This window comes from Kibdelosporangium persicum (assembly GCF_013280595.1).
Taxonomy (GTDB): Bacteria; Actinomycetota; Actinomycetes; order Mycobacteriales; family Pseudonocardiaceae; genus Kibdelosporangium; species Kibdelosporangium persicum.
Genome location: NZ_JAAATY010000044.1, coordinates 1 through 56950, shown reverse-complemented (window position 1 = coordinate 56950; position 56950 = coordinate 1). Strand labels below are relative to the sequence as shown.

Sequence of the window (56950 nt, the reverse complement as noted above, 5' to 3'; positions counted from 1 at the left end):
GCTGCCGACGCCGGCCTTGTGTTGCAGGTGGTGGAGGGCTCGCCGATCGTGCACCGAATCCTGGAGGTCTCGGGTCTCGACCAGCTGCTCTCGGTGCACCCGACGCTCGACGACGCCAATCGGGCGGCTTCGGCCGATTAGCGCCGTCTCCGTAACAGCCTTTTACAGCCCAGGACACTATCGTCGCGCTATGCCGACGGAAACGTCCAATCCACTACGCCGCCCTTATGTCGTCGCGCATGTCGCCGTGGCACTGGACGGGTCCACGACGGACTTCGAGCCGGACCTGGGCCAGTTCTACGAACTCGCCGCCACCTGGAACGAGGACGCCACGCTGACCGGAGCGGACACGATCCTCGCGCAGGAACCGGCGCTGGCCACGGCTCCTCGCCCCGGCCCGGCCCCGGACGGACCACTGCTGGCCGTCGTCGACGGACAGGGGCGAGTCCACGAATGGGATGCGCTGCGGGAGGCCGGCCACTGGTCGGACGTCCTCGCCCTGCACGCTGAGGCGACGCCACCCCGGCCTGCCGGCCGATCCGTCGAGGAGTTGGTCGTCGGGTCGGAACGTGTCGACCTGGCCGCGGCGCTCACCGCACTCGGTCAGTGGCACAACGTCGAGGTCGTGCGCGTGGACAGCGGCGGCACGCTGCTCGGCGCGCTTCTGGGCGCCGGACTGCTGGACGAAGTGAGCCTGCTCGTCCATCCTTGCCTGCCCGGCACGCGGAACAACCACTTCTGGCACGGACTCACCACGACAGCCACCAGGTTCACACTTGTGGACAGCCGCGCCGTCAACGACGGCCTTGTCTGGCTTCGTTACCAGCCACACGCGGAACCGGCCCAGTGACACAAGGAACCCCGGACACCGCTTCCGGCCGAGTCTGACTGGCAGGCCGCGGCGCCGTTGGGCGAAGTGGCGGTTCGCCCATCCGCCACCCGTACGCAGTTGCGATCACCGACATTGACAACAAAAGGCGGCCCCGCGAAGCTCTGGGAGCGCTCCCAGGATCACCGTCGATGAGGACACGCCCATGAGATCGCGTCACGTCGTGCTGGCCGCTCTGCTGGCCGCCCAAGCCCTCCTGGCCACCAGTTCGCCGGCACAGGCCGATCCGGCCGCCACCGTCACGGTCAACACCAGGGCCGGACTGGAGACCGTGCACGAGGCCGCGATCGGGGTGAACCACGCCATCTGGGACGGCCAGCTGGGTAGCGATGCCGTCAGCGATCTGCTCAAAGACGCCGGTGTCCGGGCCATGCGCTATCCGGGCGGGTCCTATTCGGACATCTACCACTGGCGGGACCACACCGCTCCCGGCGGCTATGTCGCCCCCAACACCGACTTCGACACGTTCATGCGCGGGGTCCGGCGCGCGGGCGGGCAGCCCATCGTCACCGCCAACTACGGCACCGGCACCGCCGAAGAGGCCGCGGGGTGGGTGCGCTACGCCAACATCGAGAAGGGCTACGGCGTCAAGTACTGGGAGATCGGCAACGAGAACTACGGCAACGGGCACTACGGCGCGAGCTGGGAGGCCGACCACCACCCCGACAAGAGCCCCGCGTACTACGCCAACCTCGTCCGCGACTACGCCACGGCCATGAAGGCCGTCGACCCGACCATCAAGATCGGCGCGGTGCTCACCACTCCGGGCGACTGGCCGGACGGCATCACCGCGGCCGGGGACGCCGGCTCGTGGAACGAGGTCGTGCTGTCGATCGCCGGTCCCGTGGTCGACTTCGGCGTCATCCACTGGTATCCCAGCGGGGACACCGCCGCCCAGGTGCTGACCAGGACCGACCGGGTCGCCCACCAGATCGCACTGGTCCGTGAGCAGTCACGCCGGCTGGCGGGCAAGGACCTCGGGATCGCGTTGACCGAGGTCAACACGTCCTACGGCCGCAACACACAACCGGGCGCGCTGTTCGCCGCCGACGCCTACGCGACGATGCTGGGGCAGGGCGTGTTCACGGTCGACTGGTGGAACGTCCACAATGGAATCGGCCAGGTCCGTCAGATCGCCGGGCACACCGACTACGACGACTTCGGCCTGCTCTCCAGCGGTGCCTGCACCGCCGACGGCACGGTGTGCCAGCCCGCGCTCAACACGCCGTTCGCGCCGTACCACGCGATCTCGATGCTGTCGCGCTTCGCCCGTCCGGGCGACCAACTCGTCACGGCCGCCACGAACGATCCGCTGATCCGTTCCCACGCCGCCCGGCGCCCCGACGGCGGTATGGCGGTCATGCTGATCAACCAGGACCCTGACGCGGCCAGGACCGTGAACCTGAAACTCCTCGGCTACACCGCGGCCGCCACCGCGACTGTGCTGACGTTCGCCAACGGTGACAGCGGCATCGCCACGACAACGGGTTCGTCATCCACCGCGACGCTGCCGCCGTACTCGATCACCACCCTCGTGCTGAAGCCCGCGACCTCGACGGCTCTCCCGGCCACTCCGGCCCGTCCGGTCGCGGGCTCGGTCAGCGACCACACCGCAACACTGTCCTTGCCCGCTCCGCCCGCCGGTGTGAAGCACGAGATCCACCGCGTCAACGGCGCCAACACCGACCAGTGGGGCGAGACCACCGCCACCACGTTCACCGCCTCCAACCTCAGCCCCGGCACCACGTACACCGTCAACATCGTCGCCCGGGACAACGCGGGCCGGTCATCGTGGTCCTCACCGCCGCTGACCTTCACCACCGGCACTCCCACCACATCGTCCTGCGCGGTCACCTACCGGGAGACCAGCAACTGGGGCAACGGTTTCGTGGCCGACCTGGACATCACCAACACCGGCACCACCCCCGTCACGAACTGGACGCTGACCTACGCCTGGCCCACCACGTGGCAGCAGGTCGCCAACGGCTGGAACGCCACCTGGTCGCAGACGGGCCAGCAGGTGTCCGTCGCCGACACCACCACGCTGGCCCCGGGTGCGTCGGCCACCGTCGGATTCGTGGGCAACTACCAGGGCCCGAATGTGCGTCCCCTGCGGTACTCCCTCAACGGAACCCTGTGCACCACCCGCTGAAGCCGGTCATCCGGCCTTCGCCCAGATCCGGCTGCGCAGGTCCGTGCCGCGGATGACCTGGACGCGCCAGGGATCAAGCCGCAGCAGGTGCAGCTTGGGATCCGACGGCGACTGCCAGAAGTTGCCGAGGTCGTACCCGGCTCCGCGCGGACTCGTCGCCCGGTAGAGGTTCCAGACGTACTGCTTGACGTCCGGGTCCCGCTCCCATTCGGCCACGGCTTCGATGGCGACCGAGTTGTTCCCCGGCTTCCAGTACGAGAAGGACGTGTTCGGGTTTCCGGCGAGGTGTGCCGCTTTGACGGGTGTGTGATACGTCGCGAGCCAGCCGCGCGGCTGTCCGTCCACGTTCTCCCAGACAGGGATGAGGATTCGGGTGCGCGGCCGGTTCTTCGTGTCCACAGTGACCATGGTGGCGTACACCGTGGCGCCGACGAACGCGTTGAACTCGGCTTCGATCTCGGCGAACGACGTGACTGTCCGGGTCATCGGGGCTGCTCCGTCTTCTTGCGGGCGGGAATGCTGACCACGGCGGCGAGTGCCGCGGCGATGATCGGCACCAACAGGGCGGCCCGGTAGCCGTCGAGCACGTCCTGCGCGGCACTGCCCTTGGTGACGGCGACGATGACGGTCGTGCTGGCCGCCAGCCCGAGTGCCGCGCCGAACTGGAAGGAGGTGTACAGCAGTCCCCCGGCCAGTCCCTGTTCGCCCTCGTCGACGCCGTCCGTGGCCACGATGGTCAACGGGCCGTACGCCAACGCGAACGCCACGCCGAGGATGATCATGGTGGGGAACATGGCGAGGTAGCCGGTGTCCATGCCGATCGGCAGGAAGGCCACATAGGACACGACGGCGAGCACGAGTCCGGCCAGGATGACCTTCGTGTTGCCGAACCGGTTGACCAGCCTGGGTGTCAGGGTCGGCGCGAGGACGGCGTCCGCGCCGATGGCCAACATCGCCAGGCTGGTCTCCAGCGAACTCCACCCGCGCAGCTCCTGCAGGTGCAGCACGGCGATGAACTGGAACCCGAAGAAGGCCGCGGCGAACAGCAACCCGGCGACGTTGGCCCGCACCAGGCTTCCGGAACGCAGGATTCCCAGCCGTATCAAGGGAACCGCTGACTTGCGCTCGATCACGACGAACGCGGCGAGGAGCGCCAGCCCTACGGTGATGGCGGCGACGGTCCAGCCGGCGCTGACGTGAGCGGCTCGCTCGACGCCGAGCACCAGCAGCATGATGGCCGCCGTGATGGTGACCGCGCCGAGCACGTCGACCCGCCGGTCACGCGGTTTTTCCACAGCGGTCGCAGGAATCAACGGCACCGCCAGCACCAGGATGACCAACGCCAGCACGGCCGGGGCGAAGAGCACCAACCGCCAGTCGACGGCGGCGAGCAGACCGCCGAGCACCAGCCCGAGCGAGAAGCCGCCCGCCGCGGTGCCGGAGTACACCAGCAGCGCCTGGTTGCGTCGCGGCCCTTCCTCGAACGTGGTGGTGATGATGGACAATCCGGCCGGTGTCATCACGGCGGCGGCGACACCCGCCACGAAACGGGCGGCGACGAGCATCCACCCTTCGGTCGCGAGCCCGCCCAGCGCGGACACGACGAGGAAGACCGCGAGCCAGGCCAGGAACATCCGGCGCCTGCCGAACAGGTCCGCCGCCCGGCCGCCGACGAGCATGAACCCGCCGTATCCCAGGACGTAGGCGCTGATCACCCACTGCAGTTCGCCGGTGGACAGGCCGAGGTCGGCCCGGATGGCGGGCAGCGCCACGTTGAGCATGGCGACGTTGATGCCCTCGAGGAAGATCGCCCCGCACAGGACGAACAGCATCCCCCAGGCCCGTGGCGTCATCCGTAAGGACGGAGCCTGAGGTCGAACGGTGGTGGACACGCCAAGTCCCTTCCATGGTTCCGATTGGTAACAAAGGAATCTTGTGTGACCATTGACAACCATGGAAGACGGCACTTCAAAGGCACTGGGTTACTGCACGGGAACCTACGACGACCAGGTCATCCAGTGGGACACCCGTGCTGACTGTGACGTACGGCGCATCCTCGACCGCATCGCGGACAAGTGGTCGCTGCTCGTCATCGCGTTGCTCGACCGGCAGACGATGCGGTTCTCCGAGTTGCGCCGTGCCATCGACGGCGTGAGCCAGCGGATGCTCACCGTCACGCTGCGCCATCTGGAACGCGACGGGCTGATCAGCCGGACCGTCTACCCCGTGGTCCCGCCGCGGGTGGACTACGCGCTGACCCCGCTGGGCATCTCCCTGCATCAGGTGATCAAGTCCCTGGTGACGTGGACCGAGGACCACCAGGGCGAGATCGCCAGGGCGCACGACGAGTACGACCGGCGGGCGGAGCAGGAAGAGCACCAGCAAGCCGTTCTCGGCGCCTCGGTCTAGCTTGAGTTTTAACCTGTTCGGCGGGGTTCCCAGCGGAAGAGCCGGGCGGCCAGCGCGACGGCCACGACCACCCAGGCCAGCGTGGGCGCGAGCAGGAGCAGCGAGTCGGTGACGGCGACGCCGCCGTTCCAGGCGTTGACGACCAGCTCGGTGGCCGAGCCACCCGGCAGCAGCCGCTTGAGCAGGGCGAGGTCTTCGGTGCCGCTGATGCCGACCCAGCTGGCGACCGCGATGACGCCGAGGCTGACGGGCAGGGTGGTGACCTGGGCGTGCTCAGGGGAGTTGGTCAGCCCGGCGGTGGCCAGGCCCAGGCCGACCATCATCGCCACCGTGGCCAGCAGGGCCACCGCCAGCAGGGCGATGTCGTCCGGCATGCCGGTGACCACGCCCAGCACGGTCAGGATCACGATCACCTGGACCAGCGCGATGACGGTGACCGGCAGCACGAGCCCGGCCAGGATGCCCGCGTCCCCGGCCGCGGTGGACCGTAGCCGCTTCATGAACAGGTTCTGCCTGCGTGACGCCATCGTGGTCACCGCGCTGGTGTAGAGCCCGAACGCGCACACTGTGAACATCACGATCGCCGCGATGTAGCCGAGGCTGCCGAGCTGCGCGAAAACCTCGTGCTGGTAGATGAAAAACGCGCTGATCGCGACCGGCACCACAAAACTGTTGATCAGCACCGACCGGTTCCGGAAGATCTGGACCAGCTCGCCACGAGCGATCGAAAGCATGACTGCGTATCCCTTTCTGGGAAAGAACTGGTTAGTCGTCGATGGCGCGGAAGACGTCGTCGAGCCGGGTCGGGCCCGCCTGCAACTCCTGTAGCTCCACCGCGTGGTCCTCCGCCCACCGCAGCAGGACGGCCATGTCCTTCTGCAGGCGATGGGTCTCGATGAGGAACTTCCCGTCGCTCTCCCGCTTGCCCGGCAACGGCAGCGCGGGCGCCGACGGCGGAAGAGCGAAACGGATCATCGCCGGCAGGGTGCGGGTCAGCTCGGCGACGGTCCCCTCACGGTGGAAAGTGCCGCGGTGCATCAGGCCGACACGGTCGGCGCGCTGCTGCGCCTCCTCCAGGTAGTGCGTGGTGAGCACGATGGTCGAGCCGTCCTCGCGCAGCTTGTCCACCGCGTCCCACAGCGCGTCACGGGACTGGACGTCCAGCCCTGTCGTCGGCTCGTCCAGGAACACCAGCTCCGGCGTGCCGTACACGGCAGTCGCGAAGTCCAGCCGCCGCTTCTCACCACCGGACAGGTGCGACACCTTGGTGTTCGCCTTGCGGGTGAGGTCGACGATGCCGAGCACCCGTTCGACCCGGTCGGTGCGCTGGGTGAGTTCACCGATCAGCCGGACCGACTCCCGCACCGTCAGATCCGGGGAGAAGCCGCTCTCCTGCAGCATGATGCCCATCCTGGGCCGCACGGCGGCCCGGTCCGCCGGGCTGTGCCCGAGCACCCGTACCGTGCCCGACGTGGGTACGCGGTGGCCTTCGATGGTCTCCAGGGTCGAGGTCTTGCCCGCCCCGTTCGTGCCGAGCAGGGCGTAGAACTCGCCCCGGCGCACCTGGAAGGACAGGCTCCTCACGGCGTGGAAGTCGCCGTACTTGACGTCGAGCCGGTCGACGTCGATCACGGGTGGTGAAGTCATGCTCCTAGCTCACCGGCCGGAGTGGACAGTCACCAGTACGGCCACGTCACCAGTTCGCCATGACATCGCTTGCGGGAAGATGTGACGTGACGTCACTGGCGCGACCACCCCGGCCGCGGCGATGCTTCAGGAGCAGACTCTGCTGTTCCGACCTCGGAGAGCCGCCCATGGACACCAGCCAGTGAGCCCGGCCCATGCCGTCGCGGACGAGACCGGGCCGCGGCGCACCGAACCGGCTCGGGGACAGTTCCGCCGGCTCAACCTGACCATGTTCTTCCCGCTGATCGCCGTCGCCGGGACGCTCACGGTGGCGATGGACGCCCGCTCCTGGTGGGAGGCCGTCGTCCTGGGCGCCGGTGTGGCGGCGGCACTGGTGGCCTTCACCAGGTGGACGGCGGGCGAGGTGATGCGGGTCGCGGTCCCCTGCCTGATCGTCACCGCGGCCGTGTGGCCCTTCGCCGTGCTGGTGGTCGGCGGTTCGGCGGCGTTCTCCGGCGTCGCCTCGGTGGGTTCCTTCGTCATCCCCCAGCTGCCCCGCCACCGGATCGCGGCCGCCGCCGGGCTCGCCGTCTACGTCGCCGCGGTGGGCGCGGCGCGGTTGCTGGTGTCGCATGGGGACATTCCCCAGGTGCTGTTCCGGTACGTCCTCTTCCCCACGGGCATCACCGTGGTGATGATCGGTCTGATGTTCCCCAACAAGCGGTTCTACGACGTCGTCGACGAACTGGAGGAGGCGCGGGAGCGGGAGGCGGAGCTGGCCGTCATCCGGGAACGCGTCCGGTTCGCCGGCGATCTGCACGACATCCAGGGCCACACCCTGCACGTGGTGAAGCTGAAGACCGCGCTCGCCCAGAAACTGGTGGACAGCGACACCGAACGGGCCAAACAGGAACTGCGCGAGATCCACGCCCTGGTCAGCGACACCATCACGCAGACCAAGGAACTCGCCTACGCCCAACGGCGGCTCAACCTCTCCGCCGAGCTGGAGAACGCGAGAAACCTCTTCGAGGCCGCGGGCATCAAGGTGCGCGTCAACCGCGAAGCCGACGTCGACCAAGGCGTGAGCGAACTGCTCGGCCTGGTCCTGCGCGAGACGACCACCAACATCCTGCGGCACGCCGAGGCGACGCGAGTGCGGATCACCCTGTCGGCGTCCAGCATCACGATCGTCAACGACGGCGCCCAGCGGGCACCGCTGCCCGAGCTGCGCGGCCTGGCCAATCTCCGGCAACGCGTCGCCGCCGACGGCGGTGACCTGACGGTCGAACAGGACAACGGGCAGTTCCTGACGGCCGCGGCGTTCCCGCACCGTTCCGAAACACGGGAGAACCGATGACCACCGTGGTGCTCGCTGACGACGAAGTCCTGCTTCGCAAGGCACTGGCCGCGCTGCTCCCGCTCGAGGGTGAGATCACTGTGCTCGCCGAAGCGGAGAACGGCGAGACCGCCGTCGAGGCCACCCTGCGGCATCAGCCCGACGTGCTGGTCATCGACCTCGAAATGCCCGGCGTGGACGGGCTCGGCGCCGTCGCGCGGATCCGCCGCACCCGGCCCGGCCAGGTCATCCTCATGCTCACCCGGCATGCCAAACCCGGCGTGCTGCGCCGGGCCCTCAAACTCGGAGTGCAGGGGTTCGTCAGCAAATCGGCCGAACCGGCGCACATCGCCACGGTCATCGCCACCCTGCACGACGGAAAGCGCTGGATCGACCCGGACGTCTCCGCGCTCGCCCTGGTCGACGACTGCCCCCTCACCGACCGGGAAATCGACGTGCTGCGCGCGACCCGCGACGGTTACTCCGTCGCCGACATCGCCACCCGGCTGCATCTCGCCCAAGGCACCGTACGCAACTACCTGTCCAACGCCATGCAGAAAACCCAGACGCAGACGCGGCACGAAGCCGCCCGGTACGCCCGCGAACACGACTGGCTGTGAACGTTCAGTCCTGGTGACGCAGCTGGGCGTTGAGCCGCTGCGCTTCGTGCAACTGGTCTTCGAGAGTCACGATCCGGCAGGCAGCGGCCAGGGCGGTCCCCTGATCGACCAGCTCCCGCACCCGGGCGGCCAGCCGCAACTGGTAACGCGAGTAACGTCGATGCCCGCCGCTCGAGCGCTGTGGCTCGATCAGCTTCGCCTCGTCCAGGCTGCGCAGGAATCCCTGCGTCGTGCCCACCATCTCGGCGGCCCGCCCCATGGTGTAGGCGGGGTAATGCTCGTCGTCGAACTTGTCGCCCGCTGACGCGGACGTGTCACGCGGATCAGGGATCATCGCACCTCCACATCACGAAGAGCCCCGGCGCACGTCGCGCCGGGGCCCAAGGTTGGGTTCATCATTGTCCGCCGATCGCGAGACCGGCTTCCTGTACCCGCGTCCACCGGCGAGCCGGCTGCCACGGGGATCGCTTGTCTGTAACCGAGAACCACCTGCCAATCCAGTGGGACTGCGGTACCCGCGCGGCGAAGGGCTACAGCCGCCGCGGGCGATCAGATGATGCGACCCTTCCCTTCTCTCTCGAATGTTCGCTGTCGTGAGTACTGCTGTGACGGTCACCGCCTGGAACCCCTTACCAAGACCGGCCCCAGAACGCCTGACTCGACACGGGCCGGCGGCCGGAGCCGTCGACTGCCCGGCTCCGGCACACCTGACCGTCTTCACTGCGATCTTCGTACTGCTGTACTGCTACTTCACCAGCTTCGTGAGCGCACCAGCTCCGCCCACGTCTTGCACTACCTCTTCGGGGCCCCTACTTGCCTTCGAACCTCGGCCCCGGCACTTCCCGGTCACCAGGCGTTGACTGAACCACCTCGATGACCGTCTTCGTCTCACCCGCGGGTAGTTACGTAATCTCCCGCGCCTGATCGACTTTGTCTCTCTCGTACGAGAAGAACACTACACCCATCGGTCGCAGAATGTCTACTCCAGCCACCATAGATTTTCTGGCGCGTGAGGGGAGGGGCACGGCGGCGGGCGGGACCATCCCCGCTCTTCGGACCTGAAACCCACATCGCCCGTGGTCGCGGACGCCAGGTTCCCGCGCTTACCCGGGGATCGGCCGTGCCGCTCCCGCACTCGACGCGACGGCGGGCCGCGCACACGTCACGGATGGCGCCCTCCGCGGACCCGCACACTCCTGACCGTCCACTTGTTCCATACCCCTCGTGAGTGTTTGTCAGGGTTCTAACCCTGATAAACATTCACGAGGGTGAGAGGCGGGGGTGCTTCCGGCATTCTTGCCACAACAGCAAGTTCTCGTGCCAGATCAGCGACCGGCCGGTGAGACTGGGCCCGTTCTCACCACCCGCAAAAGGCAAGGACACATGACCCGGTCGTTGACACGCGCCGTCACCACCCTCGCTCTCACCCTCCTACTCGCCACGGGCACTGCCGCCTGCTCCACGCCATCCGCGAACGATGTCGCCACCCACAGCGTCGCCACCCACAGTGCCGTCACCAAGGACGATCCGGCGTTCGACGGGACCTTCCGGCACGAGTTCGCGGACGTCGACGGCGTGCGCATGCACTACGTGACCGGTGGCAGCGGCACACCGGTGGTGCTGATCCACGGCTGGCCTCAGACCTGGTACGGCTGGTGGCCGATCATGCCCGCGCTCGCCCGGAACCACACCGTCTACGCGGTCGATCTTCCAGGACTCGGCGACAGCACCGGCTCACCGACCGGCTACGACAAGGCCACCTTGGCGCGGTACGTCCACACGCTGATCGCAGACCGGCTGAAGGTCCGGGACGCCGCCGTCGTCGGGCACGACCTCGGCGCCGCGGTGGCGTTCCAGTACGCCAGCCAGTTCCCCGACGACACCGCCCGCCTCGGCTACCTCGACCTGCCGCTCCCCGGGCCCGCGATCGACGCGGCCACCTACCGCTCGCTGAGCTGGCACATCGCCTTCCACTCGCAGCGACAGGTTCCCGAGACGGTCGTGCGCGACGACGTCCGCGAGTACCTCGCGCTGTTCTACCCGCAGGTCTCGTTCGGCGGGAAGGCCTTCGGGGGAACCTCGGACCGTTCTCCGTTCACCGACAAGGAGATCGACGAGTACGCGCGGACCTACAGCCGGCCCGAGGCGCTGTCCGGCGGTTTCGAGCTCTACCGTGCCCTCGACAAGGACGTCCAGGACACCGCGGCGGCGGCTCCGGTACAAGCCCCGGTCCTGCTCATGACCGCCCAAGGGCAACTCGGCGCCATCCAGGCCACAGTCGCCCCGCGGATGACCAACATCGTGCGGGCGGTGGACGTGCCCCGGGCCGGACACTGGCTCGTCGAGGAGAACCCGGAGTTCGTCACCACGGAGGTGCTGCGGTTCCTCGGCGGCTGACTGGTCGTGCCGCCGATCTTCGGCGGCACGTTGCGCCAACCGGCGGAACTTTCGCACGGATCTGCGCTTCTTTTGTTGACTTCGAGCGGAAGTGACCCTCTGCTGGGAGGGACGAGGTCGTCGCGCGAGGGCGAGGGCCGCGTCAACGGCCCCAAGGAGGTAGGCCCCATGCGGCTGTTCGCTGCCCTGCTCGCCGCGGCGATCGCGGTCCCCCTGCTCCCCGCCCACGTGTCCGCCGAGGCCGACATCCCTCCCCAGGAACCGGGCGTGACGATGCGCGTGTTCGACGTGCAGGTGCCCCTGACCGACTACTGCAAACTCAAACCAGGCCAGACACCGAACATCGACAAGATGATGCCGGTGATCGACTGGTCGGGCAACGCGGACTTCGGCATCGCTGATCGATTTGTCACCGAAGTAAGCGCTTACCTTCACGTGACCAGCGCCGGAACCTACGACTTCCGGCTCACCAGTGACGACGGCGCCCGGTTGCTGCTCGACGGCATCCAGGTGATCGACCACCCCGGCCGCCACGGCGCGACCCCGAAGGACGGCTCGATCCCGCTGGCCGCGGGGCACCACGCGCTGCGCATCGACCACTTCGACGCCGACTTCGACCAACGGCTGAAGCTCGAGTGGCGCCCGCCGGGCGCGAGCGGGTACACCGTCGTGCCGAACTCGGCGCTGAGCACCGACGCCGACGTCGTCAGGGTCACCTCACCCGGCCGCAAGCAGTGCGAGGGCGTCACGGACTCCCCCGGCGACGGCCTGCCGCTGACCGGCGTGCATCCGGCGTACACGCTGACAAACCTGCGTCCGGACGGCTTCGAGCCGCAGGTCACCGGGATGGACTGGCTGCCGGACGGCCGGCTGGCCATCTCCACCTGGGGCGGCGACCGGCTGACCGTGCTCGGCGAGGTGTTCCTGCTCGACGGCGTCACCGGCACCACCGACCCGTCGAAGGTGACCGTGAAACGGATCGCCCACGGCCTGCGGGAACCGATGGGGCTCAAGTACGTCGACGGCACCGTCTACGTGTCCGAGAAGCACCAGCTGACCGCGCTCGTCGACAACACCGGCGACGAGGTCGCCGACGACTACCGCAGGATCGCGACCTGGCCGTTCGGCGGCAACTACCACGAGTTCGCGTTCGGCCTGCTGTACAAGGACGGGTACTTCTACGTCACCACCGGCATCGCGATGGTCCCCGGCGGCGCGACCGCCAACCCGCAGCCCGCCAACCGGGGCAGCACCCTGAAGATCAACAGGGCCACCGGCGACGTGTCCTATGTGGCCAGTGGGCTGCGCACGCCCAACGGCCTCGGCTGGGGCCCGGAGGGCGACGTCTTCGTCACCGACAACCAGGGCATGTTCATCCCCGCGTCGAAGCTGGTGCGGATCAAGCACCGGGGCTTCTACAACCACTACATCAACCCGGCCGGGCCGTACGACACCATGCCGGTGACCGAACCCGTGCTCTGGTTGCCGCACAACGAGATCTCCAACTCGCCAAGCAACCCGATCGTCCTGCCCGGCGGTCTGTTCGAGGGCCAGATGGTGTTCGGCGACGTGACCTACGGCGGCCTGCAACGCGCGTACCTGGAGAAGGTCGGTGGCGAGTACCAGGGCGCGGTGTTCCGGATGACACAAGGGCTCGAGTCCGGGGTGAGCCGGATCAGCCTCGGCCCGGACGGCGCGATCTACACCGGCGGCATCGGCTGGGAAGGCAACTGGGGGCAGGCGGGCAAGCTCAAGCACGGCTTGCAGAAACTCAGCCTCGGCAGCAGCGCCGACGCGTTCGACATCCACAGCATGCGGGCCGTGAGCGGCGGCTTCGAACTGGAGTACACACAGCCGCTGTCCGACGAGACCGTGAAAGACCTCGCCGCGAAGTACAAGGCCCAGCAGTGGCGATACGTGCCGACGCCCCAGTACGGCGGGCCGAAGGTCGACGAGGAGAACCTCGGCGTCACCTCGGCGACGCTTTCGCCGGACCGCAAGAAGGTGACGCTGACGATCGCGGGCCTCAAGCCGGGCCGGGTGGTGTACCTGCGCTCGCCGCGCCCGTTCAGCTCGGCGTCCGGCGCGGAACTGTGGAGCACCGAGGCGTGGTACACGCTCAACCGGCTGCCCGACGGCACGACCGCGCCGCCGGAGTACGAGGCGGAGTCCGCGAGGCTGACCGGCGGAACCGGGTGGAACACCAACCACACCGGCTATTCGGGCGCCGGTTTTGTCGACCGCAACTGGGAACCGGGCAGCACCACCACGTTCGCGGTCCGGCCCGCGCGGGCGGGCCGGCACGACATCGCCCTGCGGTACGCCAACGGCCCGAACCCGAGCCCCAACCCGGTGTCGAAGTCGATGAGCCTGTACGTCAACGGCAAGAAGGAGAAGCAGATCTGGCTCGCCGCCACCGGCAGCTGGAGCAAGTGGGCGACACACGTGGAGACGGTGACGCTGCGCCCCGGCCCGAACACCATCTCCTACGTCTACGAGCCGACCGACACCGGACACGTGAACCTGGACAAGATCACGGTGACGCCGACGAACCGGGTCACGTTGTTCGACGGCACCGGCCTCGGCGCGTGGGAGACGACATCCGGCGGCCCGGCGACGTGGCCCGTGGCGAACGGGTCGATGGAGTCGTTCGGCGGTGACATCCGCACGAAGGAACGGTTCGGCGACTTCCGCATGCACGTCGAGTGGTACGAGCCGGACTACCCGCCGGAGGTCACCGGGCAGGCCCGCGGCAACAGTGGCGTGTACATCTATGAAAGCTACGAACTACAGGTGCTGGAGTCCTACGGGCGACCGCCGGAGCTCAACGGCGCCGGTTCCCTCTACCTGAAGAAGGCGCCGGACGTGAACGCGGCCGGGCCGACCGGCACCTGGCAGACGTACGACATCGAGTTCCGGGCCGCGCGCTTCGACATGACCGGCAAGAAGGTGGAGAACGCGCGGATCACCGTGTGGTGGAACGGAAAGCTGGTGCACAACAACGTGCCCGTCGACGGCCCGACCGGCGCGGGCAAGCCGGAGGACCCGGCGCCGGGCCAGATCAAACTGCAGGACCACAACGATCCCGGCGCCAACCCACGGTTCCGCAACATCTGGATCGAACGGCTCTGACGGCGCGAGGTGTCTTTCTCACTTCGCGCGAAGAACAGGACACACCCTGGCCGCTTCCCCTGCGACTGTTGTCCGCGTAAGACATCAAGTCCACTGAGGAGCGACCTTGTCCGTCACGACCACAACCCACTTGAACTTCCGCGGCGACGCACGTGCGGCGCTGGAGTTCTACCAGTCCGTGTTCGGCGGCCACCTGGCCGTCGTCACGTACTCCGACGCCGGGAACGTCCAGGAGGAGTCCGAAGCCGACCAGGTGATGTGGGGCCAGGTGCTCGCGGAGAACGGCTTCCACGTCATGGCCTACGACGTGCCCGCGCGGATGGGCTACGACCAGGGCGAGAACTCGTTCTTCCTCTCCCTGCGCGGCGAGACCGTCGACGAGGTCACCGGCTACTGGGAGAAGCTTTCCGACGGGGCGGCCGTCGTGGTCCCGATGGGCCCGGCGGGCTGGGCTCCCGCCTACGGGATGCTGCGGGACCGTTTCGGCGTCGTCTGGGTTGTCGACGTCGTCAGCGAATACAACGGCTGACGCACTCCGCCACCGGGGACGGGAGGCTCGCTCCCGTCCCCTGCCCCAGGCGTCGCGTGAGGATGCGCCCGGGAATTCCCGTCAGCCCAGGCCGCGGAACGCGTCCCGGAGCTGTTAAACCGGTGTTTCCGCCGTGGCGGTGAGGACCGCGCGGCCCAGGATGTGCGAGGCCATGGTGAAGCCGAGGAGGGCCGGGGTGGCGTCAGCCGGGACGTCGAGCGACGCGACGTCAAGGGCGTGCACGACGAAGAAGTAGCGGTGCGGTCCGTGCCCGGCCGGCGGGGCGGCGCCGATGTACCGCGCCAGACGGGCGTCGTTGGGGAGTTGACGGGCACCTTCGGGCAGGCCCGAGCCGGTGTCGTCACCCGCGCCCTCGGGCAGTTCGGTGACGGTGGCGGGAATGTCGGCGACCGCCCAGTGCCAGAACCCGGACCCGGTGGGGGCGTCGGGGTCGTAGACCGTGACGGCGTAGCTCTTGGTGCCTTCCGGGGCGCCGCTCCAGGACAGGTGTGGGGAGCGGTCATACCCGCCGGGAACGCCAGCGGAGAACTGCTCGACCGGCAGCGTGGCGCCGTCGGAGATCGTGGTGCTGACCACGGTGAAGGAGGCCGCCTCGGGCAGGCGGGCGAAAGGGTTGTTGGCGCTCATCAGGTCGTTCCTTTTCAAGCCGTGCGGGTGGAGTGGCGGCGCGCTGCCACAATCGACCATAACACAGATAATCGATTATCTGTGTGGCCGTCTATGATGTGGGGATGACGTGGATGACGGGCGACTCGGCCCCGCCGGGCAAGCCGATGCTCTCCGAGCAGGTCTACAAACGCTTGCGCGACGCCATCATGCACGGCGACTACGCCCCTGGTGACGCCCTCAAACCGCAGGATCTCGCCAAGGATCAGGGGGTGAGCCTGGCCGTCGTGCGCGAGGCGCTCGTGCGGCTGGTCGGCGAGGGCTTCGCCGACCGCCTGCACAACCGCGGCTTCGCCGTCCCGGCCTTCTCCGACCGCCGCTGGCAGGAGATCGCGGAGGCCCGCCGGACCATCGAACCGGCCGTGCTGCGCCTGTCCATCGAGCGCGGCGACCTCGACTGGGAGGCCCACGTGCGAGCCGCCCACCACCGGCTGGCCCGGACCCCGGCGTTCACCCCGGACGAAAGCGAGCACTACAGCGACGCGTGGGCCGAGGCCCACCGGCTGTTCCACCGCGCCTTGCTGGAGGGATGCGGCAACCCGGTTCTCCTGGAGACCTTCGACCGGCTGTGGACCGCGAGCGAGCTGGCTCGCCGCTGGTCCGCCCTCCGCATGCCCGGCCGGGACTACCTCGGCGAGCACCGCCGGCTGGAGGAGGCGGCGCTGTCCCGTGACGCCGACGCCGCGGCCGAGGCACTGACCCGGCACCTCACCGTGACGGCAGCCGCGCTGGCCGGTCACGAACCCGCGGCGGAGTCCTGACCGGCACGCTCACAGCACCCGCTACGTCAGGAGTGTCCGTTCAGGTTCGGCAGATAGGTTTCGCCGTAGTCGACGAGGATCGAACCGTACGGGTTGGTCTTCTGGTCGAAGGCGTTCTCCAGCGCCACCACCGCACCGATGGTCTGCGCCCGGAACCCGCGGCCCGGCAGCGGCATCCGGACGAGGAACTCGACGAACATCGCGTTGACCCGCCGCTCGTCGATGGCGATTTCCCGCCCATGGCCGTCAGGCCTGTCGACGAGCTTGGTCGCCGTGTTGGCGAAGACAGCGGCATTGGCCGCCCCTTCCGCGCCCATCAAACTCTGGTACCTCGTGCCGTCACCCAGCCCTAAGGCGTACGCCGGATACCTTTCGTAGGCCTCTTCCCAGTAGGCGAGGTCGTCAGCGTCATCGAGCACAGCACCCATGTAGACACCCAGGATGCGCCCGTTGAGCAGAGACGGCCGGCGGCGCGGTGACCGGTTCGGCGGCCACTGCGCGAGGAACAGTCCCCATTGACCGACCAGCGCCCGTTCGTGCCGAGGAACGTGTTTCCGCTCCACCCGGGCGATCCGCACCGGAGGCGACTTCAGCGCGTGGCCTCTGGTCAACCGCCTGATCTCGGCGGCGACTGACTCTCCGAGCACCGGCCACGCCGCCTCCAGCTGCTCGTTGGTCACGGTCACGGGCAGCCGGTGATCGTCGGGATCGCGGGCTATCGCCTTGAACACCGACTTGTTCCTCAGCATCGTCGCGGTGATCTCGTCCGCGCGGGCCACGATCCGCGGATGCACCCTGCCGTCGGCGTCGGCGAACGGCTCGTACACCCGGTTCATCGGGTCACGCGCGGAACGCCACGGGAACGCCCTTTCCAACGCCTGCACCGGCGCCACCTGCTGCTTCACGATGCGCACGATACGAGGTCGATCCGGCGATGATCACGTCTGTCCCGGACAGCGGCGTTCGAGACGCCCACGGCTCAGGTCCGCGTCGCAGGCACGCGGCCGGTGCGCTACACATGGGTGAGCCACACACGCCCCGGAAGAACGAGTATGGGTGGAATTTTCGTCAGCTACCGCAGCGGACCGCATTCGGTGATCGTCGGCGCGCTCGAAGACCGGCTGCGGCACTACTTCGGGGACGACCAGGTTTTTGTCGACCACCAGATGACACCGGGCACTCCGTATCCGGACGAACTGCGGACACGACTGCTCGCCAGTGACGTGGTCGTCGCCGTCATCCATGACGGCTGGCTTGCCGAGTTCGCCAAGGAACGGCCGAAGGACTGGGTGCTTTTCGAGATCGACACCGCGTTGCGGACACCCATTCCGGTGATTCCGGTGGTGTTGGAGGACCTCGATCCGCCACAGCGGCACGACCTGCCGGACGAGATCGCCGAGATCGCCGTTCTGCAGGTCGCGCGGGTTCGCCGCGCGACGTTCCGTGCGGACATCAATCACCTCGTGCACATGCTGGAGCGGTACGTGGCACCGGCGACCGTGCCACCGCCGAAGCCCGCGGCGAAGCGCACACCGAAGCGAGTGGTCAGCCGGGTGGCCGCCTGGGCACTGGCCCTGTTCCTGATCACGCCGATCCTGCTGCTTCCCGACCCGGACGACCAGCTCTGGGAGTGGTTCACGTTCGCCGCGTTCGGGTCCACGGTGATTCTGGCCGGCCTGTCGCTGTCGACGATGATCTTCGTTCCGCTCGTCAAACGATGGACCTACCGGTTCGACGTCCAGGCGGGCACGATGACTTTGAGCGAGGCCACGAAAAGAAGGTGGCTGGTGCTCGCCCTGGCGATGCTCCCGTTCGTCTACTTCCTCTCCAAGTTCGGCACGAAGGAGGACGGCGCGTGGCAGGAGTGGGAAGTCTGGTACCTGATCGTCGTCGGCATCGTGGCACTGTTCCTGGTCCACCGGTCATGGCGGCAGTCCGCCGCACGCGACCATGACTGGCCGCCACCGGTCTCCACCGAACCGGCGGTGTTCCGGCGGGCGGCCAACCGGTTGTACGAACGGCTGACGACCGATCCCGACTGGCGTGGCACCCGGTCGCGGGCCAACCAGCTGGAAGCGGAGTCGGTGTACCACGACCTGATGGACGTCCGGCAGGCGTTGCGGGACCGAGCCGCGAAGTCGTTGCCGCAGTGGATCAAAGCGGGGTGTTCCGGCGAGATCGTCGCGTACCTGGGCTGGCTGGCGAGCATCCTCGCGCTGGAGATCGTCGCGGCGGCCCTGGCCCCGGTGGCGATCGGGCCGTACCGGCTCATCGGCGTGACCGTCGCGGCGGCGGTGGCCTTCACGGCGGCGAAAACCGTGGCCGAGTTCTACGCCGATCGCCGGGACGTCGCCCGGTGGATCGACGAACTGACGACCTGGCAGGCCAAGATCGACCCGTTGGTGTTCACCACCCGATGACCGGGCGGGCGAACCGGCTGGCTCGTCGACGATCAGGAACCTTCACACGTCGGCCGTGGACCGGGTGCGATACGCCGCCACCAGTCCGAGCAGGACACCGGCGGCGAGCAACACCAAGCCCCGCAGCCACACGCCACCTTCGACCTGGGTGAACAGCAGCACGCACGAACCGGCGCCGAGCACCGGGATCACGAGCGGCACCCGGAAATAGTCGCCGTCCGGTTCTCTCCTGCGCAGCACGACGACCGCGATGTTGACCGCCAAGAACACGATGAGCAGCAACAGAACGAGGGTGGAGGCCAGCACGGCGACAGTACCGGTCAGAGCCAGCACAACAGCCAGCGCGGTGGTGGCGGCGATCGACACCCACGGCGTACGCCGGCGCGGCAGCAGTCGCGTGAGGACGCCGGGAAGCATGTCATCACGCGCCATCCCGTAAGCCAACCGGGAAGACATGATCCCGGTGAGCAAGGCACCATTGGCCACCGCGACGAGCGCGATGAGGCTGAACACCCACAGCGGCACGGCGCCGGCCACGCGCACGACCTCGAGCAACGGGCCGCTGGACGACGCCAACTGGCTCGTCGGCACGGTCGTTGCCGCGACGATGCCGACCAGCAGGTAGATCACGCCCGCAGTGCCGAGCGCGGCGAGCAGCGCACGAGGGTACGACCGGCGCGGGTCACGGATCTCCTCGGCGAGGTTGACGGAGGTTTCGAAGCCCACGAACGAATAGAACGCCAGGACCACCGCGCCGAGCACCCCACCGGCGGCGTCCTCACCGGCCACACCGATCTCCCCCAGCCGCGCCACGTCGGCGTCACCGCGCATGATCACCCACACGCCGAGCACGACGACGAGGACCAGTCCGCCGACCTCGATCAGTGTCGCCACCACGTTGGCGCGCAGGGATTCCTTGATGCCCCTGGCGTTGACCGAACCGAGCACGACCAGGAACACCGCCGCCACCAACGGAACCGGCAAGCGGACGAACTCGCCGAGGTAGTCCCCGGCGAAGCCGCGCGCCAACGCCGCGACGGACACGATGCCTGCCGCCAGCATGCAGAACCCGACCGCGAATCCGGCGAACGGGCCGAACGCGTGCCGGGCGTAGTGCGCCGCGCCACCGGCACGCGGGTACTTCGTGGCGAGTTCGGCGTACGAACACGCGGTCAACGCCGCCAGCACCAAGGCGATCACCAGCGGCAACCAGACCGCGCCACCGGAGCTCCCCGCGACTTCCCCGATCAGCACGTACACGCCCGCACCCAGGATGTCGCCCACGATGAACCAGTACAACAACGGAGTACTGACAACGCGTTTCAGCGTCGTGTCCGAGTTCTCGCGCACCGGCTACGGCTACCCGGTCCAACGGTGAACAAACCGGGACGAGTCCGTCCACCATGGCATGCCGGGCACTTCCGCACTTCTAGAACGTGTTCTAGTCTGACGTGATGGTTCCTGACGTGCTGGCTCCGGCGACACTGGGCCCGGTCAGCCTGCGTAACCGGGTGATCAAGGCGGCGACGTTCGAGGGCAGGACCCCGGATGGCCTGGTGAGCGACGCCCTCGTGGACTTCCACGTGAGCTTCGCGCGCGGAGGCGTTGGGATGACGACGGTCGCCTACCTGGCCGTCTCCGCCGAAGGCCGTACCCATGGCGCGCAGATCCACGTACGCGAGACGGCCCTGCCTGGTCTCACCCGGCTTGCCGACGCGGTCCATGCCGAGGGTTGTGCGATCAACGGCCAACTCGGGCACGCCGGGCCAGTCGCGAACGGACGCTCCAACGGCGTGCACGCGATCACCGCGTCAAGAATGCCCAATCCGCTGTCGATGCAGATGATGCACGCGGCGACCGAGGCGGACCTGGCGCGGATCACGCGATCGTACGCGTGGGCCGCGCGTCTGCTCGTACGGGCCGGGTTCGACTGCCTTGAGATTCACATGGCGCACAGCTATCTGATCAGTGCGTTCCTGGCACCCCGGCTCAACCGCCGCAGGGACCGCTGGGGCGGTTGCCTGGAGAACCGCGCACGGCTGGCCCGGCAGGTGGCCCAAGCGGTGCGCGACGAGGTCGGCGACGAGGTCGCGGTGATCGCGAAGTTCAGCCTGAGCGACGGCTTCACAGGCGGCCTGGGCACGGCGGAGGCGATCGAAGTCGCCGCATGGCTGGAGTCCGACGGCACACTCGACGCCCTGGAGCTCAGCGGCGGCAGCTCGCTGATGAATCCCATGTACCTCTTCCGCGGCGATGCCCCACGGCGGCAGTTCACCGCCGCCATGCCGCTGCCGGTACGCATCGGCCTGCGCACGATCGGCCGGCGGTTCCTCAGGCAGTACCCCTACCAAGAAGCCTTCTTCCTCGACAAGGCACGCCGCTTCCGGTCCCGCCTGACGATGCCACTGGTCCTGCTCGGCGGCATCAGCCGTCTGGACACCATGCGCCGGGCGATGGCCGAGGGCTTCGAGTACGTCGCCGTCGGACGTGCCCTGCTACGTGACCCCAACCTGGTCAACCACCTGGCGACCGGCACCGGGTTCACCGCCTGCATCCACTGCAACCGTTGCGTGCCCACGATCTACGACGCGGCAGGAACCCGTTGCACCGTCCCGGACCAGCGAGTGGAGTGAAACGTCAGCCGGCCCGATCCGGCCACCTGGCCCCGTTGCGCCGGCACCAGTCCCGCCGCCCAGTCCAAAGCGGACAGTGGCGGCCGAATTCGGGCACTCGAAGCCGCCGGTGCCGTCGAGGTGACGCCGGGCAGGGTTCGTCGCACCCCACGAGTGCGACAGGCGCCGCCCGGTGCTTGCCTGCCCAGCGTCACTCGGCCACGGTGTCCGCTCCCGCAACCGCGCCTGCGCGCGGCGACTCGTACTCTGACTGGTTGCGGGTCGGCATTTTTTGCGCGATAGTACGGAGAATGGTCAGTGACCACCTGTCTGAGGCGTTCGACCTGGTTGAAGTCCGTGGTGTGCTGTCAGGCGGATTCGCGGTGCGCGGCCCCTGGGTGTCGCGCACGGCCATGGATACTCCGTTGAAGTTCATGGCGATGGTGTGCGGCCGTGCTCGGCTGAGCACCGACGGGATCGACGGCCCGATCGAGCTCGAACCGGGCGACGTGGTGATCCTCAACAACCGGTCGTGGCTGGAGCTCAGGGGCGGCACGGGCGACGGGCCGATCCGCGAGATCACGCCCACCGACCCCGCCGACCGCTTCATCGGCGCCAACTGCGGCACCGACGACGTCCTGTTCGGCGGTCGCGTCGACCTCAACCCAGCCGGTCAAGCCCTGCTCCTGCAGGCGCTTCCGCCGGTGGGCCACGTCCGGGGATCGGCCGCCACGGCGGCCAACCTGCGCGGCACTCTGCACCGGTTGCTGGACGAGGTGACCAGCGACCGGATCGGCTCGGCCTTCGCGATCCGCCAGTACGGCCAGCTTCTGCTGCTCGAAGTCCTGCGGGCCTACGTCGGCCAGGCCGAACTGCCCCCGGGATGGTTGCGGGTGCTGACCGACGAACGGTTGCGCCCGGTGGTCACCGCGATGCACACCGAACCCGGAAAGCCTTGGGGCCTGGAGGAACTGGCGCGCGCGGCGGCGATGTCGAGGACGTCGTTCGCCGAACGCTTCCGCGCCGTGGCGGGCATGCCGCCGCTGGCCTACCTCAACCGCTGGCGAATGCTGCTGGCGCAACGGGCCCTCCGGGACGGCGATGTCCGCGTCGGATCGCTGGCCGCCGAGCTCGGATACGCGTCCGAGAGTGCGTTCAGCACCGCCTTCAAACGAGAGGTGGGCGTGTCACCGCTGCGCTATCGGCACCGTGTGCGCGACGAACTGCCCGGCCGCGCGGAGTCGCTGCCGAACTGATGCCCGTGACGGGGTACGAGCCGGGGCCGGTTCGCGGCCCCGGCTGTCGTGTCGAGATCAGACTTCGCCCGCGGCCAGGTCGACGCCGGAGTAGTCGGCGGAGAACCAGCGATCCGGCCGGATGACGAACAGCACCTGGCCGGCGCCGTCCAAGCCGTTGGCGAACGCGCGGCCGGCCGTTTCACCGAGGTAGCGGATCGCGATGGCTTCGCGAACCTCGATCGGCGAAGGGCTGACGGCGTCCACCACGGTGCCCTCGACGACCACGTACTGGTACGGCGGTTCCTCCCGCTGCACCACCAGCGTCACCCTGCCGGCGTCGCGGATGAGCCTGGCTTTCCGCCGGGAGGCCGCGGTGTTGATCCGGATGTGGCCGCCGGGTTCGTAGTCGTACCAGATCGGGACGCTGGCCGGCGGGCGCCCGTTGTCCGCGGCGACCGACAGCACGGCGATGTGCTTGTCGGCAAGGAATTTCTGACGTTCGGTCTCGGAGAACGCAATCGACATGAACTGCTCCTATGCGGTGACGGTGAAATCGGTCTCGGCGGTCATCCCCAGCGGCGACCAGTAGTCGCGGTAGCCGGCGATGTGCCCGTCGCGCACGGTGATCACGCTGATGTAGCGACGCTGGTAGGTCTCGCCGGTGCGAACCATGAGTCCCTCCACTTCCATCTCGACGACGATCACCTCCGGGTCGGTGGTCTCGTGCACGGTCAGCGCGGTGAAGCGCTTGATGTCGAAGACATCGGTGTAGCCACTCAGGTACTCGCGCACCGCCTCCCGGCCATCCAGCCGGGTGGGCCAGCCAGGCGGGGCGAACGGGAACTCCATGGTGCCGTCGGTGGCCCACAGGTCGGCGAAGCCGGACATGTCCTTGGCCAGCAACAGCTCCTGGGCCTTGTCGAGCAGTTCACGCGGTGTCATCAGAGGCTTCCTCGAATGGTCGAGACGGTACCGTCTCGACCAGTATACGGCGGACGGAACGGTACCGTCCGTTCGTTAGACTGGTCCCCATGAGCCGTCGTACGCCGTCCGGGGCCGCCGTGCTGCAACCCGGTGTCACCGCCGCCATCACCGACGCCGTCTTCGCCGAGCTGGTGGAGCGCGGGTACGCGCGGCTGTCCATGGAAGGCGTGGCCAAGCGCGCCGGCACGGGCAAGAGCGCCCTGTATCGCCGGTGGTCCACCAAGCAGGAAATGGTGCTGGCGGTCCTGGCCGAGATCAGCGTGCCCCTGGCGGAAATCGAGGACACCGGCACGCTGCGCGGGGATCTGCGTGCCACAGTGGCCGCCGTCGCCGCCTGGCTGACCGAACCGCCGTTCTGCCGGATCGTCCCCGACCTGGTCGCCGAGGCCACGCGGACGCCCGAACTCGCCCAGGCCATCGCGGCCGCCGTCGGCGAGCCCCGGCGAGCGCTCGGCCGCGGGAAGCTGGAACGCGCCATCGCCCGCGGCGAACTGCCCGCCGACACCGACCTGGAGATGGCCCAGGACCTGATGGCCGCCCTGGTCTACTGGCGGATGGTGGTGCGCCAGGCGCCGGTCGAGCCGGACTACCTGGACCGGGTCACCGAGACCGTGCTGCGCGCACTGGGCGCCACGTCGAGGAAGACGTGACACGCCAAGGGAACCGGGCACCACGAGCCTGACTGGCGGTAGGCGATGTCGGGCGGACCGCCCGGCCGAGCGGGCGGTCCCGATCGCCGCGGTCCCGCTCAGGGAACCAGTTTGTCGAGCGTGATGGGAAGGTCCCGGACTCGTCTGCCGGTGGCGTGGTGGACGGCGTTGGCAACGGCCGCGGCGACCCCGGTGATGCCCACCTCCCCCAGGCCCAGCAGGCCGAGGGGCATGGTCGGGTCCGGGTCGCCGAGCCAGCTGACGTCGATCGCCGGGATGTCGGCGTGCACGGGCAGGTGGTACTCGGCGAGGCTGGGGTTCATGATCCGGCCGGTGCGCGGATCGAACAGGGTCTCCTCGGCCAGTGCCATGCCGATGCCCATGATGATGCCGCCGCGCAGCTGGCTGCCCGCGGTCTTCGGGTTGATCACCCGGCCGACGTCGAACACGCTGGTCCACCTGGACACGCGCAGTTCGCCGGTGTCCTGGTCGACACGCACCTCGCAGAAGTGCGCCCCGGTGGCGGCCCGCAGGTAGCGCCGGTCTCGCATGACCTGACGCATCATTCTCATCTGCCCGGTCACCTTGCCGAGCCGGGTGTCGGAGCCGACCGCCGCCTCGACGTGCGGCACACCGGCCTTGGCCAGGACCGCCTTGGGGGCCTGGCCGACCGCGCCGGATCGTTTGGCCAACGACTCCAGCGATGCCCGGATCTTCGCGCACGCCTCCAGGATGCTGTTGGCGACGCTCGCGGTCTGCATCGAACCACCGGCCATCGGCGCCGAGGGCAAAGCGGAATCGCCGTACTCGACCCGTACGGCGTCGAACGGCACGCCGAGCGCGTCGGCCGCGATCTGGCCCTGCACGGTCGCGCCGCCCATGCCCATCTCCTGGAACCCGCAGCGCACCAGGACGGTGCCGTCGGCCGACAGCCGGACCGTGACGTTCGAGGTGAACAACATCAACGGGTGGAACGCGGACGCGACGCCCATCCCGACGAGCCAACGTCCGTCGTTCATGGACCGTGGCTGCGGTGACCGGGCGGACCAGCCGAACCGGCGCGCGCCCTCCGCGTACGCCTCCCGCAGCATCCGGTGGGCGAAAGGCTTGCCGTCCACCGGATCGCGGTCAGGCTCGTTGTGCATCCTCAGGTCGATCGGGTCGATGCCCAGCACATCGGCGAGCTCGTCGATCGCCGACTCCAGGGCGAACGTTCCGATCGACTCGCCCGGGGCGCGCATCGACGTCGTCGGCAGCACGTCCTGCTCGACCGCTCGCTGTTCCAGCAGGATGTTCTCGGCGGCGTAGAGGTGCCGCGACTGGGTGGTGATCTGCTCGGGCATTCCACCGGTCCGGCCGACGCGGGCCACGCTCTGGTGGATCAGCGCGGTGAGTTTGCCGTCCTGGGTGGCGCCCAGTGCGACGCGCTGGATGGACGGCGTGCGGCCGCCGACCGTCCGGTAGACGCCTTCCCTGGTGAGGGTCAGCCGGACCGGCCTGCCGGTGGCGCGGGCGGCCAGCGCGGCGAGCACCGTGCCCGGCCAGACGAACGCTTTGCCACCGAAGCCGCCACCGACGTACGGGGCGATCACGCGGACGTTCGCCTCCGGGATGCCGAACCGCAGGGCGAGGTGCGTACGGAACCAGCCGATGCTCTGCGTCGCGTCGTGGACGGTCAGCCGGTCGCCGTCCCAGGCGGCGGTGGTGGAATGCGGTTCGAGCGCGTTGTGGTTGTAGGGCGGCGTGGTGTACTCCGCGTCCACCGAGACCGCCGCGCCGGCCAGCGCGGCCGCCGCGTCGCCTTTCTTCGCGCCGGCCGGCAGCAGCGGGTTGCCCTTCTGCACCTGGGCTTGCAGCCGGGCCGTCACGAAGTCCACTGAGGACTCGGTCGTCCGGTACGTGACGTCGACCAGGGCGGCGGCCTCCTTCGCCGCTTCCGACGTCTCGGCCACGACGACCGCGACCGGTTGACCGTCCCAGTGCACTTCGTTGTCCTGCAGGTAGTTCACCGACGTCCCGGACACGATGGAGCTCATGTTGAGCATGCTGACCCGGGGCGCGGGCTTCAGCGGAGGCGCGTTCTCCGGCGTGATCACCTTGATCACACCGGCGATGTCCGCCGCCCTGGTGGTGTCGATGGCCGTGATCCGCCCTCGGCTGATGGTCGCGTGCACCACCGCGGCATACGTCAGCCCGGGATACGTGTGCTCGGCCGAGAAACGAGCGGTTCCCGTGGTCTTGGCCACGCCGTCGACCCGGTCGACCGGCGTGCCGACGCTGCCGGTTCGCTGCTGTAAGGCGGTCATGCGGCATCCCCCTTGGTGACGAGCTCCCGCAGCACGGCGACGATCGTGCGTTCCGCGAGCCCGATCTTGAACTCGTTGCCCGGTCGCGCGGTGGCCGCGGCGAGCTCGGCCGCGGCCGCCTGCCGGAACGACTCCTCGGTGGCCGGCGCGCCCAGCAGGACCTCCTCGGCTTTGGTTGCCCGCCAAGGCTTCGCCGACACGCCGCCGAGCGCCAGCCGCACCTGCGTGACCGTGGTACCGGTCACCTCCAGTGCGGCGGCGACCGAGACCAGTGCGAAGGCGTAGGACGCGCGGTCGCGGACCTTGCGGTAGCGCGAGTTCGCCGCGACGGCCACCGAAGGCAGCTCCACCGCGGTGACCAGTTCATCGGCCGCCAGCGACGTTTCCACATGCGGGGTGTCGCCTGGCAGCACATGGAACTCGTTCATCGGGATCCGGCGAACGCCGCGCGTACTCTCGACTTCCACAGTGGCGTCAAGCATGGCGAGTGCCACGCACATGTCCGACGGATGCGTGGCGAGGCAGTTGTCACTGACGCCGAGAATGGCGTGGTTGCGGTTGAAACCGCCGATCGCGTCGCACCCGCTGCCCGGCGCCCGCTTGTTGCACGCGGCCGCGGTGTCGTAGAAGTACAGGCAGCGGGTGCGTTGCAGCAGATTCCCGCCGACAGTGGCCATGTTGCGCAGCTGAGCCGACGCGCCGAGCAGGATCGCCTGGGACAGCACTGGATACCGCGACCTGATCAGCGGGTGCGCCGCCAGGTGGCTGTTACGCACCAGCGCGCCGATCCGTACCCCGCCGTCGGGCAACAGGTCCACTCCGGTCAGGGGCAGGCGCGTGATGTCGACGATCGTGTCGGGCTGTTCGATGTTGCCCCGCATCAGGTCGACCAGGTTGGTCCCGCCGCCGAGGAACTTCGCGTTCGGCGAGCCGGCGATCGCGCTGACCGCGGTCGGCACGTCCCGTGCGCTGACGTAGGCGAACGACTTCACGAGGAAACCTCCTCGGTGTCCAGGGCGGCTGTTTCCTGGATGGCCTTGACGATGCCGTTGTAGGCACCGCAGCGGCACAGGTTGCCGCTCATCCGTTCCCTGATCTCCTCTTCGGTCAGTTCGCCCGGGTCGGCGTCGGGCTCGGTGACGGCGCTCGGGGCACCGTCCTTGTACTCGGCCAGCATGCCGAGGGCAGAGCAGATCTGGCCGGGCGTGCAGTAGCCGCACTGGAGGCCGTCGTTGCGGACGAACGCCGTCTGCAACGGGTCGTCGACCCCCTCGATGGTGGTGATCTCACGGCCGTCGTACTGCACGGCCAGGGCGAGGCAGGAGTTGATCCGCTCACCGTCGGCCAGGACCGTGCAGGCCCCGCAGGCGCCCTGGTCGCAGCCCTTTTTCGGGCCGGTCAGCCCGAACCGCTCACGCAGCGCGTCGAGGAGGCTGACCTGGGGCGGGATGTCGAGACTCCGGGCCTGCCCGTTGACTCTGATGGTTACGTCGACCACCTGTTTTCCTCCCACAGCGGTCAGTGAACGGCGATCAGTTAAGAGAACAACGTCACTTTATTAAGAGTCTGCCGTTCTGTAAACCGCGAACGTATGATGTCTGAGAGATGCCTCAGACAAGTTTTCGCCGAGCCAGGCGGCCGGAGCAGAAGCTGGAGCGGCGCACCGCTATCCTGCGCGCCGCCCGTGAGCTGGCCGTCCGGTCAGGGGTGCGCAACGTCAGCCTAGGTCACATCGCCGCCGAGGTCTGCCTGGCGAAGTCCAACGTGGTGCGCTACTTCGGCACGCGCGAGGAGATCTACCTCGAGCTGACCATTCAGGAGATGCGGGACTTCGCCCAGGACATGCACACCCGCCTGGCGCAGGCCAGCGGGCTGGAGAACGTGACCGACGCCCTGACCGAGGCACTGGCACAGCGCGAACTGTTGTGCGACCTGATCAGCGAATGCGCGACCAGCCTGGAGCGAAACGTCTCCCTGGACGTGGCACGCGCCTTCAAGCTGGCATCGATCCGCGCCGCCGGGGAGGTCGGCGCCGACATCGCCCGCGCGGACCCGCGGCTGACCGAGGCCGAAGGCCTGGAACTGGCGAGCGCGGCGGTCCTGCTGGCCGGCGTGCTGTACCCGTTGGCCACTCCGCCCCCGGTGATCGAGCAGCTCTACGCCCAGGACCCGGCCATCGCCGCGACCCGCCCGCATTTCGTGCCCAGCCTGAAACGGGCGCTGATGGCGATGGGCACCGGCTTGCCGGCCGTGCGTGAACCGGCCCCGTCCTCGCCGAGTTGACCCTGACGCCGCGTGAGTGTTTAGGGTCCGCGGACATGGCGATCACCGTTATGGACACGTATTCGGCGATGAGGCGCGTTCTGCGGGCCTCGGCCGAGGACCGTGCCGGCTTGCTGAAGTCGATGCTCGAACCGATCAGCGGGATGTACCGCTACGCCCCGGGGAAGGTCGATCTCGCGGAGATGCACCGTGTGGCGTCCGGGTTTCCGATCGACCGCGACGAGGAGCGTTGCCTCGACGCCCTTGAGACGCTGGCTGAGGCCGGAGCCTGGGAACGGATGCAGGACGCTTTCAACGCCGGGCTCGCCGTGCAGCTGGCGGCGACGCCGGGTCTGCAAGCCCCGGACATCACCGTGCTGCTCGTGCTCGGCGACCCCGGCGACGACCTCTTCATGGGGCCCAGCCTCGGCGTCGCCGGAAGCGGCGGATTCTCCGGCTACATCCTGATCACCCTGTGGCCGTTCCCGGAGAACCTGGCACGGCTGGAGGCCACGGCCGTGCACGAGCTCAACCACAACCTGCGCTTCAGCCCGGGCGGGGTCGTGTGGGATCCGGCGACCGTCACGGTCGGCGAGCACGTGGTCTCGGAGGGCCTGGCCGACGCGTTCGCCCGCCAGCTCTACGGCGACGAATTCGGCTACGCCCGCATCGGCGTGCCCCACCTGCACGACGACGCGGTCTTCGCGAAGGTGACGACCGGACTGGACGTGACCGGCATGCAGAACTTCACCGCCTGGGTACACGGCGACACCCACGCCGAACGCTACGGCGCCACCCCGGTGGGACTGCCGACCGGCGCCGGATATGCCGCGGGCAACAGACTGGTCGACGCCTACCTGGCAACGACCGGACAGACCGCGGCAGAGGCCCTGCACGCCGACAGCGCGAAGATCATCGCCACCGCACTCCAGGCCGACTAGCCGGTCAGTGCGGCGATCGCCGGCCCGAACGCGACACCCAGCAGGTAGCAGAGGTTGATCAGGCCCACCGTTGCCGCACGGTACCTGCTGGGCACAGCGTCCGTCGCCCGGACGGTGAGCACTGCCTGCCCGGTGGCCGCGGCGAGGGACCCGAGGGCCATCGCGATGATCAGCAACGGGATCGGTGTGCCGAGCACGACCAGGCATACGGCCAGCAGTCCCGCCCCGGCCAGGCAGCCGGGGACCAGCCGTGGCGCGACCTTGGCAGCCGCCGTGGCGAGGACCCACGATCCGAGGCCGCCCACCAGGTAAGGGACCACCATCACGGTCCCCACCTCGCCGGTCGTCCACACTGACCGGTCCGCGAGCAGCCGCGGCGCCGCGTACAGAATGCCGAAGTTCACCACGGCGAGCGCGAAGCTCAGCGCCGCCGACGTGCGGAACTGCCCTGTCCTGACCAGGATCGCCGGCAGGAAACCGGACGGCCGGCGACGCAGGTGCATCCCCAGGAGCAGCACGGCGCCAACCACCACCGCCGACGCCGGAAGCGGTTGGTGCGGAACGGCCGTGCACGCTGTCACCAGTGCGACCACCAGGATCGCGCCGACAGTGTCGAATGGACGGTCGGAGTCGCTGTCCACGGGCTGTGCCCGCGCCGCGATCACCGGGATGGCGAGCAGGCTGAGCGCGGGGAGCGCGAACACCGCCCGCCAGGACAACTCGTCGGCCACAAGCGCACCGGCCAACGGCGCGACCGCGCCGACCGAAGCCAGCGTGGCCGTGATCAGTCCCATGGTCGCGGCCGAACCGGCGAGGTGCATCGCGACCACGGTCAGACCGGCGGTCCCCAGAGCCTGTAGCGCGCTGCCGACGACCAGCACCAGCAGCGTGGGCACCGTAACGGCCAGCAGCGTTCCCGCCGCTACGAGCAGACCGCAGACAAGAAGCGTGCCGCGAGTGCCCTTGTGGCTCAGCAAACCGGCCAACAGCGGCGTCCCCACCGCTATGCCCCACCCGAACGCGACGACGATCATGGTCGCCGACGCGACGGAGACGTCCAGTGCCGCCGCGGCTTGCGGCAGGACCAGCGCCGATCCCGCGATACCGAACGACATCGGTCCGGCCAGCAGCGCCAACCACGCGGACGGCACACGAACGGTCGCTGTCGTCATCACACCAGGACCGCTTTCCGTGCCTCGGCGAGCGCGCGGAGCTCGTCCACCATCGCGGCGAGGGTCGTCTGCGCCGCCGGGTCGCGTAGCTGCCCGTTCTCGTCGAAGGCCGTGTCGGCTCGCGGAACGCACAGGCTCCGCCCGACAACCCTCGCGCCACAGACTTCGAGCACCTTACGCAGGTCACGCTGGGACCACTCGGCGCCGTAGTCGCTCGGGCTCACGCCGGCAACCGCCACCGGCTTGTCGACCAGAACGCCCTCCAGATACGGCCGCGACATCCAGTCCAACGCGTTCTTCAGCTGGCCGGGGATCGTGCCGTTGTACTCCGGAGTCGCGATCAGCAGGGCGTCCGCCCGCGCCACCTCGGCGCGCATCGCGCTGACTGCCTGCGGGGGTTCGTCCTCATGGTCCTCGTTGAAGGGCGGTATGGTCGCCAGGCCGTTCCACAGGTGCAGGTCCGTCAGACCGGCGGCGGTACGCAGCAGGCGGGTGCTGTGCGAGCCGGCGCGCAGACTGCCGGAGATCGCCAGGATGTTCATGTTCGGTCTCCCTCCTTCTCGGTGTGGGTCCACCGTGCGGGAGGGCACTTACGGTGTTCTTCCCGCGCACTTACGGCGCGCCGATATGCTGCGGTAATGCGGTTCGGTGTGCTGGGTCCGATCGCCGTGTGGACGGCTGACGGGACACCGGTCACGATCCCGGGCGCGAAGGTGCGTGCCTTGCTGGCGGTTCTGCTTGTGCACCGGGGCGAACCCGTGTCCGTGGACAAACTGGTCGACGCCCTGTGGGGGCAGGAACCGCCGCGCAACCCGCAGGGCGCGTTGCAGGTCAAGGTCTCGCAACTGCGTAAGGCACTGGACGACGCGCAACCGGGCGCCCGTGAGCTCGTGGTCTCCGGGCCGTCGGGCTACCTGTTGCGGGTGGAACCGGAAGCGGTGGATGCCGGCCGGTTCGCTCGTCTGGTCGCCGACAAGCGGCCCTCGGAGGCGCTCGAGCTGTGGCGTGGGCCCGCGTTCGCCGACTACGCCGACGAGCCCTTCGCGCTTCCGGCGATCACGCACCTGACCGAACTGCGGCTGTCGGCCCTTGAGGACCACGCGGAGGCACAACTCGCCAACGGCCAGCACAGTGCGCTGACCGGCGAGCTGACCCAGCTGGTGGCGCAGAACCCGTTGCGGGAACGGCTGTCCGGCGTGTTGATGCGGGCGTTGTACCGGTCCGGCAGGCAAGCCGAGGCGCTGGAGCTCTACCGCGGCCTCAGGGAGCGGCTCGCCGAGGAACTCGGCGTCGATCCCAGCCCCGCCATCACCCGGCTGTACGAGGCGATCCTCCGTCAGGACCCGGAGCTCGGGCAGCCGGCCGGCCCGCGACCGGCTGATCCGCACCGGAACGGGTCGAATCTGGCCGCGCCGGTCGTCGACCTGATCGGCCGGACGGAGGCGGTCGGCGAGCTGCTCCGGCTGCTCGACCAGGCGCGGCTGGTGACGCTGACCGGTCCGGGCGGCGTGGGCAAGACCCAGCTCGCGCTGGAATCCGCCCGGCGCCGGGACAGCGCGTGGATGGTCGAGCTGGCGAGTTTCGACCGGGCGGCCGCGACCCCCGAATCGCTGGCGGAACTGGTCAGCTCGACGCTCGGCATCCGTGACGACGCCACCTCGGCAGGCTGCGCCGGGTCCACCGACCGGCTCGTGGAGGCGTTGCGAAGCAGGCGAACACTCCTCGTGCTGGACAACTGCGAGCATCTGGTCGACTCGGTGGCCGGGCTGACCGAGCTGCTGCTGACGTCCGTTCCCGACCTGACCGTCCTGGCCACCAGCCGAGAACCGCTGGGCATCGCGGGCGAGCGGCTCTTCCCGGTGACGCCGCTGGCCCTGCCGGACGCCGGGGAGGCAGCACATCCCGAACAGATCGGCGAATCCCCCGCGGTACGGCTGTTCGTCTCCCGCGCCGCGGCGGTCATGCCGGGCTTCACGGTCACCCAGGACAACGCCCGCGTCATCGCCGCGATCTGCCGCAGGCTCGACGGGCTTCCGCTGGCGCTGGAACTGGCCGCCACCAGGGTCCGGGCGCTCGGTGTGCACGACCTCGCGGTCCGGCTCGAAGACCGCTTCCGGGTGCTGACCCGTGGACGCCGGACCGCGCCTGCCCGGCAGCAGACGCTCCGCGCGATGATGGACTGGAGCTGGGATCTGTTGCCCGGCGACGAACGCGCGGTGCTGCGGCGGTTGGCGGTGCACGCGGAGGGGTGCACGCTCGGCTCCGCCGAGTCGGTCTGCGCGGGCGCGGGTGTCGCCGCTGACGATGTGCTCGACCTGCTCGCTCGCCTGGTGGACCGTTCGCTCGTCGGCACGACCGAAACCGCGGGAGGTGTCCGGTACCGGCTGCTGGAAACCGTCGCGGCCTACAGCCGTCAGCGCCTGGTGGAGGCAGGCGAGGAATCCGCGACCCGGCGTGCGCACGCCCGGTACTACCTGGAACTCGCCGAACAGGCCGACAGCCGGTTGCGTGGGCACGATCAACGACTATGGCTGGAGCGGCTCGACGCCGAGGCGGGCAATCTGCGTGCCGCACTCGCGACAGCGGTGCGCGACAACGCCGCCGACCTCGCCCTGCGACTGGTCAACGCGTTGTCCTGGTACTGGTTCCTGCGAGGGAAATACCGAGAGGCGCATCGGGCGATCACCACGGCACTGTCCATTGAGTCCGGTGCGCCCGCCGATGTCCGTGCTGACGCGCAGGCGTGGCAGATCGTGATCGGTTTCCTGATGGGCAGCGACACCATGCCGTTGGAGCATGGGCAGGCTGTGCTTGAGCTCTACGACGACCAGGCCGCGCTGGCGCGTGCCCGGTGGCTGTTCGGTTTCGCCGGCCGCAGCGGGGCGCCTGCCGAAGCGGAACGCATGATCGACGAAGCCCTGCCGGTGTTCCGGTCGGCCGGCGACCAGTGGGGCCTCGCCGCGGGGCTGAGCACGCTGTCGGAGCTCGCGCTGATGCGCGGTGACCTCGCCGCGGCCAAGCGGGACGCGACCGCGGCCACCGAACTGTTCGCCGACCTGGGCGACCGATGGGGGCAGATCAAGACCGCGGAGATCCTCGGCCACCTGGCTGAGATCGCCGGAAACCTGGAGGAGTCCGGGCACGTGCACCGCGAGGCGCTGCGCATGGCCGAGGAGCTGGAGCTCTGGCCGTTCATCGCACAGCAGCTGGCGCGAATGGGGCGCCATGCCCTGCTCGCGGGCGACTATGAGACGGCCGCGACGTTCCTCGACCGTGCGCTGCGGGTCGCCGAGGCGAATTCCTACGAGGTGGGCGTCAACCTGGCTCGCGGCGGCCTCGCCTTGCTGGCCCGCAGGCAGGGCCGGTTCGAAGCCGCGGAGGAGCTGCTCAAGCCGTTGCTGCGGTGGGAAAGGCGCATCAACTACGACGTGGGCGTCGCCTTCGGGCTGACCGAACTCGGTTTCAACGCCGAACAACGAGGTGACGCGCGCACGGCACTGGCGCTGCACAGCGAAGGACTCGAAACCGCTTGGGCCACGGGCGATCCACGAGCTGTCGCGCATGCCTTGGAGGGCCTGGCGGGCGTGCACGTGCTGACCGGAGACCATGCACTGGCCGCGCGGCTGCTCGGCGCCGCCGCGGCGGCGCGCCAATCGGTCGGTTCCCCGCTGCCGTCGGCCGAACGCGCTGACGTGGACCGGATCACCGCGACGCTCCGTGCCGCGCTGGGCGACGAAACGCTCGCCGCGGAGCTCAAGCACGGCAGCAGCCTCGACATCCAGGAGGTGCTGCGGACAATCCCCACCGTCTCCTGAGGACGGCACGGGACAGGCTCGCCTTCTAACAAGCATCTCCGTTGTTCTTAGAATGACCGGGTGGAGGACATCGAGGCGATCGCCGTTCTGCAGGACCCCGTCCGGCGGCGGCTGTACGAGTACGTGGCCGCGCAGGACCACGAGGTGAGCCGGAACGAGGCGGCCGAGGGCGCCGGGATCCAGCGCACGCTGGCCGCGTTCCACCTCGACAAGCTCGTGGACGCCGGGCTGCTGGAGACCGGGAGCAGGCGGCTCAGCGGCCGGTCCGGCCCGGGGGCGGGGCGACCGGCCAAGCTTTACCGCCGGGCCCGCGCCGAGCGCCAGTTCTCCGTCCCGGCGCGCGACTACCGCACCGCCGCCGACTTGCTGGCCGAGGTGGCGGAGGCCGCCCGGCTGGACACCGAGTTGCAGGCCGCCGCCCGGCGGGAGGGACGGGCCGCTCGCGCCGCCGCCGGGCCGGCCGGGGATCTCGCCGGCGCCAAGGCCCTGCTGGCCGCTCGCGGCTACGAGCCGCGCACGGAGGGGGATGTCCTCCGCCTGGTCAACTGTCCCTTCCACGTCCTCTCCGAGCGGCATCCGGCGCTGGTGTGCGGCATGAACCTGGCGCTGCTGGAAGGACTCATCGAGGGCACTGAAGGGCTACGGGCCCGCATGGACCCGCGGCCGGGGTTGTGCTGCGTGGTCGTCGAACGTTCTAAAAACAATGAGCGTTGACATAGAAGCGTGGCGATGGTGAGGTGAGGACATGACCGGACACCACCTCGCCCAGCTCAACGTGGGCACCTTCCGATTCCCCCTGGACGACGTCCGCATGCACGGCTTCACCGCCATGCTCGACTCGCTGAACGAGGTCGCCGACAACGCGCCCGGCTTCGTGTGGCGGCTGGTGGACGACGGCGGCAACGACGCCACCGCGATCCGGACGTCACTGGGCGACGACGTCCTGGTGAACATGTCGGTCTGGGAGAGCCGCGACGCCCTGTGGGACTACGTCTACCGCAGCGGCCACCTCGACATGCTGCGCCGCCGTGCGGAGTGGTTCCACGTGCCGAAGGCACCGTTCCAGGTGATGTGGTGGATCCCCGCCGGACACATCCCCACCGTCGAGGAGGCCGTCGAACGCCTGGAAACGCTGCGCAGGCAAGGCCCTTCGCCGAGCGCGTTCGGTTTCCGGGACAGCTACCTGCCCCAGGACGAGACACCCCTTCCGACCGCGTGATTGCGTCCGGGTGCTCGTGGGTGCAGTGTGTGCTTACAGCGAAGGACGACCGCACCGGAGTGTGAGCGATGGCCACCGACCTGACAACTCGCGTCTTCACCGCGGTGGACGCCCGTGACGCCAAGGCGTTCTCCGAGTTCTTCGCAGGCGACGGGCGGTTGGTGTTCGGCAACGGCGAACCGATGGCCGGCGCCCACGCCATCGCCGAGGGTGTCGGCCAGTTCTTCACCACGATCAGCGGCCTGCGCCACCAAGTGGTCAATGAATGGGTGACCGGCCCGGACACGGTGGTGGAGTTGAAGGTCACCTACGACCGGCTGGACGGCCGTAGCGTCACCGTCCCGGCCGTGTCGATCTGGCATCTCGACACCGACGACCTCATCGACGACTACCGCATCTACATCGACCTCGCTCCCGTGTACGCGCCGTCCACGTAGTCCTTGAACTGCACCGTCACCGAGTGCTTGTCCGACGGCCAGTTCGGCACGGCGATCGTGCGGGACTGGCCACCTGTTCCGCGAACGGTCTGCGTGACCCGGATCGGCCGGCCCGCGTCCGGCTGAGCGGGCAGGTACGTGTCCACCCCGGTCAGGAACGGCAGCCCGTTGAACGGGGACAACGCGACTCCGGGCACGGACACGCGATCGCAGTTGTCGTCGAACACGAACGCGGCGATGACCTGACGACCACGGGGCGCGACAGCGGGCGCCAGCACATCGACGCCGTTGAACAGCAGATGATCGTTGTCGGCCGCATCCGGCCGGTCGGCCCACCACTCCCGGTTGCGCACGACTGTGAAGGCCGTGTGGCCCGCGCACCTGTCGACATGGTCTGCGATCCCGCCACGCCGGGAGACCTGAAGGCGCAGGAAGCGGTCGCTGCGCTCGAACGGTTCGAAGTAGTAGTGGTAGGTCGGCTGGCCGTCCCGGCGGAGCACCAGCTCGTAGTGCTTGCGGCCGTTGACGTGCAACGGGCCGAAGGCGCCGTCCGGGCCGGTCCGAACGCTGTGCCGAGGGTCACCGCGTCGGGCGCCAGTGCGGGCGTCGAGCTCCCACACCTCAAGCAGGCCCTCGGCTCCCTCGTTCTGCGGGAAGTACGACGCCCGGCCCGCGATCCGCACCAGGCCTGGCGGTTCGGGCAGCACCCGGGCGGTGAACGGGGAACGGCCGCGGAGGAACCGGAACATGGGGACAAAGCCCTCGGCCGAGGTCGTGGTTTCCGTGTGCCCCAGGGACGTCAGGTACACGTTGGTCGCGCCGCCGATCGAACCGTTGGGCTGCAGGCTGCCCCAGAGCGCCAGGGTCGGGACACCGCCGGGCGGCGTGGCACTGGAGCGACCGTCCACATTGACGTATCTGCGCACCAGGCTCGCCCTGGCAGGCGTCGCGAGGAAGGCGTGCATGACCGACGTGCCACGGGAATGGGCGATGATGTCCACTGAGGACGCGTTGGTGCGGGCGAGGACGTCCGCGACGAATCCGTCAAGACCTGCCACGGCCTTGTCGTTGCTGGGAATGCTGGTGTCGTACTCGTAGGCGTACAGCAGCCTGTCGGCGTAACCGTTGCTGGAGAAGCGTTTTGCGTTCGACTGCCACTGCTGCGCGGACCCTTGCTGGCCGTGCACGAAGACAATCGGAGTGAGCTCGCCGGTCAGCGCCTGCGCGGGCGCGGGCGTCAACGAGCTGGCAAGCGCCAGCACTCCGGCAAGCAGTCCAAGCCGGGTCATGATCATCCTCCAATGCCGCTCGCCAGAGCGTCCCGCAAGTTGCGCCTGGCGTCCGCGGGCAACAGGTAACCCGCGTGAACGTTGACGGCGTCAGCAGCCGCGACCTGGGACACATAGCCCCCACGGCGCGGGTAGAGCCGATCCAGGGTCTGCTCGTCGAAGGGCACATGCGTGCCGAACAGGCGGCAGAACGTCTCGCCGCTGTTGTCCCCGGTGTTCAGCGCGATCGGCACCGACACCTGCGACAGGCGGATGCCGCCGACGGCCAGGCCGAACGTGTCCCGCTTCTTGGTGATGCCGTCCGCCTCGAACTCCAGGGGCCGCGCGGTCGGCGGCGGGGTGCCGTGCTCCACCCATCGGCGCAGGTGGTCGTACGCCGCCGCGGTCACGTGATGCATGGGCACCCGGCTGAACGGCGGCTGGTCACACTTGTACTCCGGCGCACCGCCGAGGTCTCGCACCGAGATCGGGGCCCGGTAGACCTGCCCCTCGTAGCCCGAGTGCGCCCCACCCGCGACCTCCCAGCGGCGGAACTGCCTGGTATCTCCCGGTCGCTGCGCGGATCGCACGTCGGTCTCCGACAGCACCTGGAAAACCGGCTCGGTGCCGATCCGCGTCGGAGCGGGGCCGACGACGAAGCCGTAGCCGTCGAACACCGGCTGGGTGCGGGGCAGCACCTTGTCGTAGAGCACCGTCATCCGGCCCGCGGACTGGGATGCGCCGATGGCCAACAGGGTCCTGGTCCGCAGCCCACCCATGGCCGATCCCGTGGCGTCGACGACACGACCGGCCTGAGCGAAGATGTCGTAGGACAACTCGTCTGCGGTGTAGCGGCCGCCGCCGGTCACGTCGAGTCCGCCGTACCGGGCCGGGCTCCACGCCCGGAGCTGGTCCACTCCGACTCGCTGAGCCGAGACGCCGACCCACGCGTCGCCGGTCCGTGTGATCGACTCGGCGTTCCACAGTGCGTCCAGGTCGTATCCCGCCGTGACGTTCTGCCACTCGACCAGCGTCGTACCCGAGAAGTCCCGGGCGTGCACGGGCCGCCGCACCACGATCCGTGTCGTGTAGGGAACGTCGGTCGCCACCTGCGTGCCGTCGGCCGACCAGCCGTCCGCGACACCGGAGAGGTGGAACTCCTGCTCCACGTAACCGCGGGCGGCCAGGTCGACCGGAGTGGAGAAGAACGGGTACGTGTCCTCGATCCGCTCAGCCAGCCGGTCTCCGGGCACCGTGCCCGGCAGCGGACCGACAACCCGGGGACCTGTTTCGGCGCTCGCAGCCGGGAGAGGACTCACCACGAGCAGAACAGTCCCGGCCAGAAGCAGAAAAGTACGACGCCACACCGATTCCGACATACCGGCTCCCGCAACGACGAGGGACGCGGACAGCCAGAACGTAACCAGGCCGCCCGCACCGGCACCAGGTCACGGGCCAATCATGAGACGGCTGTCGCACCGTGCGTCAGCACTGCCCTGGCGGCCCTTTCGGCCAGTTCCGGCTCGATCGCGACACCTCCGAACAACTCGGCGTAGAGCGCCGACTCGACGATGCGGACGTAGAGGAAGGCGACTTGGTCGAGGGTGGCCGCCGACCACGACTCGGCCGCGCCACCGGCCTCCACCAGGATCTCCCGCTGCGCCGACACAGCCCGCGGATGCACACCGGCCGAGGCGTTGAACAGCACCCTGGCGGCCGTTTCCGGTTCGCTGCGCAGGAAGGTCCGGAACGCCGCCGCCATCCGCAACTGCTCCACGAACCGCCAGGTCACTTCCAGGACACCGTCGACCCCCGACCGGCGGCGCTGCTTCCTCGCCCGTGACAACGTCCGCTCGGCGAGCAGCCACAGCACATCCCCCAGCAGACCGTCGCGACTGTGCACCACGCGGTACAGCGTCGCCCGGCTGATGGCGAGAGTGAGTGCCAGCCCGTCCATGTCCACCATGCCGTGCCGCAGGAAGAACCGGCATCCACCGCGCACCACCTGATCCCGGGTCACCACGCGCCGGACGCCCGCCGAATCCGACATCGTCCTCTCGCCCCTTCCGCCGGGCCACCCACGCCGAAGTCGTACCACACGGGCGGCCCCCGGCCGACGGCATGACGGGAGAAGAGTGGCGGCGGGACCTCATGCGTTTGTTCAGCGGCCATAGGCTTCCAGCAACCGGAGCCACACCTCGCTGACGGTGGGGAACGCCGGAACCGCGTGCCACAGCCGGTCGAGCGGCACCTCTCCGACGACGGCGATCGTCGCGGCGTGCAGCAGTTCCGCCACGTCTGGGCCGACGAGCGTGACCCCGGCGATCACCTTCCGGTCCTCGTGGACGACCATCCGGGCCTGTCCCCGGTATCCGTCGCTGTGCAGGGCGGAGCCCGCCACGGCCGCCAGGTCGTAGTCGACCACCCGGATCCGCATCCCGGCGGCCTCGGCCGCGGCCGCGGTCAGCCCCACCGACGCGATCTCCGGATCGGTGAACACCACCTGCGGCACCGCACGCTCGTCTGCCGTCGCCACGTGCCGCCCCCACCGGCCGTCCTCGACCGCCTCGCCCTTCGCACGCGCCACGATGACGTCCCCCACGGCACGAGCCTGGTACTTCCCTTGGTGCGTCAGCAGAACGCGCCGGTTGACGTCCCCGGCGGCATAGAGCCACCCGCCGTCCTGCCCGACGACCCGCATCGTGTCGTCGACCGTGAGCCAGTCGCCCGGCTTCAGGCCGACGCTGTCCAGGCCGATGTCCTGGGTGTTGGGCACCCGGCCGATGGCGACGAGGAGTTCGTCGGCGTCGATCTGCTCACCATCGGTGAGCGTGATGGACACCGTTCCGTCGTCGTCACGTTTCACAGATCCGGCCTCGGCCCCGATCCGCACCGAGACACCCTTGTCCCGCAACGACTCCACGACTCGCTCGCCGACGAACGGCTCCGCGAGGTGCAGCACGCCGTCACGGGCCAGCATGGTCACCGACGAGCCCAGGTCGGTGAACGCGGTCGCCATTTCCGAGGCCACCACCCCGCCGCCGATGATGGCGAGCCTGCGGGGAACCTCGCTCGCCGACACGGCTTCCCGGCTGGTCCACGGGGACGCCTCGCGAAGGCCTTCGATATCGGGGACCAGCGCGCCACTCCCGGTCGCGACGACGACCGCGTGCCGCGCGGTCAGCGTCGTCGTGGTGCCGTCCAGGCCGGTCACCTCGACGACCCGGGCGGCCACGATCCGGCCGTGTCCGCGGTACAGCGGAACACCCACCGATTCCAGCCAGGACGCCTGGCCGTCGTCCTTCCAGTTCGAGGCGAAGGCGTCGCGGCGGCGCAGCACGGCCGCCGCGTCCAGGCCGCCCGTCACCGCTTCGCGGGCGCCGGGCAACTGCCGGGCTGTCCGGAGCGCCGCTGCACTGCGCAGCAATGCCTTGGTCGGCATGCAGGCCCAGTACGAGCACTCACCGCCGACCAGTTCGCGCTCGACGATGGCGGCGCTCAGACCGCCCTGCACTATGCGGTCGGCGACGTTCTCCCCCACCGGACCCGCGCCGATGACGACGACGTCGTACGTACTGGTTTCCATGCCGTACCCCTTCAGGCGACACAACTGCGATACCGAACGTTCTACCTTGCCTCAGCATGGCGACCGGTTCCCGCCTTGTCAAGACCGAACGTTCTACCTTCTCGGGTTCCGGCGTGCCTGACTCCGCCTTACGCCCAGGTCCGGTAGTCGTCGTCCGGGAGCGGATGGCCGACTGGGACGACCCGGGAGTGCACCGCGGTCAGGCAGCCGGGACAGAACAGCTGGCGGAACACCACAGAGTCGTCGACGTAGACCGACGGGTCGTGCCAGATGTGCGGCCCTGCCTCGGTCGGGGCGGAGTCACGGCGGGCCAGCGCCGCGACGAACGCGCCGCCGGCCAGCGGCCCGATCCGCGTGCGGCAATGGACACACACCACCGTGCCAGTTCCCGGCGAGTCCAGGACGGCAAGGTTGTCGTCGAGCCGACGGGCACCGGTCAGGTCCGGCGCGCCGATCGAGGTGGGTCGTGGCTCGGGCAGACCGGCATCGGCGGCCCGCCGGAGCCGGAGCCGCTCGCGCTTCTCGTCGGTCGCGGCCAGGTCGACCTCGCCGTCGTGCCCCAGGACCACGCCATAGACCTCCCGCGCGGCTTCCACCGAAACCCGGGCCTGCAGCACGTCTTCGCGCACGCTCGCGGCCGGGCGCAGCAGCGGGTCGCCATACCCGCCGCCTGCCTGCCAGTGCAGGTAAAGCGCGTCACCCGGGCCGAGATCCGACTCGCCCTCGCACGGCAGCACCTCGATCTCGCCGCCGAGTTCGTCCAGGTCCGTGGGAATGGCGGTCGCGCCGGCGAGCTGGGGCACGCCGATCCCGCGCACCACCAGATCGAGCTGGGAGTTGCCCGGGTACCCACCGGCCAGGCCGACGTTCTGGTTCGCGACCTTCCCGGTTCCCGACACGACCAGCGACATCGTCCCCTGCTGGTCCGGGTGCTGCACGTAGCAGACCGAGCCGCTCATCCCGCCCCGCTGCCGCCCCGGCCCGCCGGAGTCGGTCTGCTCACGGCGCCACAAGGCGACCAGCGGGTAGAGGTACTCGGTCATCTCGACGTCAGGCGCCCGCGCGGAGGGGATGATGAGGCGGCCGCCGGTGTCGACGCCGTCGTGGTACACCTGCGCCCCGTAACCGCCTGCCATGACGTCGAAGACGGGCGACACGAACCCCTTGCCGCCTCCGCCGCGAACGTCCACACCGGACACCACACAGAGGTCGGTGGTGCCGTTGCAGATGGACTGCACGTCCCCGCGGTGATCGGGTTCGGCGTCCAGCATCTTGGCGATCACCTCGGCGACCAGGTTGCCCGCTCCCCACGCCGGCCCGAAGGGTCCCTTTCCCACCGCGGCGGGAAAGGACGCGTTGGTGATGGTGTCCTCGTCGGTGATGATCTCGAAGCAGCGCATCAGGCCGCCCGCCGCCCACGGGATGTCCCCGGCCAGCAACGGCAGCACAGTGAACACGATCCCGGCCCGCAACCCCGGATAGGGGCAGTTGATGATGCCGGTCTGCCCGGCCGTGCCGCGGAAGTCGAAGACGAGCCGGTCGGCCTGCTTGGTCATCGCGACCTTGATCGCGTGCAGGCCACGGTCGCCGGTTCGCGACTGTTCCTGGTAGCCCACCGCGGACCAGGTCCCGTCGGGCAGTGTCTCGAGTTTCGCCCGCAGCCTGCGCTCGGCGTCGTCCATCATCCGGCGCATCACGAGCTTGACGGTGCCGGCGCCGTACTTCGCGATGAGCCGGAGGATCTGCTCGGCGGCGTTCTTGTTCGCGGCGATCTTGGCGCGCAGGTCGAGACCGACCAGGTGCGGGAGCCTCGATCGCCGGACCCAGGCGTCGGCGACGTCACGCTGCAACACCCCGCCCCGGACGACCTTGATCGGCGGCGTGGGCAGGGCCTCGCCGAACACGTCGTGGGCCGACGGGCTGAAGGACCCCGGCCGGGGACCGCCCAGGTCGACCTGGTGGGCGATGGCCGTCGTCCAGCCGAACAGCCTGCCCTCGTGGAAGATCGGCGCCAGGATCGCGGCGTCGTTCTGGTGCAGCCCGCCGCCGATCCACGGGTCGTTGCACAGGAACATGTCGCCCTCGGCGATGCCCGGGTTGTCGGCGCGGTTGCGCAACGTCCAGACGATGGCCAGGTCCATGGACCCGATCAGGCCGACGTTGTAGGTGCCGACCTGGACCTGCTCGCCGAGCTCGTCGCAGATGGAGAAGTTGAAGTCGTTGGACTCGGTGACGACGTGCGAACCCGACATCCGCCGCAGCGTCTCCCCCATCTCCTGGGTGATCGCCCAGAGCCGGTGCCGGACGACCTCGTAGGTCAGGGCGTCGACCTGGCCGGGCCGCTCGTCGTCGACCTGGTGCAGCGGCAGGGCGGGCGAGATCTGCCGCAGCAGCTCCTCGCGCGGCAGGGGACGGCTGGTGAACTCGTCCGCCCCGGGAATCCTGGAAGTCATGGCAGCTGTCCTCACGTGTAGCGCAGCACGAGATTGCCGAGACGGTCGACACGGCCGGTGACCCCGGCGGGGACCACGACCACCGTGGTCGGCACGTCGACGATCGCCGGTCCGACGAGTTCGTGGCCCGCGCGGAGCCGGGCGTAGTCGTAGACGGGGGTCGGCACGAAGCCGATCCGCGAGTCGAGGCAGACGGAGCGTTCCCCGAGCAGCGCCTCCGCGGGGTCAGGGCTCTCGGCCGGTGCGACCTCAGGCAGCGCGACCGGGAAGCCGAGACTGGCCTTGGCTCGCACGCGGTAGGTGATCGCCTGCACGCCTGCCTCGCGGTAACCGGCGCCGCTGCCGTTGATGCGCTCGTACTGTTCCTCGAAGCGCTGAAGGATCTCCTCGCCGGTGTGCTCGGTGAACTCGGTGTCCGGAACGGCCGTCGCGAGCTCGGTGACCTGCATCGAGTACCGCAGGTCGACCTCGCGCTGCACCGTCACGTCGTGGAACTTCACCTTCTGCCGGTCGAGCGCGCGCCGCAGGTCGGCTTCCAGCCGCGCGTAGTGGGATTCGAGCACCGTGGGGTCGACCGGGAAGGAGGACGGATCGGAGAGCTCCGCGCTCAGCACGACGTCCGAGGCCGCGAGCCCGTAGGCAGAGAAGGCGGAAGCGACCGGACCGAGCGGCACGACGACCTCACTCACGCCCAGGTCGTGGCAGTAGCCGGCGCAGTGCGCGGGTCCGGCGCCGCCGAAGGCGTAGGCGACGAAGTCGCGGGGGTCGTAGCCGGCCTGCACGACGGCCCGCCGCAGCAGGTCTCCCGCCTGCGCGTTCTGCACCTCGTGGATGGCGATGGCGGCTTGCTCGACCGTGAGGCCGAGCGGCTCGGCCACGTGCTCGCGAATCGCCTGCCGCGCGAGGTCCATCCGCAGCGGCTTGCGGCCGCCGAGCAGCCCGCGTTCGCTCAGGATGCCCAGCACCAGGTTGGCGTCGGTGTTCGTGGGCCGCGTGCCGCCGTTGCCGTAGCAGGCGGGGCCGGGAACGGCCTCGGCGCTCTGCGGGCCGAGTCGCAGGTTGCCGCCCGCGTCCACCGAGGCGAGGGCGCCGCCGCCGGAACCGATGGTGTGCACGCGAATGGTCGCCGCGTTGATCGGGAACTGGTTGACGATCGAGCCCGGCGCCATCACCGGCTCCCCGTCGACGATCAGCCCCGCCAGGAACGTCGTGCCGCCGACATCGGTCGTGATGACGTTGCGGTGCCCGAGCTGCTCCGCCAGGCGCATGCCGCCGATGACGCCGCCGGACAGCACAGACCCCACAGTGGTGATGGCGTGCTCCGGAGCCCGGTCGGCCGTGATGGTGCCGCCTTCGCTCTGCATGACGAGCAGAGGTCCCTTGAGCCCGCTCCGCTCCAGCTGCTCCTGCAACGGCAGCAGGTAGGTGCGCAACCGGGGCCCCACCTGAGCGTTCATGATCGTCGTCGAGGTCCGCGCGAACTCGCGGATGCGCGGGCTGACCTCGCTGGAGAGCGTGACGTACAGGTCCGGGGCGATCTCGTGGATCAGCTCGCGGACGCGCCGCTCGTGGACGCCGTTCTTGAACGACCACAACAGACAGACGGCGATCGCCTCGACCCCCTGGTCCACAAGGGACTGTGCCACTCGACGGACCTCGTCCTCGTCCAGGGGGACCAGGATCTTCCCGGCGTGGTCGATCCGCTCGGTGACCTCGAGCGCCCGGTACTTCGGGATCAGCGGCGCGGGTTTGCGCTGCCGCAACGTGTCCTGGATCTCGTGGGCCGACCGGCCGAGCGTGCGGCCCTCGGCGTTCATGATGTAGATCGAGTCCCGGTGGCCCTTGGTGGCGATCAGCCCGACATCCGCCACCGTCCCCTGGACGAGGGCGTTGATCGACGCGGTCGTGCCGTGGGCGATGTAGTCGGTCCGCGAGAGCAGTTCGCCGACGCCGACGCCGAGCTCCGCGGCGAGGTCCTCGATCGCGCGCATGACGCCGGCCTCGCGGTTCGGCGGGGTCGTCGGCGTCTTGGCCGACACGATCCGGCCGGCCCCGTCGGAGGCGACCGCGTCGGTGAACGTGCCGCCCACATCGATGCCCAGTGCGTATGGCATGTGCGTTCTCCTGGTGATCTCTACCGCTGCTGGGCGGTGACACGGCCGGTGACTGTGTGCAGCAGCTCGCCGGGACGAGCGTCCGCGCCGCCCATCCAGGCGACGTGCTGGTCCGGGCGCACAAGCAGCAGCCCGGTGGGATAGCGGCCGGGCCACCGCCCAGGCAGGTCGGCCACGGTCAGCGGAATTCCGAGCTCACGGGCCGCGTCGGTCCAGGGCGCCACGTCGACGCTCAAGTCGGTGCGCAGCAAGGTGAAGCCGGGCCCGAGCACGTCGAGCACCGACCTGCCGTCGTCGAGCCACGCATGTGGCAGCCGGAAACCCGCCTGCGCTCGCTGCTGATACCGGCCCATGGTGATGGCCGCTTGCTCCTCACCTCCGACCACGAGGGGCGAGGCCGCGTAGTGATAGCCGAAGCTGAAGCCGTCGGGTGTGTACCGGTGTGGCTCGGTGACGGCCAACCGGTCGGCGAGCTCGGCGCGGGCCCGTGCGCCTTCCGGGCCGGGCAGGTGGATGTCCGGTGAGACGTCCGCGAGGGACTGGCGTGCCGCCGTGCCCACCGCACTGGCGAACTGCTCGCCGACCGGCTTGCGCTCCGTTTCGTACGCCGCCAGCAGGTCCGGTGGGGCCCATCCGTGGTGGACCGCCGCGAGCATCCAGCCCAGCGTCGCCGCGTCCTGGATACCGGCGTTCATCCCGAATCCCCCGACGGGAATCCAGATGTGGGCGGCGTCCCCGGCCAGGAACACCCGGCCGTCCCGGTAGCGCTCGGCGACCAGCTGGCGTCCGGTCCAGCGCACCACGCCGAGCACCTCGTGGCCGACGGGACCACCCACCGCTTCCCGGAGCAGCCGCGCGGGGTCCTCACGTTCGGTGTCGTGGTCGGGCGCGAAGGCGACGTGGTTGAGCCACAACGAATCCCCGTCGATGGCGATCAACGAGGCGAGCCGGCGGCCGTAGGTCCAGTACGTCCAGGCCCGGTCCCGGGCGGCCAGCCGCCCCAGCTCGGGCGAGCGGACGAAGGTCGACACGAACCGCTGGATCGCGTCGACGCCCTGGTAGCGGATGCCCAGCTGGCGGCGGACGGCGCTGTGGGCGCCGTCGCAGCCGATCACGTAGGCACAGTGCAGGGTGCGCCGGGTGCCTTCGGTCTCCACGACCGCCTCGACGTGATCTTCGTGCTGCCGCAACGCGACCAGCCGGGTACCACGCTCGATGCTCAGGCCGGGCAGTGCGTTCGCGTGCCGCTCCAGAATGGGTTCCAGGTACAGCTGCGAGATCCGGTGCTGCGGCTCCGGCGTGGGCCAGTCGTCCCGGCCGGCTCCGGCCAGCACGTCCCCGGACGACGGCAGGTCGATACGGAAGATCTCCTCGCCGCGCAGGGTCGTCCGGTACTGGATCGACGTGGGGTAGTCCTCGGGCAGCCCGGCCCGCCGGATGTCACCGGCGATCCCGAGCCTGCGGAAGATCTCCATCGATCGGGCGGAGGTGGTGTTGCAGCGGGGGTTGACGGCCCGCTTCCCGGTCGCCTCCACGACGTGGCACGCCACGCCGCGCTGGGCGAGGTCGATGGCGAGGGTCAGTCCGGTGGGACCGGCGCCGACGATCAGGACGCCGGCTTGGCTGCTGGTGTGCTCGGTCATGCGGTCAGGAACTCCCCTACCAGGCTGCAGAACTCGTCCGGCCGGTCGACGTGGATCCAGTGCCCGGCTCCCGCCACGACCTCGAGACGGCCATGGGGCAGAGTGCCGGCGAGACGCCGGGAGACCTCCACCGGCGAGACCCGGTCGCGTTCCCCGTGCAGGACGAGGACCGGGCAGGTGATCCTGGTGGGATCGACCGGAGGCGGCCCGTCGGGCACGTCGGCGAACATCGACCGGAAGGCGGCCTCGGCGCCGGGACGCAGGGCCTGTGCCAGCCGGAGGTCAGCGAGGTCGTCGAGGAGTTCGCGGTGGGAACTCTCGTCCGCGACCAGACGGCCAAGGGTGGTGCGCATGGACTGCTTCGTCGGCTCGTCGTAGAAGGGAACAGCGGGCGGCAGCGGTCCAGTGCCCGCCCCGCCCATGACGACCGCGCGGTCGATCCGGTCTGGCGCCGCGGCCATGAGAGCCAGCGCCGCGGCGCCGCCCGCGGCCGAGTTGCCGACGAGGTGCACACGGTCCAGGCCATGGTGATCGAGCAGGTCCAGGATCTGCCGTGCACGGGCCTGTGCCCACGCGTGCGGCCCGCGCGGCCCGCGCTCGACGACCTGCGTGCCGAAGCCGAGAAGGTCGGGAGCAAGGCAGCGGAACTCGGCCGAGAACCGGGAGCGTACCGTCGCCCAGTTGCTCTCGGCGTCGACGCCCGGCCCGCCGCCGTGCAGCAGCACGAGAACGGGGTTCCGCCCGATCGCCGCCCGTGTCTTGGCGGCACCGTCCGATGTGGCCTGCACCTGCTGCCTCCTGGTGTGGATCGCGCGCGAGTCCCGGGCCCTTGGAGTCAAACACCCTCGACGGCCCTGGGCTCGGACGCAATCCCCGCGACCCGGGGCGCACGCGCGTACCGGACGAGGAGAATCGTCGCCAGCGCGCCGATCAGGCCGGGTATCGCGAAGATCCGGAACATCGATCCCGGCGCCCAGCCGGCCTCCAGCAGGAAGCCGGCGAGCAGGGGCGCCAGCACGGCACCGAGCCGGCTCACGGCGACAGCCATGCCGAGCGCCGTCGCGCGGGCCTCGGCCGGGTAGATGGACGGGACGATGACGTTGATCCCGGACACCGAGCCGTTGAGGAACAGACCGACGAGCACCGCCACGACCAACGCGGTGGCCAGGGTCCCGAGCGACAGCGAGAACAGCACGAGCACGAGTGCCGCGATGCCGAAATAGGCCGCGGTCAGCCGGCGTGGCTCCACACGGGACACCAGAATCCCCAGCAACACCGCGCCGGTGACACCGCCGAGACTGAACAGCACGCCGCCGCTGATGCCTTGCTGGTTGGACATCCCGGCCTGCAGCAGCAGGCTCGGCGTCCACGAGCTCGCGAAGTAGAACATCATCTGCGCCGCGGTGAACGCCACCCAGACCAGTACCGTCCGGACAGCGTTGCCTCGGCGGAACAGCGATTCGAGCGCCACCTTGCGCGACGCCGACGCCGTCTCGGGCAGCTCGTCGACCGGCGCGCGGCCGATCGAGACGAGGATGCGGTTGAACCGGGCCAGCGCGTCGTGGGGACGGCGTGCCACGAGATAGTCCATCGACTCGGGCAGGAACCGCAGTCCGATCACGAAGAGGACGGCGGTCACGGCACCTCCGAACACAAAAACCGATCGCCAGCCGAGCGGGCCCACGAGCAGGCTCGTCGCGATACCGGCGATCACCGAGCCCAGGCCGTACCCCGTCGTGATCAGCGCGACGGCCAGTCCCCTGCGCCGGTTGTTCGCGTATTCGGAGGTGAGGACCGGCAGGCTCGCCGCCATCGCGCCCACCGCCGCGCCCGTGACCACCCGGCACGCGACGAGCTGCCCGAAGTCCTGTGCGACGGATGCCGCGAGCATTCCCAGCGACGCCAACGCCAGACAGCCGAGGGTGAGCCGGCGGCGCCCGACGCGGTCGGCGAGCGGAGCCAGGAAGAGTGCCCCGAAGGCCATCCCGGCCAGGCCGCCGCTGAGCAGCACTCCCACCGCCGACGGGGACAGGCCCCACTCACGGGTGATCGCCGGCCCGACGAAGGAGGTGACCAGGAGGTCGAACCCGTCCACCAGGTTCATCACGAGACAAAGTGCGACCGCCCTGACCTGGGCGCGGCTCATCGGCGACTGCTTGACCTGTTCAAGGACGTTCACGGGAAACCTCGCTTCGTTGCGACGGTCGGGTAAGGCCCCCTCGGAAAGCCCCTGAACCGGCTCTGGGACGCGGGTCCGGCGCGGGCGTTCCATGCTTTGTATGTAACGTTCACTCTACGACTTGCCGGACGGGTTGGCTACCGCGTCGTGGCTCGTCTCAGAAGGTTCCGGCGCTCACGTTGGCCACCTTCGCCGTGCGGCCGAGGCGAAGCGCCGAGACGAGGAAGAAGATCCCGCCGAGCACCGCGTAGCCGGCGACATTGGTCAGCGAGGCGCCCGGCTGCCCGGCCTGCAGGATGAACGACGTGCCGGCGAGCGTGGAGATGCCGCCGCTGAGGATCATGGCCCACTGCCCGCCCAGCTTGCGGCGGCTGACACCGACGACGAGCTGGACGACGCCGGAGACGATGGCCCACAGCCCCCACACGCGCAGAACGCCGGGGATTCCGGCCGAGGCGGCGATCCCGATGCCCACCGCGGCGAGCAGGCTGACCCCGATGTTCACGTACAGACCCAGCGCCGACCCCGTCGCCTTCGACGAGCGAGCGTCGACGATCGCGGCGGCCACGTCGAACAACGGGTAGAGCACGAGCAACGCCACGGTGAGCGGCCCGAAGCTCGACGCGGTCGCCACCACCAGGGCGGCCCACACGACCGCGAACGCGAAACGGACGAAGTACAACCGGCGCAAGGACGCCGCGACAGCACTTTCCGGGGTGCTCATGAGTTCTCCCTTGGATTGGTGTGAACGATCCGGCCGGGGGACATTTCCCGCCGCGGCCACGGGACGGAACCGGTACGGTCTCCCGTGTATAGAACGTTCGGTACACGACTGACCTTACTGACGCCCGGCCGTCTCGTCAAGACCGATCGTTCTATCTCGCCCCTGTCAGGCGGATTTCGGGAAGGCGAAGGGATTGGCGTCGGCGTGGTGGTGCCCCCACACGTCCGAGACGCCGAAGTCGTGCGGGACCCAGTCCTCGCCGACCTCGATGCCACCACAGCCGATCTCCAGGTGGAACCCGCTGGGATTCTGGACGTAGAACGAGATCGCCTTGTCGTTCATGTGCCTGCCAAGGCTGATCGAGATCGGGACACCGTTGCGCCGGGCCTGGTCGTAGGCCCGGCCGACGTCGTCGATCGAGCCGTGTTCGATCTCAAGGTGGTGAACGGAGGGCGTTTCCGCGTGCGCCAGCGCGATGCTGTGGTGGGTCGCGTTGCAGCGGAAGAAGAACAGGCCGGGAGCACGGTAGTCGGTCAGCTTGAACTCCAGAACGGACTCGTAGAGCTCGCGCAGTTCGGCGACCTTGGGACCGGCCTGGACGAGGTGCCCCAGGCCCGTGGCGCCGGGATGCGCACCGGCCGGGCGGGCCACGCCGGTACGGACCTTGGCCTCACCGATCGCCAATTCCACGCGGTAGCCGACGGGATCGGTGAACCACCGCAGCTGCGTGGCGCCGCGCAGCTGTTTCTCGTCCGCCGAACCGTCTTCGACGGTGAAACCGGCGTCCGTCAACCGCCGCGTGAGCCGGTCGAGCTCGGGCGGCGAGTCGACGATCCACCCGATCTCCCTTGGACTGTCCACTGTGGACGGATGAAGCGCCACACGGTACTTGAACACGTCGAGCTCGGCCAGGGCGACCTCGTCCGTGCCGGACTTCACGGTGGTGACACCGATTCCCAGCGTGCGCTCGAACAGGTCGGTCCATGCGTCGACGTCGGTGACGTTGAGGCCGACGTAGCCCAGCTTCCGGATACCCACGTTGTGTCATCCCTCCGATGCGGCGGTTGGCCCGCCCTGCAGAAATTCACGGACGATGTGGTTGAACTCGGGCGCGCGCTCGTACTGCACCCAATGCCGGCATCGGGGCAGCACGCGTAGCTCCGCGTTGGGGATGCCGTGCAGGATCCTGGGCGCCCAGGTCAGCGGAACCGTCTGGTCCTCCCGTCCCCACACGAGCAGCGTGGGGGCTTCGATGAGCCGCAGGTCGGGCGTCAGGTCACCGAAGTTCGGGGGGATCGGCAACTCGGGGTGGGCCTTGAGACTCGCCTCGTACCGCTCGTCGATGAGGGCGTCCGTCGCGAGGGTCTCGTCGAAGACCATGAGACGCACGAACTCGGCCATCGCCTCACGGGCCGGCTCCTCGGCCGCCATGTAGGCGAAGAGGTGTTCGAGGCCGACCGGCCAGGGCGGCGCGTCCGCCGGGAGAACTCCGCCCGGTGCCATGAGCACGAGCCGGTCGACACGTTCGGGATGACGCATGGCGATCCGCATCGCGACGCCGCCACCGTAGGAGTTGCCCACCAGATGGGCTCGTTCGATCCCGAGAGCCGTCATCGCGCGGCACACTCGTTCGGCGGCGTGGAAGATCAGCGGCTCGTCCGTCGCCGGCCGCGGGGTGCTCCCCCAGCCCGGCAGGTCGACCACGATGTTCCGGAAGTCCGCGAAGGCCGGCAGGTTCCGGCCGAAGTTGCTCATCCCCGTGGCTCCCGGGCCCGAGCCGTGCAGCCACACGACCGGGCTGCCCGAGCCGACACCGGTGTACGCGAGCCGCACGTCCCCGACATCCACCGTGCTCACCATCCCAGCACCTCCGCTCTGTATGTAACGTTCACTATACAGCTGGGCGCGGCCTTATCAAGACACCTGAATCAACGACGGGGTGACTCGTCAGCGGGCCGAGGGCGTCCACTGTGGACGACGTGAAGAGCCTCGTGACCGACGGACTTGGACGGCGCTCGTCTCGTCGCGAAGCCTAGGTCGTGTTTCAAATGCCCGATCGCGATAGCCGGGCCGGATGCGGCCCGATCCCGACTCTCATCGACCGGGACATTCGAAACACGACCTAAACGCCGCGCTGCGCCGCCAGCCCACGTACCAACGAAACAAACGGGGTGACCTGCGAGCTGTACGTCATGTCGTCGAGGCTGCTGGTCACTGACAGGCCGTCCGTCAGGGCACGCCCGAGCACCGCCAGCTGATTGACGAGGGCTTCGTTCTCCTCGCCGCCATCCGGCGCGAAGATGGGCGTGAGCGCATCCACCCAGGAGGCGTGGGCGTAGTCGCGGATGCGGCGCACGGTTTTCCGCACCGCCTCGGCATCCTTCTGCGGGCCGACGCTGATGGCCAGCAGGAGACGAAGATAGTCCGGCCGCTTGTCCAGGGACCTGCACGCGGCCGTGAACCACGCTTCGAGACGGTCGAGCGGAGCCCGGTCGTCGAACGAGGACGGATTCGGGAACAGGGCGTGCAGTTCCCCGAAGGTGCGGTCGAGCAGCGCCGCCAGCACACCGAGCTTGTTCCCGAAGTGGTAGTAGATCGAGCTGGCCGGAAGCCCGGCTTTCGCGCACAGGTCCGACACGGCCATGCCGTCGTACCCCTTGTCGGCGATGAGGTCGCGGGCCGCGTCCAGAATCACGTCACGGCTGCTCGGGCCGGCATCGGTCGACGCGGAGCCAGATCCCCTCACCATGTGGTCATGATAGGTCCACCCGGACACCACTCCCTGCCTGGGCAGCTCGCGGGCGTGACGGTGCCGGGCTGATGGTCCACACCAGCCCGGCCACCGGTGTCACGCGACGGTCGCGTCGATGGCCACCGGGATGTTGCCCCGGGTCGCGTTGGAGTAAGGGCAGACCGCGTGCGCCGCCTCGACAAGCTGATCAGCCGTCGCCTGGTCGACGCCGGACAACTCGACGTGCAGGGCGGCACTGAGGCTGAATCCGCCTTCCGGCGTCGCGTGCACCTCGACTTCGGCGACGACCGCCGAGTCGGTGACACGGGTCTTGCGCTGCGCGGCGATCGCCTTGAGCGCCGAGTGGAAGCACGACGCCCAGCCCGCCGCGAACAGCTGCTCGGGATTGGTCGCACCGCCCGGGCCGCCCATCTCCTTCGGGATCGCCAGAAAGACGTCGAGCAGGCCGTCGTTGGTGCTGGCCCGTCCGCCAGCCCTGCCGTCACCGGTGGAAGTGGCGACTCCGACATACACAGGTTCGGTCACGAGTTCTCGGTTCCTCTCAGGTCCAGCCGTGGGGCACCGTCGGCCACCCTTTCGCAAGACTGAACGTTCTATCCACCATCGTGCCGGTTCACCACCCCGCTGTCAATACCGAACGTTCTACCTCGTGTGTGTCCTGGACGCCCAGGGCACTCATCGGCGAGTCGGCCTGCCGCCCGAGAGGTGCGCTTCGGCGAGTTTCCGGAATGCCGCCACGAGACGGTTGCGGTCGCCATCGCGAGTGGCCAGCACAACGCGGCTGGGCTCGACTCCGACCAAGGGGATCGTGACGAGATCCGGGCGGAGCCGGCCGGTGTGCTCACCGGCCGGGATGATCGTGGCTGCCTGCCCGGCGGCGACGACTTCGGCCTTGTCCTCAACAGAAGTGACGAGCGGGCCACCGGGTGCGGGGCTTCCGTCGGGCCGGGGATCGATGCGCCAGAAAGCGTTCCAGGCCGGGTCGGGCACCTGGGGCATGGGTTCGTCCGCGATGTCGTCGAGCGTCACCGATTCCTTGCCGGCGAGGCGGTGATCGACCGACACCGCCAGCACCCGGGGTTCGTTGTACAGGACCGTCACGTGCAACTGGCCGGTCCGCATCGGCAGCCGGGTCACCACCGCGTCCACACGGTGCTCAAGCAGCGCTTCGCTTGGCTCGCCCCAACCCAGATGCGACGTTCGTATCTCGGCGTCCGGGTGGCGGTGGCGCAACTCCCGGATCGCCGGGGTGATGATCAGGTTCGCGGTGTAGCCGATGGTGACGTGGCTGGACCCGGCCGCGGCCCGGGTGCGCGCGGCGGCCTGTTCGGCGGAGCGCAACAACTCCTTGGCCCGGGGCAGGAAGACTTCGCCGGCCTCAGTGAGCCGGGTGCCTTGCGGGGTACGGTCCAGCAGGCGGACGCCCAGTTGCTGTTCCAGACGGCGGATCTGCCGGCTCAGGGACGGCTGCGCGACGTGCAGGGCCGCGGCGGCGCGGCCGAAGTGCCGGTGGTCGGCGACGACGGTGAAGTACCGCACCAACCGCAGATCGAGGTCCGCCGGAGGAGGCAAGCCGAGCATGCCTCCACCGTAGCCTCCTGTGCCCGCACACAGCGGTGATGCCGGAAACGTATCGCCTCATGCGAACCAGATCTTGGACGCGGGACTTCGCACGGCCACAAGGTGGAATCACCGTCCTCTCCCGACACACCGAACGGAAGTGCACGATGTCCGCACCCACAGCCTTGATCACCGGCGGAACCAGTGGAATCGGCAAGGCCACCGCCGAACTGCTCCATGAACGCGGATACCAGGTGATCGTCACCGGGCAGAACCCCGGCACCATCGCCGCCGCCGCGAAAGCACTCCCGGAACAGATCGCCGTGCTCCGCGCCGACGCCCGGTCACTGACCGACACCGCTCGCGTCACCGACGAGATCCGGGAGCGCTTCGGCACGCTGGACGTCCTGTTCCTCAATGCCGGGATCGTCCGGCCAGGACCCGTCGAAGCCTTCGGCGAAGCCACTTTCGACGAGCTGGTCGACGTCAACTTCAAAGGCCAGTTCTTCACCCTGCACAACTGCCTGCCGCTGCTCAGCGACGGCGGCTCGGTGATCTTCACCGTCGGGATCGGCGCCACCCGGGGAATACCCGGCGGATCGGTGACCGCCGCCAGCAGAGGCGCCCTGCTCGCCCTCGTGCCGTCGCTCGCCCTGGAACTGGCGCCTCGGCGGATCCGGGTCAACGCCGTCAGTCCCGGACCCGTCGACACGGGAATCTGGGCCAAGTCCGGACTTCCGCCCGAAGCACTCGCGCAAGCCGCCACCGCCACGGCCGCCCGCGTCCCCCTCGGCAGGTTCGGCACTCCGCGGGAGATCGCCGAAGTCGTGGCGTTCCTCGCCTCGGACGCGGCCGGCTTCATCACCGGAGAGAACATCGTGGTCGGCGGCGGAGCCGGAATCAGCGCGTAGGGCGAGGTGGCCGCTGGACGGCGTCTGTGCCGCCGTGATCACCCCAAGCCCGTCCGGGACCGGTCCCCAACGGACGGCGACAAGGTATGTGCCGGCATGTGCGTACAGAGCAGTGCCATGTCCGCAGTCCGCGGTGAGTGCGCCGTAGCTGCTTCGCGACAGCAGAAACCAAGGAGCGAGCGTGGATCTACAGCGAGCCTGGCGGGTGCCCCTGACCGGGGTACTGATCGCCGGGATGGTGGGGGTGTCCGGCCCGGCGGTGGCGCTGGCGGCAGGCTCTCCGTTGCCTGTCAAGGAAGTCGTGGCCAGCGAGGATGACGGCAACGTCCCGGCCAACACGATCGATGGGGATCTGACCACCCGGTGGTCGGCTGAGGGTGACGGGGTGTGGATCCGGTACGACCTCGGCTCGGCGCAGACGGTCGGGTCGGTGTCCATCGCCTGGCACAAGGGCGACACCCGGCGGGACACCTTCGACGTGCAGCTGTCCGGTGACGGGTCGTCGTGGACGACTGTGCTGGCGGGCAAAACCAGCAGTGGCACCACACTCCAGCCGCAGAACTACGACTTCGCGGACGGCTCTGCCCGGTATGTGCGTGTCGTGGGGCACGGCAACACGTCCAACGACTGGACCAGCATCACCGAGACGGTCGTCAACGGTGCTGACGGTGGTGGGGGTGGTGGGGAGTGTGACTACCCGGCCGACGTGCTGGACCTGCGTAACTGGTACATCGGGCTGCCGATCGGCGAGGAGGAGAAGCCGCTGAACGTCGAGCAGCCGGAGCTGGCCACGTATTCGATCGACCCGTGGTTCCGGGCTGCCCCGGACTGCACGGCGGTGCAGTTCCGGGCGGCGGTCAACGGCGTGACCACCAGCGGATCGAACTATCCGCGTTCGGAGTTGCGGGAGATGTCGGGCAGTTCGAAGGCCAGCTGGTCCTCGACGTCGGGTACGCACACGATGGTGATCGACCAGGCCATCACCGCGGTGCCGCAGGGGCGGCCGAACATCGTCGCCGGGCAGATCCATGACGCCGAGAACGATGTCTCGGTCTTCCGGTTGGAGGGCAGCAAGCTCTACATCACCGACGGCAACAACAAGCACAAGCTGGTGACGGACAACTACGTGCTCGGGACCAGGTTCCAGGCCAAGTTCGTGGTCTCCG

The 56950-nt window shown here is 69.2% G+C and carries 52 protein-coding genes (1 of these 52 cut by a window edge); 22 read left to right on the top strand and 30 right to left on the bottom strand.

Annotated features, from left to right (window positions below):
- The 3 genes from GC106_RS42915 to GC106_RS42905 form a co-directional block, all read left to right on the top strand.
- Positions 1 to 141, top strand: the end of a protein-coding gene (locus GC106_RS42915) for an STAS domain-containing protein (protein ID WP_173141946.1). The gene continues 216 nt to the left of window position 1, outside the view; the window shows 141 of its 357 coding nt (coding positions 217-357); its start codon lies off the left edge, out of view; the stop codon is at positions 139 to 141.
- Between the two features lie 49 nt (positions 142 to 190).
- Positions 191 to 850 carry a dihydrofolate reductase family protein gene (locus GC106_RS42910; protein WP_173141945.1) on the top strand — a complete coding sequence of 220 codons (660 nt, stop codon included), beginning with the start codon at positions 191 to 193 and terminating at the stop codon, positions 848 to 850.
- A gap of 184 nt (positions 851 to 1034) precedes the next feature.
- On the top strand, positions 1035 to 3041 hold the full coding sequence (locus GC106_RS42905) for a cellulose binding domain-containing protein (RefSeq protein ID WP_173141944.1): 2007 nt from the start codon (positions 1035 to 1037) through the stop codon (positions 3039 to 3041).
- 6 nt (positions 3042 to 3047) lie between these two features.
- Here the strand turns inward: GC106_RS42905 and GC106_RS42900 are convergent, their stop codons facing one another.
- Positions 3048 to 3527: a pyridoxamine 5'-phosphate oxidase family protein gene (locus tag GC106_RS42900; RefSeq protein ID WP_173141943.1), complete on the bottom strand. Its 480-nt coding sequence runs from the start codon at positions 3525 to 3527 to the stop codon at positions 3048 to 3050.
- Positions 3524 to 4933 (bottom strand): MFS transporter, encoded by a 1410-nt coding sequence (locus GC106_RS42895; protein WP_376777822.1) that lies wholly within the window; start codon positions 4931 to 4933, stop codon positions 3524 to 3526. The genes GC106_RS42900 and GC106_RS42895 overlap by 4 nt, the downstream gene beginning before the upstream one ends.
- A 61-nt stretch (positions 4934 to 4994) precedes the next feature.
- Between GC106_RS42895 and GC106_RS42890 the strand changes: the two genes are divergently transcribed.
- The gene (locus GC106_RS42890; RefSeq protein ID WP_173141942.1) at positions 4995 to 5450 is read left to right on the top strand and encodes a winged helix-turn-helix transcriptional regulator; all 456 of its coding nucleotides are present in this window, start codon (positions 4995 to 4997) and stop codon (positions 5448 to 5450) included.
- Positions 5451 to 5458: 8 nt separating this feature from the next.
- On the opposite strand, the gene GC106_RS42885 is transcribed toward GC106_RS42890, so the two are convergent.
- Together GC106_RS42885 and GC106_RS42880 are read right to left on the bottom strand one after the other, a co-directional pair.
- Positions 5459 to 6184 (bottom strand): ABC transporter permease, encoded by a 726-nt coding sequence (locus GC106_RS42885; RefSeq protein WP_173141941.1) that lies wholly within the window; start codon positions 6182 to 6184, stop codon positions 5459 to 5461.
- A 31-nt stretch (positions 6185 to 6215) separates the two neighbouring features.
- On the bottom strand, positions 6216 to 7097 hold the full coding sequence (locus GC106_RS42880) for an ABC transporter ATP-binding protein (protein ID WP_173141940.1): 882 nt from the start codon (positions 7095 to 7097) through the stop codon (positions 6216 to 6218).
- Positions 7098 to 7365: 268 nt separating this feature from the next.
- Between GC106_RS42880 and GC106_RS42875 the strand changes: the two genes are divergently transcribed.
- Positions 7366 to 8433: a sensor histidine kinase gene (locus GC106_RS42875; RefSeq protein ID WP_173141964.1), complete on the top strand. Its 1068-nt coding sequence runs from the start codon at positions 7366 to 7368 to the stop codon at positions 8431 to 8433.
- Positions 8430 to 9032, top strand: a complete 603-nt coding sequence (locus GC106_RS42870) for a response regulator transcription factor (RefSeq protein ID WP_173141939.1) — start codon at positions 8430 to 8432, stop codon at positions 9030 to 9032. The genes GC106_RS42875 and GC106_RS42870 overlap by 4 nt, the downstream gene beginning before the upstream one ends.
- A gap of 4 nt (positions 9033 to 9036) precedes the next feature.
- On the opposite strand, the gene GC106_RS42865 is transcribed toward GC106_RS42870, so the two are convergent.
- A complete protein-coding gene (locus GC106_RS42865; protein WP_173141938.1) occupies positions 9037 to 9366 on the bottom strand; it encodes a MerR family transcriptional regulator in 330 nt (109 codons plus the stop codon).
- Between the two features lie 1049 nt (positions 9367 to 10415).
- Here GC106_RS42865 and GC106_RS42860 point away from each other — a divergent pair.
- From GC106_RS42860 to GC106_RS42850, 3 genes are all read left to right on the top strand, one after another.
- Complete coding sequence (locus GC106_RS42860; RefSeq protein WP_173141937.1) at positions 10416 to 11429, top strand: alpha/beta fold hydrolase; 1014 nt, start codon at positions 10416 to 10418, stop codon at positions 11427 to 11429.
- 168 nt (positions 11430 to 11597) lie between these two features.
- Positions 11598 to 14561: a 3-keto-alpha-glucoside-1,2-lyase-like domain-containing protein gene (locus GC106_RS42855; protein WP_173141936.1), complete on the top strand. Its 2964-nt coding sequence runs from the start codon at positions 11598 to 11600 to the stop codon at positions 14559 to 14561.
- A gap of 106 nt (positions 14562 to 14667) precedes the next feature.
- Complete coding sequence (locus tag GC106_RS42850; RefSeq protein WP_173141935.1) at positions 14668 to 15090, top strand: VOC family protein; 423 nt, start codon at positions 14668 to 14670, stop codon at positions 15088 to 15090.
- Between the two features lie 114 nt (positions 15091 to 15204).
- Here the strand turns inward: GC106_RS42850 and GC106_RS42845 are convergent, their stop codons facing one another.
- On the bottom strand, positions 15205 to 15738 hold the full coding sequence (locus GC106_RS42845; protein WP_173141934.1) for a YbhB/YbcL family Raf kinase inhibitor-like protein: 534 nt from the start codon (positions 15736 to 15738) through the stop codon (positions 15205 to 15207).
- A gap of 146 nt (positions 15739 to 15884) precedes the next feature.
- On the opposite strand from GC106_RS42845, the gene GC106_RS42840 reads away from it, so the two are divergent.
- Positions 15885 to 16538 (top strand): GntR family transcriptional regulator, encoded by a 654-nt coding sequence (locus GC106_RS42840; protein WP_173141963.1) that lies wholly within the window; start codon positions 15885 to 15887, stop codon positions 16536 to 16538.
- A gap of 26 nt (positions 16539 to 16564) precedes the next feature.
- On the opposite strand, the gene GC106_RS42835 is transcribed toward GC106_RS42840, so the two are convergent.
- Positions 16565 to 17443, bottom strand: a complete 879-nt coding sequence (locus tag GC106_RS42835; RefSeq protein ID WP_173141933.1) for a hypothetical protein — start codon at positions 17441 to 17443, stop codon at positions 16565 to 16567.
- 147 nt (positions 17444 to 17590) lie between these two features.
- Here GC106_RS42835 and GC106_RS42830 point away from each other — a divergent pair, with 147 nt between their 5' ends.
- Positions 17591 to 18958: a toll/interleukin-1 receptor domain-containing protein gene (locus tag GC106_RS42830; protein ID WP_173141932.1), complete on the top strand. Its 1368-nt coding sequence runs from the start codon at positions 17591 to 17593 to the stop codon at positions 18956 to 18958.
- 42 nt (positions 18959 to 19000) lie between these two features.
- On the opposite strand, the gene GC106_RS42825 is transcribed toward GC106_RS42830, so the two are convergent.
- Positions 19001 to 20308, bottom strand: a complete 1308-nt coding sequence (locus GC106_RS42825) for an APC family permease (RefSeq protein WP_312873350.1) — start codon at positions 20306 to 20308, stop codon at positions 19001 to 19003.
- Positions 20309 to 20412: 104 nt separating this feature from the next.
- Here GC106_RS42825 and GC106_RS42820 point away from each other — a divergent pair, with 104 nt between their 5' ends.
- Both GC106_RS42820 and GC106_RS42815 read left to right on the top strand, forming a co-directional pair.
- Positions 20413 to 21591, top strand: coding sequence for an NADH:flavin oxidoreductase (locus GC106_RS42820; RefSeq protein WP_173141931.1), 1179 nt, complete (start codon positions 20413 to 20415; stop codon positions 21589 to 21591).
- A 290-nt stretch (positions 21592 to 21881) separates the two neighbouring features.
- Positions 21882 to 22826, top strand: a complete 945-nt coding sequence (locus GC106_RS42815) for an AraC family transcriptional regulator (protein WP_173141930.1) — start codon at positions 21882 to 21884, stop codon at positions 22824 to 22826.
- 57 nt (positions 22827 to 22883) lie between these two features.
- Here the strand turns inward: GC106_RS42815 and GC106_RS42810 are convergent, their stop codons facing one another.
- A complete protein-coding gene (locus GC106_RS42810) occupies positions 22884 to 23333 on the bottom strand; it encodes a pyridoxamine 5'-phosphate oxidase family protein (RefSeq protein WP_173141929.1) in 450 nt (149 codons plus the stop codon).
- A gap of 9 nt (positions 23334 to 23342) precedes the next feature.
- On the bottom strand, positions 23343 to 23750 hold the full coding sequence (locus GC106_RS42805) for a nuclear transport factor 2 family protein (protein WP_173141928.1): 408 nt from the start codon (positions 23748 to 23750) through the stop codon (positions 23343 to 23345).
- An 89-nt stretch (positions 23751 to 23839) separates the two neighbouring features.
- On the opposite strand from GC106_RS42805, the gene GC106_RS42800 reads away from it, so the two are divergent.
- Positions 23840 to 24442 (top strand): TetR/AcrR family transcriptional regulator, encoded by a 603-nt coding sequence (locus tag GC106_RS42800; protein WP_173141927.1) that lies wholly within the window; start codon positions 23840 to 23842, stop codon positions 24440 to 24442.
- Positions 24443 to 24540: 98 nt separating this feature from the next.
- On the opposite strand, the gene GC106_RS42795 is transcribed toward GC106_RS42800, so the two are convergent.
- From GC106_RS42795 to GC106_RS42785, 3 genes are read right to left on the bottom strand one after another with little or no spacing between them, the layout of a single operon-like run.
- On the bottom strand, positions 24541 to 26748 hold the full coding sequence (locus GC106_RS42795; RefSeq protein ID WP_173141926.1) for a xanthine dehydrogenase family protein molybdopterin-binding subunit: 2208 nt from the start codon (positions 26746 to 26748) through the stop codon (positions 24541 to 24543).
- Entirely contained in the window at positions 26745 to 27740 is a 996-nt protein-coding gene (locus GC106_RS42790; protein ID WP_173141925.1) for an FAD binding domain-containing protein, read from the bottom strand. Before GC106_RS42790 ends, GC106_RS42795 begins: the two co-directional genes overlap by 4 nt.
- Entirely contained in the window at positions 27737 to 28246 is a 510-nt protein-coding gene (locus GC106_RS42785) for a (2Fe-2S)-binding protein (protein WP_173141924.1), read from the bottom strand. The genes GC106_RS42790 and GC106_RS42785 overlap by 4 nt, the downstream gene beginning before the upstream one ends.
- Positions 28247 to 28353: 107 nt before the next feature.
- Here GC106_RS42785 and GC106_RS42780 point away from each other — a divergent pair, with 107 nt between their 5' ends.
- Positions 28354 to 29031, top strand: a complete 678-nt coding sequence (locus tag GC106_RS42780; protein ID WP_173141923.1) for a TetR/AcrR family transcriptional regulator — start codon at positions 28354 to 28356, stop codon at positions 29029 to 29031.
- 35 nt (positions 29032 to 29066) lie between these two features.
- Entirely contained in the window at positions 29067 to 29951 is an 885-nt protein-coding gene (locus GC106_RS42775; RefSeq protein WP_173141922.1) for a DUF2268 domain-containing putative Zn-dependent protease, read from the top strand.
- Here the strand turns inward: GC106_RS42775 and GC106_RS42770 are convergent.
- Together GC106_RS42770 and GC106_RS42765 are read right to left on the bottom strand one after the other, a co-directional pair.
- A complete protein-coding gene (locus GC106_RS42770) occupies positions 29948 to 31123 on the bottom strand; it encodes an MFS transporter (RefSeq protein WP_173141921.1) in 1176 nt (391 codons plus the stop codon). The genes GC106_RS42775 and GC106_RS42770 overlap by 4 nt on opposite strands.
- Positions 31123 to 31665 (bottom strand): NADPH-dependent FMN reductase, encoded by a 543-nt coding sequence (locus GC106_RS42765; protein WP_173141920.1) that lies wholly within the window; start codon positions 31663 to 31665, stop codon positions 31123 to 31125. The genes GC106_RS42770 and GC106_RS42765 overlap by 1 nt, the downstream gene beginning before the upstream one ends.
- Positions 31666 to 31761: 96 nt before the next feature.
- Between GC106_RS42765 and GC106_RS42760 the strand changes: the two genes are divergently transcribed.
- The 4 genes from GC106_RS42760 to GC106_RS42745 all read left to right on the top strand — a co-directional run bounded on the left by GC106_RS42760 (position 31762) and on the right by GC106_RS42745 (position 36594).
- The gene (locus tag GC106_RS42760; RefSeq protein WP_173141919.1) at positions 31762 to 34938 is read left to right on the top strand and encodes an AfsR/SARP family transcriptional regulator; all 3177 of its coding nucleotides are present in this window, start codon (positions 31762 to 31764) and stop codon (positions 34936 to 34938) included.
- 60 nt (positions 34939 to 34998) lie between these two features.
- Positions 34999 to 35652, top strand: coding sequence for a helix-turn-helix transcriptional regulator (locus tag GC106_RS42755; protein WP_173141918.1), 654 nt, complete (start codon positions 34999 to 35001; stop codon positions 35650 to 35652).
- A 31-nt stretch (positions 35653 to 35683) separates the two neighbouring features.
- Positions 35684 to 36157, top strand: a complete 474-nt coding sequence (locus GC106_RS42750) for a DUF3291 domain-containing protein (protein ID WP_173141917.1) — start codon at positions 35684 to 35686, stop codon at positions 36155 to 36157.
- A gap of 68 nt (positions 36158 to 36225) precedes the next feature.
- The gene (locus tag GC106_RS42745; RefSeq protein WP_173141916.1) at positions 36226 to 36594 is read left to right on the top strand and encodes a nuclear transport factor 2 family protein; all 369 of its coding nucleotides are present in this window, start codon (positions 36226 to 36228) and stop codon (positions 36592 to 36594) included.
- Here GC106_RS42745 and GC106_RS42740 read toward each other — a convergent pair.
- The 15 genes from GC106_RS42740 to GC106_RS42670 all read right to left on the bottom strand — a co-directional run bounded on the left by GC106_RS42740 (position 36555) and on the right by GC106_RS42670 (position 54894).
- A complete protein-coding gene (locus GC106_RS42740; RefSeq protein ID WP_173141915.1) occupies positions 36555 to 37883 on the bottom strand; it encodes an alpha/beta hydrolase in 1329 nt (442 codons plus the stop codon). The two genes, GC106_RS42745 and GC106_RS42740, sit on opposite strands and share 40 nt — an antisense overlap.
- 2 nt (positions 37884 to 37885) lie before the next feature.
- Positions 37886 to 39241 (bottom strand): alpha/beta hydrolase domain-containing protein, encoded by a 1356-nt coding sequence (locus tag GC106_RS42735; protein ID WP_246368114.1) that lies wholly within the window; start codon positions 39239 to 39241, stop codon positions 37886 to 37888.
- A gap of 80 nt (positions 39242 to 39321) precedes the next feature.
- Positions 39322 to 39912: a QsdR family transcriptional regulator gene (locus GC106_RS42730; protein WP_173141914.1), complete on the bottom strand. Its 591-nt coding sequence runs from the start codon at positions 39910 to 39912 to the stop codon at positions 39322 to 39324.
- 111 nt (positions 39913 to 40023) lie between these two features.
- A complete protein-coding gene (locus GC106_RS42725; protein WP_173141913.1) occupies positions 40024 to 41448 on the bottom strand; it encodes a dihydrolipoyl dehydrogenase family protein in 1425 nt (474 codons plus the stop codon).
- A gap of 128 nt (positions 41449 to 41576) precedes the next feature.
- A complete protein-coding gene (locus tag GC106_RS42720) occupies positions 41577 to 43901 on the bottom strand; it encodes a hydantoinase B/oxoprolinase family protein (protein ID WP_173141912.1) in 2325 nt (774 codons plus the stop codon).
- An 11-nt stretch (positions 43902 to 43912) separates the two neighbouring features.
- Positions 43913 to 46015, bottom strand: a complete 2103-nt coding sequence (locus GC106_RS42715) for a hydantoinase/oxoprolinase family protein (protein ID WP_173141911.1) — start codon at positions 46013 to 46015, stop codon at positions 43913 to 43915.
- Positions 46016 to 46035: 20 nt separating this feature from the next.
- Positions 46036 to 47658, bottom strand: coding sequence for an FAD-dependent monooxygenase (locus GC106_RS42710; RefSeq protein ID WP_173141910.1), 1623 nt, complete (start codon positions 47656 to 47658; stop codon positions 46036 to 46038).
- Positions 47655 to 48446: an alpha/beta fold hydrolase gene (locus GC106_RS42705; protein WP_173141909.1), complete on the bottom strand. Its 792-nt coding sequence runs from the start codon at positions 48444 to 48446 to the stop codon at positions 47655 to 47657. Before GC106_RS42705 ends, GC106_RS42710 begins: the two co-directional genes overlap by 4 nt.
- 47 nt (positions 48447 to 48493) lie before the next feature.
- Entirely contained in the window at positions 48494 to 49837 is a 1344-nt protein-coding gene (locus GC106_RS42700) for an MFS transporter (RefSeq protein ID WP_173141908.1), read from the bottom strand.
- A 157-nt stretch (positions 49838 to 49994) separates the two neighbouring features.
- Positions 49995 to 50561 carry a hypothetical protein gene (locus tag GC106_RS42695; protein ID WP_173141907.1) on the bottom strand — a complete coding sequence of 189 codons (567 nt, stop codon included), beginning with the start codon at positions 50559 to 50561 and terminating at the stop codon, positions 49995 to 49997.
- A gap of 165 nt (positions 50562 to 50726) precedes the next feature.
- Positions 50727 to 51599 carry a VOC family protein gene (locus GC106_RS42690; RefSeq protein WP_173141906.1) on the bottom strand — a complete coding sequence of 291 codons (873 nt, stop codon included), beginning with the start codon at positions 51597 to 51599 and terminating at the stop codon, positions 50727 to 50729.
- A 6-nt stretch (positions 51600 to 51605) separates the two neighbouring features.
- Positions 51606 to 52421, bottom strand: coding sequence for an alpha/beta fold hydrolase (locus tag GC106_RS42685; protein ID WP_173141905.1), 816 nt, complete (start codon positions 52419 to 52421; stop codon positions 51606 to 51608).
- Positions 52422 to 52683: 262 nt separating this feature from the next.
- Complete coding sequence (locus GC106_RS42680; protein WP_173141904.1) at positions 52684 to 53310, bottom strand: TetR/AcrR family transcriptional regulator; 627 nt, start codon at positions 53308 to 53310, stop codon at positions 52684 to 52686.
- A 99-nt stretch (positions 53311 to 53409) separates the two neighbouring features.
- Positions 53410 to 53838, bottom strand: a complete 429-nt coding sequence (locus tag GC106_RS42675) for an organic hydroperoxide resistance protein (protein ID WP_173141903.1) — start codon at positions 53836 to 53838, stop codon at positions 53410 to 53412.
- Between the two features lie 150 nt (positions 53839 to 53988).
- On the bottom strand, positions 53989 to 54894 hold the full coding sequence (locus GC106_RS42670) for a LysR family transcriptional regulator (protein WP_281368783.1): 906 nt from the start codon (positions 54892 to 54894) through the stop codon (positions 53989 to 53991).
- A gap of 146 nt (positions 54895 to 55040) precedes the next feature.
- On the opposite strand from GC106_RS42670, the gene GC106_RS42665 reads away from it, so the two are divergent.
- Together GC106_RS42665 and GC106_RS42660 are read left to right on the top strand one after the other, a co-directional pair.
- A complete protein-coding gene (locus tag GC106_RS42665; protein WP_173141902.1) occupies positions 55041 to 55784 on the top strand; it encodes an SDR family oxidoreductase in 744 nt (247 codons plus the stop codon).
- Positions 55785 to 55965: 181 nt separating this feature from the next.
- Positions 55966 to 56950, top strand: a 985-nt coding sequence (locus GC106_RS42660; protein ID WP_312873345.1) for a polysaccharide lyase family 7 protein, incomplete at its 3' end; no start/stop codon positions are given.

What these genes read in the sequence shown, in the direction of transcription:
- GC106_RS42910 (WP_173141945.1), top strand. Translation starts at nt 191, where the DNA reads ATGCCGACGGAAACGTCCAATCCACTACGCCGCCCTTATGTCGTCGCG.
- GC106_RS42905 (WP_173141944.1), top strand. Translation starts at nt 1,035, where the DNA reads ATGAGATCGCGTCACGTCGTGCTGGCCGCTCTGCTGGCCGCCCAAGCC.
- GC106_RS42900 (WP_173141943.1), bottom strand. Translation starts at nt 3,527, where the DNA reads ATGACCCGGACAGTCACGTCGTTCGCCGAGATCGAAGCCGAGTTCAAC.
- GC106_RS42890 (WP_173141942.1), top strand. Translation starts at nt 4,995, where the DNA reads ATGGAAGACGGCACTTCAAAGGCACTGGGTTACTGCACGGGAACCTAC.
- GC106_RS42885 (WP_173141941.1), bottom strand. Translation starts at nt 6,184, where the DNA reads ATGCTTTCGATCGCTCGTGGCGAGCTGGTCCAGATCTTCCGGAACCGG.
- GC106_RS42880 (WP_173141940.1), bottom strand. Translation starts at nt 7,097, where the DNA reads ATGACTTCACCACCCGTGATCGACGTCGACCGGCTCGACGTCAAGTAC.
- GC106_RS42875 (WP_173141964.1), top strand. Translation starts at nt 7,366, where the DNA reads ATGTTCTTCCCGCTGATCGCCGTCGCCGGGACGCTCACGGTGGCGATG.
- GC106_RS42870 (WP_173141939.1), top strand. Translation starts at nt 8,430, where the DNA reads ATGACCACCGTGGTGCTCGCTGACGACGAAGTCCTGCTTCGCAAGGCA.
- GC106_RS42865 (WP_173141938.1), bottom strand. Translation starts at nt 9,366, where the DNA reads ATGATCCCTGATCCGCGTGACACGTCCGCGTCAGCGGGCGACAAGTTC.
- GC106_RS42860 (WP_173141937.1), top strand. Translation starts at nt 10,416, where the DNA reads ATGACCCGGTCGTTGACACGCGCCGTCACCACCCTCGCTCTCACCCTC.
- GC106_RS42855 (WP_173141936.1), top strand. Translation starts at nt 11,598, where the DNA reads ATGCGGCTGTTCGCTGCCCTGCTCGCCGCGGCGATCGCGGTCCCCCTG.
- GC106_RS42845 (WP_173141934.1), bottom strand. Translation starts at nt 15,738, where the DNA reads ATGAGCGCCAACAACCCTTTCGCCCGCCTGCCCGAGGCGGCCTCCTTC.
- GC106_RS42840 (WP_173141963.1), top strand. Translation starts at nt 15,885, where the DNA reads ATGCTCTCCGAGCAGGTCTACAAACGCTTGCGCGACGCCATCATGCAC.
- GC106_RS42830 (WP_173141932.1), top strand. Translation starts at nt 17,591, where the DNA reads ATGGGTGGAATTTTCGTCAGCTACCGCAGCGGACCGCATTCGGTGATC.
- GC106_RS42820 (WP_173141931.1), top strand. Translation starts at nt 20,413, where the DNA reads ATGGTTCCTGACGTGCTGGCTCCGGCGACACTGGGCCCGGTCAGCCTG.
- GC106_RS42815 (WP_173141930.1), top strand. Translation starts at nt 21,882, where the DNA reads ATGGTCAGTGACCACCTGTCTGAGGCGTTCGACCTGGTTGAAGTCCGT.
- GC106_RS42810 (WP_173141929.1), bottom strand. Translation starts at nt 23,333, where the DNA reads ATGTCGATTGCGTTCTCCGAGACCGAACGTCAGAAATTCCTTGCCGAC.
- GC106_RS42805 (WP_173141928.1), bottom strand. Translation starts at nt 23,750, where the DNA reads ATGACACCGCGTGAACTGCTCGACAAGGCCCAGGAGCTGTTGCTGGCC.
- GC106_RS42800 (WP_173141927.1), top strand. Translation starts at nt 23,840, where the DNA reads ATGAGCCGTCGTACGCCGTCCGGGGCCGCCGTGCTGCAACCCGGTGTC.
- GC106_RS42795 (WP_173141926.1), bottom strand. Translation starts at nt 26,748, where the DNA reads ATGACCGCCTTACAGCAGCGAACCGGCAGCGTCGGCACGCCGGTCGAC.
- GC106_RS42780 (WP_173141923.1), top strand. Translation starts at nt 28,354, where the DNA reads ATGCCTCAGACAAGTTTTCGCCGAGCCAGGCGGCCGGAGCAGAAGCTG.
- GC106_RS42775 (WP_173141922.1), top strand. Translation starts at nt 29,067, where the DNA reads ATGGCGATCACCGTTATGGACACGTATTCGGCGATGAGGCGCGTTCTG.
- GC106_RS42770 (WP_173141921.1), bottom strand. Translation starts at nt 31,123, where the DNA reads ATGACGACAGCGACCGTTCGTGTGCCGTCCGCGTGGTTGGCGCTGCTG.
- GC106_RS42765 (WP_173141920.1), bottom strand. Translation starts at nt 31,665, where the DNA reads ATGAACATCCTGGCGATCTCCGGCAGTCTGCGCGCCGGCTCGCACAGC.
- GC106_RS42760 (WP_173141919.1), top strand. Translation starts at nt 31,762, where the DNA reads ATGCGGTTCGGTGTGCTGGGTCCGATCGCCGTGTGGACGGCTGACGGG.
- GC106_RS42750 (WP_173141917.1), top strand. Translation starts at nt 35,684, where the DNA reads ATGACCGGACACCACCTCGCCCAGCTCAACGTGGGCACCTTCCGATTC.
- GC106_RS42745 (WP_173141916.1), top strand. Translation starts at nt 36,226, where the DNA reads ATGGCCACCGACCTGACAACTCGCGTCTTCACCGCGGTGGACGCCCGT.
- GC106_RS42740 (WP_173141915.1), bottom strand. Translation starts at nt 37,883, where the DNA reads ATGACCCGGCTTGGACTGCTTGCCGGAGTGCTGGCGCTTGCCAGCTCG.
- GC106_RS42735 (WP_246368114.1), bottom strand. Translation starts at nt 39,241, where the DNA reads ATGTCGGAATCGGTGTGGCGTCGTACTTTTCTGCTTCTGGCCGGGACT.
- GC106_RS42730 (WP_173141914.1), bottom strand. Translation starts at nt 39,912, where the DNA reads ATGTCGGATTCGGCGGGCGTCCGGCGCGTGGTGACCCGGGATCAGGTG.
- GC106_RS42725 (WP_173141913.1), bottom strand. Translation starts at nt 41,448, where the DNA reads ATGGAAACCAGTACGTACGACGTCGTCGTCATCGGCGCGGGTCCGGTG.
- GC106_RS42720 (WP_173141912.1), bottom strand. Translation starts at nt 43,901, where the DNA reads ATGACTTCCAGGATTCCCGGGGCGGACGAGTTCACCAGCCGTCCCCTG.
- GC106_RS42715 (WP_173141911.1), bottom strand. Translation starts at nt 46,015, where the DNA reads ATGCCATACGCACTGGGCATCGATGTGGGCGGCACGTTCACCGACGCG.
- GC106_RS42710 (WP_173141910.1), bottom strand. Translation starts at nt 47,658, where the DNA reads ATGACCGAGCACACCAGCAGCCAAGCCGGCGTCCTGATCGTCGGCGCC.
- GC106_RS42695 (WP_173141907.1), bottom strand. Translation starts at nt 50,561, where the DNA reads ATGAGCACCCCGGAAAGTGCTGTCGCGGCGTCCTTGCGCCGGTTGTAC.
- GC106_RS42685 (WP_173141905.1), bottom strand. Translation starts at nt 52,421, where the DNA reads ATGGTGAGCACGGTGGATGTCGGGGACGTGCGGCTCGCGTACACCGGT.
- GC106_RS42680 (WP_173141904.1), bottom strand. Translation starts at nt 53,310, where the DNA reads ATGGTGAGGGGATCTGGCTCCGCGTCGACCGATGCCGGCCCGAGCAGC.
- GC106_RS42670 (WP_281368783.1), bottom strand. Translation starts at nt 54,894, where the DNA reads ATGCTCGGCTTGCCTCCTCCGGCGGACCTCGATCTGCGGTTGGTGCGG.
- GC106_RS42665 (WP_173141902.1), top strand. Translation starts at nt 55,041, where the DNA reads ATGTCCGCACCCACAGCCTTGATCACCGGCGGAACCAGTGGAATCGGC.